The 41,640-nt window shown below is 68.8% G+C and carries 44 protein-coding genes and 2 pseudogenes; 17 read left to right on the top strand and 29 right to left on the bottom strand.

Annotated elements, in window-relative coordinates:
- Together A5698_RS23565 and A5698_RS23560 are read left to right on the top strand one after the other, a co-directional pair.
- The coding region (locus A5698_RS23565; RefSeq protein ID WP_068301812.1) for an FAD-dependent oxidoreductase at nucleotides 1-1,122 on the top strand (1,122 nt) is incomplete at its 5' end.
- A gap of 58 nt (nucleotides 1,123-1,180) precedes the next feature.
- Nucleotides 1,181-3,217 (top strand): glycoside hydrolase family 15 protein, encoded by a 2,037-nt coding sequence (locus A5698_RS23560; protein ID WP_067085679.1) that lies wholly within the window; start codon nucleotides 1,181-1,183, stop codon nucleotides 3,215-3,217.
- A gap of 82 nt (nucleotides 3,218-3,299) precedes the next feature.
- Here A5698_RS23560 and A5698_RS23555 read toward each other — a convergent pair whose 3' ends face one another.
- The 6 genes and pseudogenes from A5698_RS23555 to A5698_RS23530 form a co-directional block, all read right to left on the bottom strand.
- Entirely contained in the window at nucleotides 3,300-4,346 is a 1,047-nt protein-coding gene (locus A5698_RS23555) for a hypothetical protein (RefSeq protein ID WP_068301809.1), read from the bottom strand.
- Between the two features lie 15 nt (nucleotides 4,347-4,361).
- On the bottom strand, nucleotides 4,362-5,594 hold the full coding sequence (locus A5698_RS23550; protein WP_068301807.1) for an acyl-CoA dehydrogenase family protein: 1,233 nt from the start codon (nucleotides 5,592-5,594) through the stop codon (nucleotides 4,362-4,364).
- Nucleotides 5,548-6,594 (bottom strand): LysR family transcriptional regulator, encoded by a 1,047-nt coding sequence (locus A5698_RS23545; protein ID WP_084792589.1) that lies wholly within the window; start codon nucleotides 6,592-6,594, stop codon nucleotides 5,548-5,550. The genes A5698_RS23550 and A5698_RS23545 overlap by 47 nt, the downstream gene beginning before the upstream one ends.
- A gap of 63 nt (nucleotides 6,595-6,657) precedes the next feature.
- Nucleotides 6,658-7,650 carry an isopenicillin N synthase family dioxygenase gene (locus tag A5698_RS23540; RefSeq protein WP_068301847.1) on the bottom strand — a complete coding sequence of 331 codons (993 nt, stop codon included), beginning with the start codon at nucleotides 7,648-7,650 and terminating at the stop codon, nucleotides 6,658-6,660.
- Between the two features lie 92 nt (nucleotides 7,651-7,742).
- Nucleotides 7,743-9,097, bottom strand: a pseudogene (locus A5698_RS23535) (MBL fold metallo-hydrolase).
- A 6-nt stretch (nucleotides 9,098-9,103) separates the two neighbouring features.
- A complete protein-coding gene (locus A5698_RS23530; protein WP_197506874.1) occupies nucleotides 9,104-10,168 on the bottom strand; it encodes a sulfite oxidase in 1,065 nt (354 codons plus the stop codon).
- Between the two features lie 194 nt (nucleotides 10,169-10,362).
- Between A5698_RS23530 and A5698_RS23525 the strand changes: the two genes are divergently transcribed.
- A complete protein-coding gene (locus tag A5698_RS23525; protein ID WP_068301845.1) occupies nucleotides 10,363-10,620 on the top strand; it encodes an ANTAR domain-containing protein in 258 nt (85 codons plus the stop codon).
- An 89-nt stretch (nucleotides 10,621-10,709) separates the two neighbouring features.
- On the opposite strand, the gene A5698_RS23520 is transcribed toward A5698_RS23525, so the two are convergent.
- Both A5698_RS23520 and lepA read right to left on the bottom strand, forming a co-directional pair.
- Nucleotides 10,710-11,429 (bottom strand): sensor domain-containing protein, encoded by a 720-nt coding sequence (locus tag A5698_RS23520; RefSeq protein ID WP_068301802.1) that lies wholly within the window; start codon nucleotides 11,427-11,429, stop codon nucleotides 10,710-10,712.
- 6 nt (nucleotides 11,430-11,435) lie between these two features.
- Complete coding sequence (gene lepA / locus A5698_RS23515; RefSeq protein ID WP_502688983.1) at nucleotides 11,436-13,313, bottom strand: translation elongation factor 4; 1,878 nt, start codon at nucleotides 13,311-13,313, stop codon at nucleotides 11,436-11,438.
- A 54-nt stretch (nucleotides 13,314-13,367) separates the two neighbouring features.
- Here lepA and A5698_RS23510 point away from each other — a divergent pair, with 54 nt between their 5' ends.
- Entirely contained in the window at nucleotides 13,368-13,979 is a 612-nt protein-coding gene (locus A5698_RS23510; protein WP_068301801.1) for a type II toxin-antitoxin system PemK/MazF family toxin, read from the top strand.
- A gap of 16 nt (nucleotides 13,980-13,995) precedes the next feature.
- Here A5698_RS23510 and A5698_RS23505 read toward each other — a convergent pair whose 3' ends face one another.
- Together A5698_RS23505 and A5698_RS23500 are read right to left on the bottom strand one after the other, a co-directional pair.
- Nucleotides 13,996-14,553 carry a GNAT family N-acetyltransferase gene (locus A5698_RS23505; protein WP_084792591.1) on the bottom strand — a complete coding sequence of 186 codons (558 nt, stop codon included), beginning with the start codon at nucleotides 14,551-14,553 and terminating at the stop codon, nucleotides 13,996-13,998.
- A 40-nt stretch (nucleotides 14,554-14,593) separates the two neighbouring features.
- Nucleotides 14,594-15,022, bottom strand: coding sequence for a CBS domain-containing protein (locus A5698_RS23500; RefSeq protein ID WP_067085673.1), 429 nt, complete (start codon nucleotides 15,020-15,022; stop codon nucleotides 14,594-14,596).
- Between the two features lie 150 nt (nucleotides 15,023-15,172).
- On the opposite strand from A5698_RS23500, the gene A5698_RS23495 reads away from it, so the two are divergent.
- Nucleotides 15,173-16,195, top strand: coding sequence for an aldo/keto reductase (locus A5698_RS23495; RefSeq protein WP_068301799.1), 1,023 nt, complete (start codon nucleotides 15,173-15,175; stop codon nucleotides 16,193-16,195).
- Nucleotides 16,196-16,231: 36 nt separating this feature from the next.
- Nucleotides 16,232-17,089 carry a ribonuclease Z gene (locus A5698_RS23490; RefSeq protein ID WP_068301796.1) on the top strand — a complete coding sequence of 286 codons (858 nt, stop codon included), beginning with the start codon at nucleotides 16,232-16,234 and terminating at the stop codon, nucleotides 17,087-17,089.
- 6 nt (nucleotides 17,090-17,095) lie between these two features.
- Here A5698_RS23490 and A5698_RS23485 read toward each other — a convergent pair whose 3' ends face one another.
- Entirely contained in the window at nucleotides 17,096-17,962 is an 867-nt protein-coding gene (locus A5698_RS23485) for a TIGR03560 family F420-dependent LLM class oxidoreductase (protein ID WP_068301791.1), read from the bottom strand.
- Nucleotides 17,959-18,666, bottom strand: coding sequence for a hypothetical protein (locus A5698_RS23480; protein ID WP_197506871.1), 708 nt, complete (start codon nucleotides 18,664-18,666; stop codon nucleotides 17,959-17,961). Before A5698_RS23480 ends, A5698_RS23485 begins: the two co-directional genes overlap by 4 nt.
- An 87-nt stretch (nucleotides 18,667-18,753) precedes the next feature.
- Between A5698_RS23480 and A5698_RS23475 the strand changes: the two genes are divergently transcribed.
- Entirely contained in the window at nucleotides 18,754-19,233 is a 480-nt protein-coding gene (locus tag A5698_RS23475) for a MarR family winged helix-turn-helix transcriptional regulator (RefSeq protein WP_231967504.1), read from the top strand.
- Here A5698_RS23475 and A5698_RS23470 read toward each other — a convergent pair.
- Genes A5698_RS23470 through A5698_RS23460 form a run of 3 tightly spaced genes read right to left on the bottom strand, consistent with a single transcriptional unit; the run spans nucleotide 19,230 to nucleotide 22,701 of the window.
- Nucleotides 19,230-20,069 carry a transglutaminase family protein gene (locus tag A5698_RS23470; protein WP_068301785.1) on the bottom strand — a complete coding sequence of 280 codons (840 nt, stop codon included), beginning with the start codon at nucleotides 20,067-20,069 and terminating at the stop codon, nucleotides 19,230-19,232. The two genes, A5698_RS23475 and A5698_RS23470, sit on opposite strands and share 4 nt — an antisense overlap.
- A complete protein-coding gene (locus A5698_RS23465; RefSeq protein ID WP_068301782.1) occupies nucleotides 20,069-21,040 on the bottom strand; it encodes an alpha-E domain-containing protein in 972 nt (323 codons plus the stop codon). Before A5698_RS23465 ends, A5698_RS23470 begins: the two co-directional genes overlap by 1 nt.
- A 14-nt stretch (nucleotides 21,041-21,054) precedes the next feature.
- Entirely contained in the window at nucleotides 21,055-22,701 is a 1,647-nt protein-coding gene (locus A5698_RS23460) for a circularly permuted type 2 ATP-grasp protein (RefSeq protein ID WP_197506870.1), read from the bottom strand.
- 147 nt (nucleotides 22,702-22,848) lie between these two features.
- Here A5698_RS23460 and rpsT point away from each other — a divergent pair, with 147 nt between their 5' ends.
- On the top strand, nucleotides 22,849-23,109 hold the full coding sequence (rpsT, locus tag A5698_RS23455) for a 30S ribosomal protein S20 (protein WP_067085653.1): 261 nt from the start codon (nucleotides 22,849-22,851) through the stop codon (nucleotides 23,107-23,109).
- A 60-nt stretch (nucleotides 23,110-23,169) separates the two neighbouring features.
- On the opposite strand, the gene holA is transcribed toward rpsT, so the two are convergent.
- Genes holA through A5698_RS23440 form a run of 3 tightly spaced genes read right to left on the bottom strand, consistent with a single transcriptional unit; the run spans nucleotide 23,170 to nucleotide 26,500 of the window.
- Nucleotides 23,170-24,111 carry a DNA polymerase III subunit delta gene (gene holA / locus A5698_RS23450; protein ID WP_197506873.1) on the bottom strand — a complete coding sequence of 314 codons (942 nt, stop codon included), beginning with the start codon at nucleotides 24,109-24,111 and terminating at the stop codon, nucleotides 23,170-23,172.
- A 14-nt stretch (nucleotides 24,112-24,125) separates the two neighbouring features.
- Nucleotides 24,126-25,670, bottom strand: a complete 1,545-nt coding sequence (locus A5698_RS23445) for a ComEC/Rec2 family competence protein (protein ID WP_068301831.1) — start codon at nucleotides 25,668-25,670, stop codon at nucleotides 24,126-24,128.
- Nucleotides 25,671-25,675: 5 nt separating this feature from the next.
- A complete protein-coding gene (locus A5698_RS23440) occupies nucleotides 25,676-26,500 on the bottom strand; it encodes a ComEA family DNA-binding protein (protein ID WP_068301771.1) in 825 nt (274 codons plus the stop codon).
- Nucleotides 26,501-26,613: 113 nt separating this feature from the next.
- On the opposite strand from A5698_RS23440, the gene A5698_RS23435 reads away from it, so the two are divergent.
- The 3 genes from A5698_RS23435 to A5698_RS23425 are packed head-to-tail and all read left to right on the top strand — an operon-like array spanning nucleotide 26,614 to nucleotide 29,259.
- Complete coding sequence (locus tag A5698_RS23435) at nucleotides 26,614-27,339, top strand: hypothetical protein (RefSeq protein ID WP_084792588.1); 726 nt, start codon at nucleotides 26,614-26,616, stop codon at nucleotides 27,337-27,339.
- A gap of 37 nt (nucleotides 27,340-27,376) precedes the next feature.
- Nucleotides 27,377-28,183, top strand: a complete 807-nt coding sequence (locus A5698_RS23430) for an SDR family NAD(P)-dependent oxidoreductase (protein ID WP_197506869.1) — start codon at nucleotides 27,377-27,379, stop codon at nucleotides 28,181-28,183.
- Between the two features lie 23 nt (nucleotides 28,184-28,206).
- Complete coding sequence (locus A5698_RS23425) at nucleotides 28,207-29,259, top strand: NAD(P)H-dependent amine dehydrogenase family protein (protein WP_067085643.1); 1,053 nt, start codon at nucleotides 28,207-28,209, stop codon at nucleotides 29,257-29,259.
- Nucleotides 29,260-29,262: 3 nt separating this feature from the next.
- On the opposite strand, the gene A5698_RS23420 is transcribed toward A5698_RS23425, so the two are convergent.
- The 11 genes from A5698_RS23420 to A5698_RS23370 all read right to left on the bottom strand — a co-directional run bounded on the left by A5698_RS23420 (nucleotide 29,263) and on the right by A5698_RS23370 (nucleotide 37,672).
- Nucleotides 29,263-29,886 carry a maleylpyruvate isomerase family mycothiol-dependent enzyme gene (locus A5698_RS23420; RefSeq protein ID WP_068301768.1) on the bottom strand — a complete coding sequence of 208 codons (624 nt, stop codon included), beginning with the start codon at nucleotides 29,884-29,886 and terminating at the stop codon, nucleotides 29,263-29,265.
- Nucleotides 29,883-30,368, bottom strand: a complete 486-nt coding sequence (locus A5698_RS23415; protein WP_068301766.1) for an SRPBCC family protein — start codon at nucleotides 30,366-30,368, stop codon at nucleotides 29,883-29,885. The genes A5698_RS23420 and A5698_RS23415 overlap by 4 nt, the downstream gene beginning before the upstream one ends.
- A complete protein-coding gene (locus A5698_RS23410; RefSeq protein WP_502686723.1) occupies nucleotides 30,365-30,685 on the bottom strand; it encodes an ArsR/SmtB family transcription factor in 321 nt (106 codons plus the stop codon). Before A5698_RS23410 ends, A5698_RS23415 begins: the two co-directional genes overlap by 4 nt.
- A 74-nt stretch (nucleotides 30,686-30,759) precedes the next feature.
- Nucleotides 30,760-31,596, bottom strand: a complete 837-nt coding sequence (locus tag A5698_RS23405; protein ID WP_068301764.1) for a DegV family protein — start codon at nucleotides 31,594-31,596, stop codon at nucleotides 30,760-30,762.
- A complete protein-coding gene (gene octT, locus A5698_RS23400) occupies nucleotides 31,587-32,309 on the bottom strand; it encodes a diglucosylglycerate octanoyltransferase (protein ID WP_068301762.1) in 723 nt (240 codons plus the stop codon). The genes A5698_RS23405 and octT overlap by 10 nt, the downstream gene beginning before the upstream one ends.
- On the bottom strand, nucleotides 32,299-32,958 hold the full coding sequence (gene gpgP, locus A5698_RS23395) for a glucosyl-3-phosphoglycerate phosphatase (protein WP_068301820.1): 660 nt from the start codon (nucleotides 32,956-32,958) through the stop codon (nucleotides 32,299-32,301). The genes octT and gpgP overlap by 11 nt, the downstream gene beginning before the upstream one ends.
- Nucleotides 32,959-32,978: 20 nt before the next feature.
- The gene (gene rsfS / locus A5698_RS23390) at nucleotides 32,979-33,380 is read right to left on the bottom strand and encodes a ribosome silencing factor (RefSeq protein WP_067085634.1); all 402 of its coding nucleotides are present in this window, start codon (nucleotides 33,378-33,380) and stop codon (nucleotides 32,979-32,981) included.
- Nucleotides 33,377-34,015, bottom strand: coding sequence for a nicotinate-nucleotide adenylyltransferase (nadD, locus tag A5698_RS23385; RefSeq protein ID WP_084792587.1), 639 nt, complete (start codon nucleotides 34,013-34,015; stop codon nucleotides 33,377-33,379). Before nadD ends, rsfS begins: the two co-directional genes overlap by 4 nt.
- 32 nt (nucleotides 34,016-34,047) lie before the next feature.
- Nucleotides 34,048-35,496 carry a vWA domain-containing protein gene (locus A5698_RS23380; RefSeq protein ID WP_068301757.1) on the bottom strand — a complete coding sequence of 483 codons (1,449 nt, stop codon included), beginning with the start codon at nucleotides 35,494-35,496 and terminating at the stop codon, nucleotides 34,048-34,050.
- Nucleotide 35,497: 1 nt separating this feature from the next.
- Nucleotides 35,498-36,400, bottom strand: a complete 903-nt coding sequence (locus A5698_RS23375; protein WP_067085629.1) for an AAA family ATPase — start codon at nucleotides 36,398-36,400, stop codon at nucleotides 35,498-35,500.
- Nucleotides 36,401-36,415: 15 nt separating this feature from the next.
- Entirely contained in the window at nucleotides 36,416-37,672 is a 1,257-nt protein-coding gene (locus A5698_RS23370; RefSeq protein ID WP_068301754.1) for a glutamate-5-semialdehyde dehydrogenase, read from the bottom strand.
- Nucleotides 37,673-37,746: 74 nt separating this feature from the next.
- Here A5698_RS23370 and A5698_RS23365 point away from each other — a divergent pair.
- The 6 genes and pseudogenes from A5698_RS23365 to A5698_RS23340 form a co-directional block, all read left to right on the top strand.
- Nucleotides 37,747-38,636: pseudogene (locus A5698_RS23365) on the top strand (PfkB family carbohydrate kinase).
- Entirely contained in the window at nucleotides 38,633-39,469 is an 837-nt protein-coding gene (locus tag A5698_RS23360; RefSeq protein ID WP_068301751.1) for an enoyl-CoA hydratase/isomerase family protein, read from the top strand. Before A5698_RS23365 ends, A5698_RS23360 begins: the two are co-directional and overlap by 4 nt.
- Before the next feature lie 105 nt (nucleotides 39,470-39,574).
- Nucleotides 39,575-39,904, top strand: a complete 330-nt coding sequence (locus A5698_RS23355; protein WP_067291878.1) for an ArsR/SmtB family transcription factor — start codon at nucleotides 39,575-39,577, stop codon at nucleotides 39,902-39,904.
- Nucleotides 39,905-39,909: 5 nt separating this feature from the next.
- A complete protein-coding gene (locus tag A5698_RS23350; RefSeq protein WP_068301815.1) occupies nucleotides 39,910-40,512 on the top strand; it encodes a methyltransferase family protein in 603 nt (200 codons plus the stop codon).
- A gap of 44 nt (nucleotides 40,513-40,556) precedes the next feature.
- On the top strand, nucleotides 40,557-40,739 hold the full coding sequence (locus A5698_RS23345; protein WP_068301748.1) for a hypothetical protein: 183 nt from the start codon (nucleotides 40,557-40,559) through the stop codon (nucleotides 40,737-40,739).
- 48 nt (nucleotides 40,740-40,787) lie between these two features.
- A partial coding sequence (locus A5698_RS23340; protein WP_156670865.1) for a DUF222 domain-containing protein occupies nucleotides 40,788-41,640 on the top strand: 853 nt, incomplete at its 3' end.

Genomic DNA, 41,640 nt, shown 5'->3' with positions numbered 1-41,640 from the left:
GTGTCACCGCGGAAATCGCGGAGGAAGTCGGCGTGTTTCTCCATCACCGTGCACGCGAGCACACTGCGGTTGCTCGACGAGTTGGGACTCTCCGACGAGTTCGCCGCCATCCCGCACCGCGAGATCGACATGCTGGCCATGACGGTGCAGGGCACGCGGGTCGCGATGGACCTGCGACGAATTCCCGGTCCGCACAGGCACATTGCGCTGGTGCCGCAGTGGGATTTCCTCGAACTGCTGGCCACCGCCGCGGAACGCGAACCGTCGTTCACGCTGATGCGCAGCACCGAGGTGCTCGGGCCGATCCGCGAGGGCGGCAAGGTGGTCGGCGTGCGCTACCGCGGCACCGACGGTGAGGTGCGCGAGATGCGCGCGACGCTGACAGTCGCCTGCGACGGCCGGTCGTCGACGCTGCGCACCGAGATGGGGCTCGAACCGAAGAATTTCGGCGTGCCGATGGACGTCTGGTGGTTCCGGGTGCCACGCGAGCCCGACGACCCGCACGGGCTCGGCGGGGTCCTCGGCGCCGGACACGCGCAGATCGTCATCGACCGCGGCGATTACTACCAGTGCGCGTACGTCATTCCCAAGGGCCGCGATGCGCAGTTGCGCGCGCAGGGCATCGAGTCGCTGCACCGCGGTGTGGTGGCGCTGGTGCCGTGGCTGGCCGACCGCATCGGCGCGGTGACGTCGTTCGACGAGGTGAAGCTGCTCGACGTGCAGCTGAACCGGCTGCGGCGCTGGTACAGCGACGGCCTGCTGCTGATCGGCGACGCCGCCCACGCGATGTCGCCGGTCGGCGGGGTCGGGATCAACCTCGCCGTGGCCGACGCCGTCGCCGCGGGACGCATCCTGGCGGGCCCCTTGCGGTCGGGCACGCTGTCGAGTCGGCATTTGGCCCGCGTGCAGGCGCGCCGCTGGCTGCCCGCGGCGCTGATCCAATCGGTGCAGAAGCTGATCCACCGCCGCGTCATCGCGGTCGCGGTCGCCTCGACCGGGCAGGCCGAGGCGCCGCGGTTCGTGCGCCTCGCGGCCGGGCTGCCGGTGCTGCGCCGACTGGCCGCCTACGGCGTCGCGATCGGTCCCCTACCGGAACACATTCCGGCCTTCGCGCGCCGCTGACGGCGCGTCGAGGGGCAACGAGTAGACGCAAAGCACGTCGGCAGTCGATGATGACGGCATGGTTCTGCAACAAACCGGGCCGTCGGACGGGTCAGCGGAGACGGAGAACGGGGCGAAGCCCGCCCAGGCCGTCCTGTCGAACACCCCGTTGACCGTGACGGCGCCGACGCCGTACGCGCCCACCGGTGCATTGCGGAACCCGTTTCCGCCGATCGCCGACTACGGGTTTCTGTCCGACTGCGAGAACACGTGCCTGATCTCCTCGGCGGGGTCGGTCGAGTGGTTGTGCGTGCCGCGCCCGGACTCGCCGAGCGTGTTCGGCGCCATCCTGGATCGCGGCGCCGGCCATTTCCGGTTGGGTCCGTACGGGGTGACGGTCCCCTCGGCCCGGCGCTACCTGCCCGGCAGCCTGATCCTGGAGACGACCTGGCAGACCCACACCGGCTGGCTGATCGTGCGCGAGGCGTTGGTGATGGGCCCCTGGCACGACCTGGAGACCCGGTCGCGCACCCACCGCCGTACGCCGATGGACTGGGACGCCGAGCACATCCTGCTGCGCACGGTGCGATGTGTGAGCGGCACCGTCGAGCTGGTGATGAACTGCGAGCCGGCGTTCGACTACCACCGCATCCCGGCGACGTGGGAGTACTCGGCGCAGGCTTACGGCGAGGCGATCGCGCGGGCCAGCCGCGACGCCGACGCGCATCCCACGCTGCGGCTCACCACCAACCTGCGGCTCGGCCTGGAGGGCCACGAGGCGCGGGCGCGCACCCGGATGAAGGAGGGCGACAACGCATTCGTCGCGCTGTCCTGGTCGAAGCATCCGGCGCCGCAGACCTACGACGAGGCCGCCGACAAGATGTGGCAGACCAGCGAGGCCTGGCGCCAGTGGATCAACGTCGGCGACTTCCCGGACCACCCCTGGCGGGCCTACCTGCAGCGCAGCGCGCTGACGCTGAAGGGGCTGACGTACTCCCCGACCGGCGCGCTGCTGGCCGCACCCACCACGTCGCTGCCGGAAACGCCTCAGGGCGAACGTAACTGGGACTACCGCTATGCGTGGGTGCGCGACTCGACGTTCGCGTTGTGGGGCCTCTATACGCTCGGGTTGGACCGCGAGGCCGACGACTTCTTCGCGTTCATCGCCGACGTGTCGGGCGCGAACAACGGTGAGCGACACCCACTTCAGGTGATGTACGCCGTCGGCGGCGAGCGCACTCTGGTCGAGGAGGAGCTGCGCCACCTGTCCGGTTACGACGGTGCGCGACCGGTGCGCATCGGCAACGGCGCGTACAACCAGATGCAGCACGACATCTGGGGCACCATGCTGGATTCGGTGTACCTGCACGCCAAGTCGCGCGAGCAGATCTCCGACACGCTGTGGCCGGTGTGCAAGCAGCAGGTCGAAGAGGCGATCAAGCACTGGAAGGAACCCGACCGCGGCATCTGGGAGGTGCGCGGCGAGCCGCAGCACTTCACGAGCAGCAAGATCATGTGCTGGGTGGCGCTGGACCGCGGCTCGAAACTCGCTGAGCTGCAGGGCGAGAAGTCCTACGCGCAGCAGTGGCGCGCGATCGCCGAGGAGATCAAGGCCGACGTGCTCAAGCACGGCGTCGACTCCCGCGGGGTGCTGACGCAGCGTTACGGCGACGACGCGCTCGACGCCTCGCTGCTGCTGGCCGTGCTGACCCGGTTCCTGCCGCCCGACGATCCGCGGGTACGCGCGACGGTGCTGGCGATCGCCGACGAGCTCACCGAGGAAGGCCTCGTGCTGCGCTACCGCGTCGAGGAGACCGACGACGGGTTGGCCGGCGAGGAGGGCACCTTCACGATCTGCTCGTTCTGGCTGGTGTCCGCGCTGGTCGAGATCGGCGAGATCAGCCGCGCCAAGCACCTGTGCGAACGGCTGCTGTCGTTCGCCAGCCCGCTGCACCTCTACGCCGAGGAGATCGAGCCGCGCACGGGCCGCCACCTCGGTAACTTCCCGCAGGCGTTCACCCACCTGGCGTTGATCAACGCGGTCGTACACGTGATCCGGGCCGAGGAGGAGGCCGACAGCTCCGGGGTGTTCGTACCCGCCAACGCCCCGATGTAGTCACCTCTTCCCGCGAGCAGACGCGAAGCTGCCTCTTTTGCGCGAATTTTGGGCAGGTTAGCGTCTGCTCACCGGAGAAGGGTCAGCCGGCCAGGGCGGGTTCGCGTTTGGCGGCGTAGTGGTTCCACGCGACGAGCACCGCCTCGAGCTGTTCGGTCGAATGCCGGCCCAGCCCGCACTCGGTCGAGATCCCGAACTCGGGCACGAACTCGGCGGCCAGCGCCGCCCTGGCCCGAGCGCCGTCGGCGCCGTCCTCGGCGTGCAGCAGGCCGAGATAGATCTCGGTGTCGGTCTCCAGCGCGAGCCCGCTCAGCGGCTGCCAGTGCGCCCGCTTGTTCCATGCCGCGACCGTTGCGGCCTGGATGGCGTCGATACGTCGCGTCACGTGACGCGACAACCCGTTGGCCAGCGTGACGATCGCGGTCGCATCCCGTGGCAGGATGTGCCTGCCGCCGCGCGCCGCCGCCTCCTCGTCGGGCGGATCACCCATGAACGGCGACGCGCCGAACTTCGAATCGCCGTAGCACAGATGGAAAGTCAGCTCGGCGTCGTCGTGCACCCAGGACGCCAACCGGGCCGTGGCCGCGAAGATCGGCTCGAAACCGCCGTAGGGGTTGCGGAACCAGCCCTCGACGGTGGCCAGCTCGGTCGGCAGATCCCACTGAATCGACAGGTCGCCCGGCGGGATCGCCTCCTGCAGCGCCTCGACGCTTCGCCGCAGCGCCTGCTCGTAGGCGAAGGCCACCTCGACCTGAGAGTCGAACTGCGCGAACGAGTTCACCGCGTTGAATGGTGTCGGAATCGAAACCAGGAAGCGGGAGTCCTCGGCGAGCACGCCGTCGCGGCGGGCGGCGATGAACCGGACGTAGGACTCGGCGGCGACGCTGTGGTAGTCGAGCGCACCGAATGACACCGGGGTGCCGGTGCGCACGCGGGCCTTGTTGTCGACCACGTCCAGCGTCGGGTTGTTCAGGAAGTGATCGGCCTGCGTGAGAACCCAGTTCGCGCGATCACCGGGTTCGCCGTCCGGCACCCGGCTGACGCCCGGTTGGATCCTGCTGCCGACGAGCCGGAAGGCGTCGTCGACGGTGGCAACGTTGATGCTTCCGGTGAGATAGAAACCTGCCATGGCGGATCCTTCGCTTCAGAGGAGGACACCGAGCCGCGGCGGTTTGGTGCCGCGAAGGGTGTGGTTACCGATGTGGACGTATTTCCAGCGGGCGGGATCGTGCAGCGAGTGCACGCGCACGTTGCGCCAGTGCCGGTCCAGCGCGTGCCCGCGGTCGGTCGCCGATGCGCCGGCCAATTCGAAGATGCCGCTGGCGATCTCGACGGCGAACTCCTGTGCCAGGGCCTTCGCCGCGGCTACCCGCAACGACGCCGCGGCCGCGGCGTCACGGGTCACCTCCGGTGTGCACAACGCGTCGTCGACCAGATCCGCGGCTTGGGCCAGCAGCGCCTCGAGTGCGTACAACCGGGCGGTGAGCTCGCCGAACCGGCGCACGACGTGTGGTTCGTCAGCGGCGTTGTTGACCCCCGCCTCGAACCAAGGCCGCGACTTCGTGGTGACGAACCGTGCGCCGTCCTCCAGTGCGGCGCGGGCGATCCCGATATCCACCGCGGCGTGCAGGGCCTGATCGAACGCGCCGAGCACCGAAGGCGGAGCGGTGACCGGATCCGGGTCGGGTCCCTCGTCGATGACGAACTCGTTCTCGACGCCGACGTTGTCGAAGACGACTTCACCGCTGGCGGTGCCCCGCTGCCCGAACGAGGACCACCGGTCGAGATTAAGCGTCACACCGGGATCGGTGGGGCGGACGAACACCGTTGCGCCGTGGGACGGTTCGGTGTCGGGGATGCGGGCCGCGACGGCGATCCAGGTCGCGCCGAGTGTCCCCGTCGCATAGTACTTGGTGCCGTTGAGTCGCCATGTTCCGTCCCCCTGCGGCGTCACCGTGGTGAGCCGGTCGGCGCTGGTCCGGGTGCCGCGTTCGACGGTCGCGTTGCCGAGCTGGGCACCGGCGAGCACGTCGCGGTAGATGCGGGGTGCGGGGTCCTTGTGCTCGAGGCCGCTGATCGCCTGGCTCAACACGAAGTGTGACAGCAGCAGCTGGCCGACGGCCGAATCCGCCTGGGACAGAATGCGTAACACCTCGACGGCGATGGCGCGCGGCAGATCGGGACCGCCGTGCGCCGCGGGGACGATCATGCCCAGCAGCCCCGACTCACCGATCCGCCGGAGTTCGGATTCGGGCCAGGCGCTGCTGAGTTCCCGTTCGACCGCGCCGACAGCGATCTCCGCCGCGATCGAATGGGCGATGCGCAGCGCCTTATCGGCCGATGTGAGGACGGGCGTGGTGCTTTCGGTTGTTGTCATGGTCCGCCAATCTAGGGTTAGGGATTCTGCGATGGAATCGGAGCCAAGCGACGCTGAAGTGACGGTTAGCAACGCTATAAACGGCTTCGGTGCGCAGCTGTGTGCCGGCCGTGCGGACGAGGGACACGAACGTCGCCAGCGGCGTGCTCCCCCCGGGCGCCTGGGTGGTCGCGATCGAGATGCGCCGCACCGCAGCGCTTCCCGACACCCGCCGGATGGCGACGTCCGGATGGACGCCGCCGTATGCGGCCAGCGACGGCACCAGCGACACGCCGAGGTCGGCGGCCACCAGCTCTTGCACCGTGGAGTAGTCTCCGGCGCGATATGTCACCGATGGAACGAATCCGGCCTGCCGACACGCCCTTTCGAATACACGGACGTCGGGGCACACCCCCGTCCCGGTGCTGACGATCCACCGCTCGTCGGCCAGCGCCGCGAACGGTACCGCCGACGCGGCCGCCAGCCGATGGGTCGCCGGCAGCACGACGTGGAACTCATCGTCGTACACCGCGTCGGTGTGCACGCGCGGAAATTCCGGGTCGTCGCCGGGGACTTCGGTCATCACCACCGCGTCGACGTCACCCGTCACCAGCATCGCGACGCCCTTCGCCCGGTCCGCCGGCACCAACTCGATCTCGATGTCGGGGCACAGAGTCCGGAATCGCGCGATGGCCCTCGGCAGGATGGTCGCGGCGGCGGTGGCGAAGGACGCGACGCGCACCACGCCAGGACGTGCGCTGATCATGCGCGCCAGATCCCGTTCGGCGGCGGTGACCGCGCCGAGGACGGTATCCGCGTGTTCGAGCAGTCGCGTGCCCGCGGCTGTCGGCCGGACGCCGCTCGGGCTGCGCATGAGAAGTATGGTCCCGATGTCGCGCTCGAGTGCGGTGATCTGTTGCAACACTGCCGATGTCGTGTAGTTCAGCGCCGTCGCAGCGGCCGACAGCGAACCGCAGCGCGCGGCCTCGCGCAACACCACCAACCGCCGCACATCGAACACGCCCGAAACGTAACGACATGCGGGTGAGTTTTCGACGGTTACGATCAGCCCGATGTAATCGCCTCAGTGCGCGCTGGCGACGCCCTTCGGCACGATCCCGTGGTGAAGTTCAGCGACGTCGGGATGCGCCCTGGTGCGTGACTTCCACGCGTTCTCGCCATAGGTGTTGAAGATCGGGTTGTCAGGGTCGGCCTCCACACCGCGGGATAGCGCCGCTAACTCTGGCGGCAACTCGATGATCGGGATCAACGCGTCGAGCGCCGGGTTGAGGAAGAACGGAATCGACACGCGGTCGGTGCCCGGCGGCGGCGCGAGCACACGGTGACGGGTCGCGCGCAGATAGCCACCGGTCGCGACCTCGAGTAATTCGCCGATGTTGACGACCAACGCACCCGGCAACGGAGGCACGTCGATCCACTCCCCTTTGACACCCTCGACCTGCAGACCCTCCGAACCAGGCTCCACCAGAAGCAACGTCAGCACCCCCGAATCCTTGTGCGCGCCGACGCCTTGCGAGGTGTCGGCGGTGCCCGGATAGCGAACGACCTTGAGCAGGGTGGCGGGACGGTCGGCGAATGCCGCGTCGAAGGTGTCCTCGGCCGCGCCCAGCGACACTGCCCAGTGCCGCAGCAGTCGGAGCCCGACGACCGACAGTGCGGCGGTCCAGCTTTCGAAGGCGGCTCGGAATCCCGCGGGCGCGACAGGCCACAGGTTGGGGCCCTGCAGCCGCCAGTATCCCTCGGCACCGCCGATGATTGGGCGCTCCGGTCCGATGTCGATCTGTTCGCGCCAGTCGACACGGCCGTTGGTGAACTCGCCCCCGATGCGCGAATAGCCCCGGAACTGGGGGCTTTTCAGTTGGCTGATCTGGTTCTTGGTGTCGGTGGGCAGCGCGAAGAACTCGCGCGCGAGTCCCAGCACCTGCTCCATCTGCGCCCGCGGCACACCGTGACCCACCAGGTAGAAGAATCCGGCGTCGTGTGCGGCCTCGCGGAGGGTGTGCCGGAATTTGTCGGGTTCGGTATCCGCCCGGGCGAGATCGAGAACCGGAAGCATACGGTCATTGTGGGCTGCCTCCAGCGCATCGGCCATCGGGCTCAACCGCGCCTGCAGGGGCGTGAAGAGGCCGTGAAAACGGCGCGTGCTCGTCACGGTCCCGCGCTCGTGGTGAGACCCAGCTGCTGCGCTGCCGGAAAATCGTCGTCGACGAGGACGACCTCGCGGCCATGACGGTCGAGCAATGAGGCGGCTATGGACGCCCGGTATCCGCTCGCGCAATGCACCCACACTGGCGCACCGGGCAACTCGCTGATCCGGTCGGCGAGGTGGTGCAGTGGCACGTTGATCCACCGGCGACGTGGCTTTCGGCGAACTCGTCGGTCCGGCGGACGTCGAGCACCGTCACCCGCGCGTCGCCGACCGCCTCAGCGAGCGCGGCGAAGTCGGCGACCCGGTAACTGCGGACTTCGTCACCGGCAAACGTCGTGACGTCACCTACTGAGGCCCCGGCGATCTCGTCCACGCCGATCCGAACCAGTTCGCGACGCGCTTCTGCGATCTGCCCCTCGTCCTTACCGAGCAGCGTCAACGGCGCCGCCCGATCGTACAGCCACCCCAGGTAGGTCACGAAGGAGCCCGACAGCTCGAACCCCAGTGTTCCCGCGAGGTGTCCGGCGGCGAATGCGAGCCGGTGGCGCAGGTCGACCAGCCACTCGCCGGCCTCGATCCGGCGTCGCAGCTCGACGCCGTCCACCGGCCTCGGCATTGAGAGATCTACCGGCGCAGGGCCGTTGGCGTTGATGACGCCCATGTGCGCGTAGTAGACGGGATACTCGTTCAAGCCAGCGAGCAACTCGTCGACGAACGCCCGCTCACTCTTGGTCAATGCGGGATTGCTGTCGCGTTGCTCTCCTATCGTCGACGCATCGTCGGTGACCGGGGTGGCCGAGCAGAAGCTGCCGAACCCGTGTGTGGGATACACCGGGGTGTCGGCGGGAATCTCGTCGGCGAGCCTGCGGACGGACCGGTACTGCGCCCTTGCCAACGCCGTGGTCCGGTCGGCGCCCAGCAGGTCCGTTCGGCCGGTGGCGCCAAACAGCATGGAGCCTCCGGTGAAGACTCCGGCGGTGCGACCCGACGAGTCATACAGCTCATAGCTCACATGGTGTTGTGTGTGCCCAGGGGTGTGAATAGTGCGCAGCGAGAACGTATTCGCTTCGACCAGGTCACCGTCGCCCACCCGACACGCCCGGTACCCGAGGTCATCGCCCGCGGGGACCACGTACTCGGCACCGACCGCTCGAGCCAGTTCCAGGCCGCCGGTGACGTAATCGTTGTGGATGTGCGTCTCCAGGACATGGCTGATGCCGGCGCGGCGTTCATCGACGACGGCGAGCACCCGGTCGATGTCGCGCTGCGGGTCGATGACGACAGCGGCGCCGCCGTGGATGACGACGTAGCTGCGGTCGCCAAGACCGGACGTCTCGATCACCGTCACCTGCATTGCAGTTCAGCCCTCGACCGTCGCCAGGACCGTCGGCCACGAGTTGTTGGCGTATCCCTTCGGATTCCAGAGCACTGCCGCGGATTCGGGTTGCAGCGCGCCGGTGCTGTCCCAAGCGCGCGCAGTGATGTGCAGCGGTCCCGGTGACACGTCGACCGTGAGCGACCACAACCGCCATGCCCACGGGCTCAGCTGCTTGGACAGGTCGGCCTGGCGCCATGTGGCGCCGTGATCGAGCGATACGTCGACCCTGGCGATGGCGCGGTCGTCGCCCGCGTAGGCGTATCCGCGGATGGTGACCGGTCCGGTCGAGACGATCTGACCGTCGACAGGAGTCAGGATCTCGCTGTTCAACGCCACGGACGACAGCGGGATGCCAGTACCGGGGTCGGTGGTGTCGGGATCGGCATCGGCAGGCAGGAGGTGGTAGACGCTCGCCTGAAAGTAGTTGTCGGACGGCGTTTTCCGGACGTTGATCGTGTCCACCCATTTGACGCTGCGCGCCCCGATGTAGCCCGGTACGACGGCCCGCACCGGAGCCCCGTGCAACGACGTGAGCGGCTGGCCGTTCATCCGCCACGCGAGGATGACCTCCGGCGACAACGCCTTCGCCAACGGGATCGAGCTGCCGTAGCGCTTGGGCGGCGACAACTCGACGGCGAGGTCGGGAGCCAGGAATTCCACGTGTCCTTCGTCAGTGGCGACACCGGCCGCCTCGAGCACGTCGGCCAGCCGTGCCCCCTGCCATTCGGCGGTCGACGTGGCGCACCCGTCCCACGGGTCTTCGCCGGGTATCTCACGGATTTCGGTGAAGCCGATGCGGCGATTGCCGGCACACTGCAGCGTCGCCACCACAGTGTGGACGCCGAACCGGTGGGTGAGCTCGTCGAAGGTCATCGACAGGTCTCGACCCACCAGTCCGCCGACGCTCAGGATCCAGTCATCGGGAGCGATCGTCGGTACCTCGCCGTGGTTGCGCGTGTAGAAGGTGTCGAGCGGGGTGATGTCGCCGACGGCCAGCGCCGATCGGGTCGGTTCGGCGTTGAAGGGCGACGCAGTATGCACCACCATGTCGTCGCGCTTGCCCCACACGCGCTCAATGTATCCGGGTTGGGGGCAAACCGACGGGTTCCGTTCGTCCTGATCCAAACCCGTGCTCGCCGCGGCATGACGACGTCGCACTCGCGCGTCACAACAATTACGACTTTGTGTCTGCCCGAGTGGAATCCTTCACGCCCGCGTGGTCGGCGCGCACCATGGCCGGTATGACCTATCGCCTCGAAGCGGACACCTCACGACGGGTGATCGACGTGGCCACCGGCATTCTCGTCGGACTGCGCGGCTACACCCAGCGCGAGGCGTTCGACGAGCTCGTCCGCGTGGTGAACGAGACGGGGGTCGGCATCGGCAGCATCGCCACCGGCCTCGTCGCAGTGGCCACCGGTCAGTCCTCGGCCGCCCATGCCGAGGCGTTCACCGCGTGGGGCACGCTGTTCGGACGCCGCGAGTTCACCCGCGCCTGAACCGGCTACTCAACAGCGTGGAGTCACCGCGTTATTGTGACCGGCTTCTGGCAAATTCGCGGCGTGGGCGAAAATCTCGTCCGCGCAGTTCAGGACTCGCCGATCTTCTCCAGCATCAGGTCCGCGACGGCGGCGGCATCCCGCGCTCCGGTTGCCTTGGGCCCGGCGACGTCGGCGATCTCGACGTCGACGACGGAGTCCCCGGCCACACCGAGCGCCCGCTGGACCGTCGATCCGGCGTCCTGCATCACCACCGCCGAGACGATCTCGTCGCCGACGTCGACCTCGGTGATCCGGCTGGACCCCTGCCCGCCCCGGTCGGATCGGTTCAACACCAGCGTCTGGCCGTTGCACCGGTGCCATTTGTCGGCAGAGGCGGCGAAGAACTCCCGCGCGGCGTCGGCGTCGACGAACTCGACCACGCCGAAGAACCCGGTGGCGGTGGGACCGTTGGCGTCACCGCCGGCCCACGACTGGCTGGCCACCGACCGCACGGGGCTGGCCTGGTACACCACCTTCTCCAGCCGGTATCCGGTGCTCACACAGTCCAGCGGCGTGGCCTCGGCCTCGCCGACACCCTGCAGCAGCATCTCGGCGCCGCCCTGGACGACCTGGCCCATGAAGCCGTCGCCGCCGAGCATGATGCTCAGCTCCTCGGCGGTCGGAAGCGCCCGGTCCAACGCCGGGTCCGGCGAGAGCTTCACGGCCGGCGCCACCTGCGGGGACGGCGCCTCGCCGGCGGGCGCCGAACAGCCGGCGACGATCGCACACGCGCCCAACGCCGCCGCCGTCATCGCCGCCGTGCGCACGGCGACCTACTTCTTGGCCTTGTCGGCGGACGAGTCGGTGGACAGGGCGGCGACGAACGCCTCCTGCGGCACCTCGACCCGACCGATGGTCTTCATCCGCTTCTTGCCTTCCTTCTGCTTCTCGAGCAGCTTGCGTTTGCGGGTGATGTCCCCGCCATAGCACTTCGATAGCACGTCTTTGCGGATCGCGCGGATGTTTTCGCGAGCGATGATCTTCGAACCGATGGCCGCCTGCACGGGAACCTCGAACTGCTGACGCGGAATCAGCTCCTTGAGCTTGGTGGTCATCTTGTTGCCGTAGGCGTACGCCGACTCCTTGTGCACGATCGCGCTGAACGCGTCGACCGGCTCGCCCTGCAACAGGATGTCGACCTTGACCAGGTCGGCCTCCTGCTCGCCGGCCTCCTCGTAGTCCAGGCTGGCGTATCCGCGGGTGCGCGACTTCAGCGCGTCGAAGAAGTCGAAGATGATCTCGCCCAGCGGCATCGTGTAGCGCAGTTCCACCCGCTCCGGTGAGAGGTAGTCCATGCCGCCGAGTTCGCCGCGCCGCGACTGGCACAGCTCCATGATGGTGCCGATGAACTCGCTGGGCGCGATGATCGTCGTCTTCACCACCGGCTCGTAGACCGTGCGGATCTTGCCGTCCGGCCAGTCCGACGGGTTGGTCACCGTGATCTCCGAGCCATCTTCCTGCACAACGCGATAGACGACGTTGGGCGAGGTGGAGATCAGGTCGAGATTGAACTCGCGCTCGAGACGCTCGCGGGTGATCTCCATGTGCAGCAGGCCCAGAAAGCCGCTGCGGAAACCGAATCCGAGCGCCACTGAGGTCTCCGGCTCGTACGCCAGCGCCGCATCGTTGAGTTGCAGTTTGTCGAGCGCGTCGCGCAGGTCCGGATAGTCCGATCCATCAACGGGATACAGCCCTGAGTAGACCATCGGTCGCGGTTCGCGGTATCCGGTGAGCGGTTCGGTCGCGCCGTTGCGCGCCGTCGTCACGGTGTCACCGACCTTGGACTGGCGCACGTCCTTCACGCCGGTGATGAGGTAGCCCACCTCGCCCACCCCGAGACCGGCGGACGCCTTGGGTTCGGGCGAGACGATGCCGACCTCGAGCAGTTCGTGGGTGGCGCCGGTGGACATCATCTTGATGCGCTCGCGCGGGATGATCTTGCCGTCGACGACGCGGACATAGGTGACCACGCCGCGGTAGGTGTCGTAGACGGAGTCGAAGATCATCGCCCGTGCCGGCGCGTCGGCGTCGCCGACGGGTGGCGGCACCTCGCGCACGACGTGGTCGAGCAGGTCGGCCACGCCCGCACCGGTCTTCCCGGACACCCGCAGCACGTCTTCGGGTTCACAGCCGATGATGTGGGCGAGTTCGGCGGCGTAACGGTCCGGGTCGGCCGCGGGCAGGTCGATCTTGTTGAGCACCGGGATGATGTGCAGGTCGCGATCGAGCGCCAGATACAGGTTCGCCAGCGTTTGCGCCTCGATCCCCTGGGCGGCGTCGACGAGCAGCACCGCGCCTTCGCACGCCTCCAGCGCGCGCGACACCTCGTAGGTGAAGTCGACGTGGCCGGGGGTGTCGATCAGGTGCAGCACGTATTGCTGGTCGTGCAATTTCCATGGCAGGCGCACGTTCTGCGCCTTGATCGTGATGCCACGCTCGCGCTCGATGTCCATGCGGTCGAGGTACTGCGCGCGCATGTCGCGGTCGGCGACGACGCCGGTGAGTTGCAGCATCCGGTCGGCCAACGTCGACTTGCCGTGATCGATATGGGCGATGATGCAGAAGTTCCGGATCTGCGCCGGCGCCGTGAAGGTCTGATCGGCGAAACTGCTGATGGGAATCTCCTGGTGAACGCGGACTTCGGGTGCCACCAGCGTATCCAGGCCATGGCCTGAGCACACAATCGCGCGGTGCGGGCCTCGCTTATGCTCGGAAATATGCCTGCGCCCTGGAGACCGCTGCAGACCTTCCAGAGGTTCGCGGAGAACTTGGTGTTCAACGAGGCGCCGAAGCTCATCCGCCAGATCGGTCAGTCCGAGACCGTGCAGCGCGGTATCCAGCAGGGCATCCGGATCGGCCTGGACACGATCGCCGGCACCCCGAAGGAGGCACCGGCGGCGATCACCGCGGGCAGGCCGGTGAGCCGTCACTTCGTGCCGACCGCCCATCGGGCCCGCAAGATCGTCTACGCCCCCGACCTCGACGGCCGCGCCGACCCGGGCGAGATCGTGTGGACGTGGGTGGTCTACGAGGACGACCCGACGCAGGGTAAGGACCGGCCGGTCCTGGTGGTCGGCCGCGACCGCTCGACGCTGCTCGGGCTGATGCTCTCGAGTCAGGACCATCACCGCGACGATCCGAACTGGGTGTCGATCGGCAGCGGCACGTGGGACTACGAGGGCCGCGCCAGTTGGGTGCGGTTGGACCGGGTGCTCGACGTCCCCGAAGACGGGATCCGTCGCGAGGGCGCGATCCTCGCCCGCGAGAAGTTCGAGGCCGTGGCCACGCGCCTGCGCGCCGAGTACTCCTGGAGCTGACGCCGCGCGACGCCCGTCAGCGCGGTTCGCGCCACATCGGCCACATGCGCGGACCGCCGTCGGGCAGCGTGATCTCGCCGGTGACGTCGAACCCGAAGCGCTGGTAGTAGCCGATGTTGTCCGGGTTGCTGGATTCGAGGTACGCGGGTGCGCGCTCGGCGTCGCAGCGGTCCAGCCGCGAGCTCATCAGCGCCTGCCCGTATCCAGTGCCGCGCACGGTCGGGTCGCTGCCGATGACCCCCAGATACCAGTGCGGCTCCTCGGGGTGGTGCTCCTTCATCAGGTCCGCGACCTGCCGGCCGCGGCGCACGTTCGACCCCAGCGCCAGCATGAACGCCGGCATCATCCGCAGTTCCTGCAGACCGGTCTGCCGCCACTCGCCCGGCGGATCCCACAGCGCGGCCGCGCCGATCGGCCCGCTGCCGGCCACCTCGACGCCCTCGGTGCGCAGGAAGTGGTGGCGGATCATGGTCGCGAACATCCTCCCGAGACCCCGCTCCCGCGCGGAGTCGTCGGGCAGCATCCACGTCATCACCGGGTCGTCGTAGAACGCGCGCGCCAGCACCCGGGACATCTCGCGCACCCGCCGCCGCGACGCCGGCGCAACCTCGACGTCAGCCACGGGTGATGTATGCCTGCAGCTGCTCCTGCTGTGCCTCGAGCTCTTCCATCCGCGTCTTGACGACGTCGCCGATGCTCACGATGCCCACGAGCCTGCCGTTGTCCATCACCGGGACGTGCCGGACCCGGTTCGTCGTCATGAGCGCGCTCAGGCTGTCCACGGAGTCGTCGGGCGCACACGTCGCCACCAGCGTGGTCATGATCTCCGAGACAGGCTGGGTGAGCAGCTCCGCGCCTCGGCGGTGCATCGCCCGTACGACGTCGCGCTCGGAGACGATCCCCATCAGACCGTCCGGCGACACCACGACCATGGCGCCGATGTTGTGCACAGCCAGCTCGGTGAGTAGTCCCGACACCGAGGTCTCGGGGGTAATCGTGGCCACCGCGGCGCCTTTGTTCCGCAACACGTCCGCGATCCGCATCTTCGCCTCCGCTCGTGATGTTCCTCACAGGCTAGGTCGGACGGAGGCGGCGCGGAAGGGTTTGCGAGGTTGCAACCGGGTCACACTCCGCGAGGCCACCGGTGACCCGGAAGCGGAATACCGCCGGTGTGCGACGGGTTGGGAGAAGCCATGGACAACGCGCACTCAGTGCCCACCGTCGAGCTGGGCGACAAGTTAACTGCCAGCGCCATCGGATTCGGGGCCATGGCCCTGACCCCGGTATACGGCGACGTCGACGACGACGAGTCGCTTGCCACGCTGCACCGCTGCCTCGACCTCGGGGTGACGTTCATCGACACCGCCAACATCTACGGCAACGGCAACAACGAGCGGCTCATCGCGCGCTTGCTGGCCGACCGGCGCGACGAGGTCACGCTCGCGACGAAGTTCGGCATCACCGGCAACCCGGCCGACCGCGCCGCGGGCCGCCCGAACATGCGTGGCGACGCCGCCTACGTCCGGCAGTGCATCGACGAGAGCCTGCAACGCCTGCAGACCGACGTGGTCGACCTGTACTACATGCACCGCCGCGACACCTCCGTGCCCATCGAGGAGACCGTCGGCGCGATGGCCGAACTCGTCACCGCGGGCAAGGTTCGTCACCTCGGGCTCTCCGAGGTCACCGCCGACGAGCTGCGCGCCGCGGTCGCCGTGCACCCGATCGCCGCCGTGCAGAGCGAGTGGTCGATCTGGAGCCGCGACGTCGAGCGCAACGTCGTGCCCGCGGCCGCCGCACTCGGCGTCGGATTCGTGCCGTACTCGCCGCTGGGCCGCGGCTTCCTCGCCGGCGCGGTCCGGTCGCCGGCGGATCTGTCGACGTCCAACGACTTCCGGCGCAACATGCCACGCTTCCGCGACGACGCGCTCGACGCCAACCTCGCGGTCGTCGACGTCGTCGCCGCGATCGCCGAGCAGCAGCGGGCGACGCCCGCCCAGGTGGCGCTGGCGTGGCTGCGTCACCGTGCCGACGAACTCGGTGTGGCGTCCGTGCCGATTCCCGGCACCCGGCGGGCGTCGCGGGTCGAGGAGAACCTCGGGTCACTGGCGGTGGAGTTGACCCCCGAGCAGCGCGAAGCCCTCGCCACCGCCGGAGCGGCCGTCAGCGGCGACCGGTTCGAGTACATGAGCTGGGTGTCGGCGGGGCGCGAATAGCACCCTTCTCGCGTGGCCCTCAGGTATACGTGGGCCATGATCGAAGTCACGCTGCTTGGCACCGGAAGTCCCATCCCCGACGCCCGCCGGGCGGGGCCGTCGACGCTCGTTCGCGCGGGCGGTCAGACGTTCCTGATCGACTGCGGCCGCGGGGTCCAGCAACGCCTGACGGCCGCGGGCGCCGCCGCGAACGGGCTGTCGGCGCTGCTGTTGACGCACCTGCACAGCGACCACATCGCCGATCTCGGCGACGTCATCATCACCCGCTGGGTTTCGACGTTCACCGAGCAGACCCCGCTGCAGATCATCGGCCCCCCGGGCACCGCCGAGGTGGTCGAGCACACCCTCAAGGCGTTCGGCTTCGACATCGGATACCGCATCGCGCACCACGCCGACCTGACGGCGCCGCCTCCGGTCGAGGTGCACGAGTACACCGAGGGCGAGGTGTGGAACCGCGATGGCGTGACGATCCGGGTCGCGCCGACCGATCACCGGCCCGTCGAACCGACGATCGGTTTCCGTGTCGAGCACGCCGACGCGTCGGTGGTGCTCGCCGGTGACACCGTTCCCTGCGACAGCCTCGATGCGCTGTCGGCGGGTGCGGGAGCGTTGGTGCACACCGTGATTCGCAAGGACCTGGTGGACAAGATGCCGATGCAGCGCATCCGCGACATCTGCGACTACCACTCCTCGGTCGAGCAGGCGGCGGCCACCGCGGCCCGCGCCGGCGTGGGAATCCTGATCCTCACCCACTATGTGCCGGCGATCGAACCGGGGCAGGAGGACGACTGGCGCGCCCTGGCCGCAACGGTCTTCGACCGGCAGATCGAACTCGGCGACGATCTGCTGCGCGTCGAGGTGCATCCCGGCGTGTGCGCCAAACCGGCGGGCTGATCGCTCTCAGGCGGTGACGCCGCACAGTCGGTCGGCGGCGTCGGCGAGCGTCTCCAGATCGCCGTCGCCGAACGGTCGGCCCCGCGTGATGACGACGATGTGCTCGACACCCAACTGCCCCAGTGCCCAACACCTTTCGGCGAGGTGTTCGGCGGACTCACCCGCATCGAGTCCCGTGGTCACGGTGCGCTCGATCTGTTCGGGGGGACGGCCGACGTCGGCGCAGTGTCGGTTCAGCACGTCGAGCTGGTGGGAGATCGCGGTCCCACCGTCGGGGATGTCGAACAGGTTGCAGGCGTCGGCGTACTCGGCCACCAGGCGCAACGTTCTGCGTTCCCCCGTCCCGCCGACGAGCACCCGCGGCGGTGTGGTCGGCAGCGGGCTCGCGACGGGCCGCTCCACGCGCACATACCTACCGACGAAGGGTGTTTCGTCGCCGCGCCACATCTGGCGCGCCAGTTGCAGCAGGTCGGTCATGCGGTCGAAACGTTCGGCCGTGTCGGGCAGGAACAGCCCCAACGCCCGCGCCTCGTCGGCGTTGTAGCCGGCGCCGAGGCCGAGCCAGGCGCGCCCGCCCGAGAGGGCGTCGACGGTCGTGACGGCTTTGACCAGCAGCGCCGGCGCGCGAAACGTCGCCGCACTCACCATGGTGCCCAACCGGATTCGCGATGTCACCGCCGCCAGGTAACCGAGCGTCGTGTACGCCTCGAGCATCGGTTCCTCGATGCTGCTGAAGGGGTCGGCCTGCAGCAGGTGGTCGGCCACCCACAGGGTGTCGACGGCGGTGTCGTCGAGGAAGCGCGCGAGCCGGTCGAGCCGCGCCCCGTGCGGTTCGTCCCACGAGTAATTCGTCACGCTGACACTGATTTTCATCGCGCAGACTCCTTTCGGGGTCGTCGCAGCGGCAGCATCGCGCCCGCCGCGATCAGCCAGATCAGCCCACTGATCCGCGCGATGGGCAGCAGCGGGGACAGGGCCGGCCAGATCAACACCAGCGTGGTGATCTCCGCTATGGCCGCCAGCACCAGACCCGCCCATGCGAGCGGGCGCGGCAGCAGGCCGATGATGAGGCTGGGCACCGCGATGCCGGCGATCAGCAGTCCGAGCGCCACGATGTGCGCGGGCCCACCCGTGAGGAACGTCAGGTAGTACAGCGCTCGGACCAGCGTCGCGTCGGAGGTCACCTCCGGCTGCGACAGCGTCCACGCCAGCAGACCGGACAACCCCAATGCCCCGGAGGCGAGAACACCGCCCGCCAGGGCGATCGTCGCGCCGGGCGCCGTCACACCGAGTTGGCGAAGGCGGGCGCTGGCGGTGGCCGCGTAGATGCCCAGCGGCACCGCGGACGCGAACACACCGATGGCGCAGGCCCGCACCGCCGCGTGGTGGTCGACGACGTAGTCCTGAATGGCCGCCCCGGCGCCGTAGGGCAGTGGCATCACACCGCCGAGTGCGACACCGACCGCGAGACCTGCGACGAGGAGCACCAGCGAAACGCCCGCCACCACCGCGAGCGGCGGACCGCCCTGGCGCGGACGCACCGGCCGGATAACTCGATCGGTCAATGAATCGTTCATAGCTTGAACGATATGACCGCTGGAGCATCGATGCAAGGCTCGAACGGTTTTAATTCACAACCGTTCACAACTGATATGATTTTCCGCGTGCCACGCGAACACGAGGGTGACGGTGCCGCATTCCTGCTGGCCCAGATCGGCCACCACGCCGCGACCCTGTTCGCCGAGAAGATGCGCGCGCTCGACCTGACGCCCCCACATGCGGGGATTCTTCGCGCGATTGCCGCCACCCCGGGGCAGAGCCAGCAGGCGCTCAGTGCGCAGCTCGGACTGCTACCGAGCCGAGTCGTAGCGTTCATCGACGACCTGGAAGGCCGCGGCTACGTCGAACGCCGGCGGAACCCCGACGACCGGCGCCTGTACTCGCTGTATCTGACCTCGGCCGGCACGAAGCTGATGGGCAGGATCGGCGAGCTGGCCCGCGACCACGAACGTCAGCTCACCGCGGGACTGACCGTCCGGCAGCGAGACACCCTGCGCCGCTTGCTGAGCATCGTCGCCGACGAGCAGAAGCTGACACCGCACGTGCATCCGGGCTTCCGCACCATCGGTCGCGCCCGGAGTTAAGCCAAGCGGGTGATCTCGACAACGACGTCCAGGTCCGTCGACCCCTCACCGGAGTAGATCCCTTTCAGCGGGCTGACGTCGGAGTAGTCCCGGCCGACGCCCACGCTGATGTACTGCTCGTTGATCGGGGTGTCGTTGGTGGGGTCGTAGTTCCACCAGCCGCCGGTCCACGCCTGCACCCACGCGTGGCTCTGCCCGTCGATGGTGTCGCCGATGGCGGCCTTGCGCTTGGGGTGCAGGTAACCCGACACGTAGCGGGCGGGAATGCCCATGGAGCGCAACAGGATCAGCGTCAGGTGGGCGAAGTCCTGGCAGACGCCCTTACCCTCGCGCAGAGCGTCGACCCCCGACGAGTGCACCCCGGTGGTACCGGAGACGTACTTCAACTCGCTGCGCACCCAGTGCGCGGCGGCGGTGACGGCGTCGCACGGCGCGTGATTCTTGGTGATGCGCTGGCCGACGCGGGCGATGCGCTTGCTCGCCGGGGTGTAGTGGGTGGGCGCGAGGACCTCGTCGAAGCGGTCGACGACGGCCTCGGACTGCAGATCCTCCCACGTCACATCGTCATCGGGCATCTGGTCGAGGTCGGTCTCCACCACCGACGACGACGTCACCTCGAGCTCCGTGTGTGGTGCGTGCAGATCGAAGGCCGTCACCGCGGTGCCCCAGTAGTCGACGTACCGGTAGTTGCGCGTAGCGGGCACGGTCTCCACGCGGTTGAGGATGACGTTCTGGCGCGAGTCCGAGCGCGGCGTCAAGCGCGCCTCGTTGAACGACGCCGTCACCGGCGACTTGTACGCGTAGCCGGTCGAATGCACCACCCGCATCCGCCACATCAGAGTTCCCCCTCTTCGATGACCAGCGCGCCGTTCTGGCCGGCGTCATGCCACGCCACCCAGGGCGCGGAGTGAAAGTACTGCAGCGCCAACGCTTCCCCGACGTCGAAGCAGGTCTTCTGCAGGTGGGCGAGCCGTTGCTCCAACGATTCGAGCAGCACACCGGGACGCAGGAACTCCAGCTCGCTGCGCGCCCTGCCGAGAAGGCGCTGGGCCTCGGCGGTGGCGCCGAGTCGGCTGTGCGGCCGGTTCATCAGCTCGTCGAGGCTGTGTTCGGCCAGCCGCAGCGAGTAGAAGATCGAGCGCGGGAAAAGCCGGTCCAGCATCATGAATTCGACGACCCGCCCGGCGTCGAGCACGCCGCGGTAGGTCCGTAGATAGGTGTCGTGCGCACCGGCCGACCGCAGCAGCGTCACCCATGCCGGGGACGACGCGCTGTCGCCCACCCGCGACAGCAGAAGCCGCACTGTCATATCCACGCGTTCGATCGCCCGACCCAGCACCATGAAGCGGTAGCCGTCGTCGCGGGACAGCGTCGAATCGGCCAGACCGGCGAACATCGCCGCGCGGCCCTCCACGAACGACAGGAACTCGTGCGGCCCAAGCCGTTTGGCGGCGCGTTCCCGCTCGGCTAGCGCGTTGTAGGTAGTGTTGAGGCACTCCCAGATCTCGGTGGAGGTGACTTCGCGTGCGCCGCGGGCATTTTCGCGGGCCGCCGAAATGGCGTCGACGATCGAGCCCTGGGTGCCCCGGCTGAACGCGACGATGTCGGTCAGCGACCACACGTCCAGCGGCGCGTCTGGCGCCTCCATGCCCAGCACCCGCAGCAGTGTCCGCGACGCCTGGTCAGGGTCGACGCTGGAGTCCTCGAGCAGTTGGTGCACGGTGACGTCGAGGATGCGCGCGGTGTCGTCGGCGCGTTCGACGTAGCGTCCGATCCAGTACAAGGATTCGGCGTTGCGGGCCAACATCAGCGCACCACCCCTTACTGCTGCTGTTGCTGCTGGTCTTGGGTCTGGCCGTCGCCGCTCTCGGCCTTCGGGCCCCGCGCCGCCTTGGGCAGCTTGCGCACGATCTCGGCGGCCCCGAGCTCGCGGTCGGCGACCGAGGTGCGCGACGCGAGCACCCAGGTGTCCTTCGACCCACCGCCCTGGCTGGAGTTGACCACCAGCGAGCCCTCGGGCAGGGCGACGCGGGTCAGCCCGCCGGGAAGTACCCACACGTCGTCGCCGTCGTTGACGGCGAACGGGCGGAGGTCGACGTGCCGCGGGACCAGCTGGTCCCCGATCTGGGTGGGCACCGTCGACAGCTGCATGACGGGCTGGGCGATCCAGCCCCGCGGGTCGTTGCGGATCTTCTTGGTGATGGCGGCGAGCTCTTTCTCCGACGCGTCCGGTCCGAACACGATGCCGTATCCGCCCGACCCCTCGACCGGTTTGATGACGAGCTCGTCGATGCGGTCGAGCACCTCCTCGCGTTCCTCGTCGAGCCAGCAGCGGAAGGTGTCGACGTTGGCCAGCAGCGGTTTCTCGCCGAGGTAGTACTCGATGATCGTGGGCACGTAGGTGTAGACGAGTTTGTCGTCGCCGACGCCGTTGCCCACCGCGCTGGAGATGACGACGTTGCCCGCCCGCGCGGCGTTGAGCAGGCCCGCGACTCCGAGCACGGAGTCCGGCCGGAACTGCATCGGATCGAGGAACGCGTCGTCGATGCGGCGGTAGATGACGTCGACCTGCCGCTCCCCCTCGGTGGTGCGCATGTAGACGGCGTTGTCGCGGCAGAACAGGTCGCGACCCTCCACCAGCTCGACGCCCATCTGGCGGGCCAGCAGCGAGTGCTCGAAGTACGCCGAGTTGTAGACGCCGGGTGTGAGGACGACGACCGTCGGGTCGGCGACGTTGTTGGCGGCCGCGTTGCGCAGCGCCCGCAGCAGGTGCGAGGAGTAGTCGCCGACCGCGCGCACCCGGTGGGTGGCGAACAGGTTCGGGAACACCCGCGCCATCGTGCGGCGGTTCTCCATGACGTAGGAGACGCCCGAGGGCGAGCGCAGGTTGTCCTCGAGCACGCGGAAGTCGCCCTTGGCGTCGCGGATCAGGTCGATGCCAGCGACGTGGATGCGCACCCCGTTGGGCGGGACGATGCCCGCGGCCTCGCGGTGGAAGTGTTCGCAGGAGGTGATCAGCCGGCGCGGAATGACGCCGTCGCGCAGGATCTCCTGCTCGCCGTAGATGTCGTCGAGGTACAGCTCGAGCGCCTTGACCCGCTGGATGATGCCGCGTTCCAGGCGCGTCCACTCCGCGGCGGAGATGACGCGCGGCACCAGGTCGAGCGGAAAGGGCCGCTCCTGGCCGGACAGCGAGAACGTGATGCCCTGATCGATGAAGGCGCGGCCGAGAGCCTCGGCACGGGCCTCGAGTTCGGAGGCGTCCGACGGGGCGAGTTCGGTGTAGATGCCCTTGTAGGGTCCGCGCACATTGCCTTGAGCGTCGAACATCTCGTCGAAGGCTTTGGCGTAGCTGCCGAGGTCGCTGTAGCCGGAGAAGACGCCGTCGTAGCGCTTGGCCTGCTTACGGGGGCTTCGCGGCGGTCGCGCGGTTTCGGTCGGCAGGGTTCGCAGGCTCACAGCTGCCATGCTGCAACACTTCGGATGTTTCGGCAGGCCAGAGGACTCACTTTGGGCATTTACCCACTCCGCTGGTAACCTGAACCCTCGCTGCCCGGGTGCCGGGCGCCTACAAACTTTGCGAAACCCCTACAGGATTTACGAAGGACTACACGCGTGGCCAACATCAAGTCGCAGGAGAAGCGCATCCGGACCAACGAGCGCCGCAGGTTGCGCAACAAGTCGGTCAAGTCGTCGCTTCACACGGCGGTGCGCGGTTTCCGCGCGGCCGTCGAGGCCGGTGACAAGGACAAGGCCCAGGAGCTCCTTGCCTCGACCAGCCGTCAGCTGGACAAGGCCGCCAGCAAGGGCGTGATCCACAAGAACCAGGCCGCCAACCGCAAGTCGGCGCTGGCTTCCGCGTTCAACAAGCTCTGAGCTCCTGAGGGCCGGGCTCTGAGCTTCTGAGGGCTCTGATCCTTCAAGGGCTAAGTCTGCTCAATCCTCGATGAGTTCGGCGACGCGCCGCACCGTCGCCTCCAGCGCATAGTCCGCATCCGCCGCTGCACCCTTGACGTCCGCGTTGAGCGCGGCCACCAACCGCATGGCCTCCGCGACCGAGGTGTTCGACCACCGCCGCGCCTGCTTCTGCGCCTTCTGCACCCGCCAAGGCGGCATGCCCAGCTCTGACGCGAGCCGGTAAGGGTCGCCCGACAACGGCCGCACCCGCGCGATGGTGTGCACGGCCTCGGCCAACGCGTCGGCCAGCACGACGTGTGGTTCGCCGCGCATCATCGCCCAGCGCAGCGCCTCGGCCGCTCCGGCCACATCGCCGACCACCGCCTTGTCGGCGACGTCGAACCCCTTCACCTCGGCCTTGCCCGAGTGGTAGCGGCGCACCGCGGCGGCGTCGACGGCCCCGCCGGTGTCGGTGACCAGTTGCGAACACGCCGCCGCCAGCTCCCGGATGTCGGAGCCGATCGCGTCGAGCACCGCGGTGACCGTGTCCTCGCCGACCTTCACCTTCAGGGTCCGGAATTCGCGGCGGACGAAGTCTGCACGCTCGGCGGCCTTGGTGATGCGCGCGCAGGGATGCACCTGCGCGCCGAGCTTCTTGAGCTGATCCGCCAGCGCCTTGGCGCGTCCGCCGCCGGAGTGCACGACGACGAGCATGGTGCCCGGCGGCAGGTCCGCCGCGGCCTCGGCGATGAGCGAGACCGCGTCCTTGCCCGCCTCGGCCGCCGACTCCAGGACCACAACGCGTTCCTCGGCGAACAGCGACGGGCTCAGCAGTTCGGCCAGTTCACTGGTGCTGACCTCGCCGGCGCGCAGCCGATCGACCGGGATGTCATGGGTGCCGGCCTGTTTGCGGACCTCCCGCAGTACGTCCGCGACCGCGCGTTCGACCAGCAACTCCTCGTCCCCGAGGACCAGATGCAACTGCGACGCTTCGCTCACCCCACGATCGTGTCACGGCCAACCGACAGGCCCGACACCGTCCACGCCAGCACGCACACCACGGCGGCGCCCGCCGCGAGCCGCACCCACCGGAAGCGCCACATGAGCACGGCGGTCGTGCCCACCGCCGCGGTCAGCATCACCCCCGGCAGACCGGACGGAACCGACACCGCCGAACCCGGGACGTCGGCGGCCCAGCGCGCCACATGCAGCAGCCACCACAGTTCCGGTCCGGTGAACCGGATCAGCAGGTCGGCACCGGCGGGCCACACCCGGCCGAGGGCGGCCGCGGCCGTGCCGATCACGGTGATCGGCGGGATCACCGGGGCCGCCGCGACATTGGCCGCGACCGATACGACGCTGAACGTGCCCGCCATCCCGGCGACGAGCGGTGCGGTGACCAATTGCGCGGCGGTGGCCACGCTGATCGCGTCGGCGGCCGGCTTGGGCCAGCCCCGTGCGACGAGTCGCTGCGACCACACCGGCGCGACCACGACGAGCGCCGCGGTCGCCGACACCGACAGCGCGAATCCGACGTCGACGGCCAACTCCGGTGATCCGATCATCAACATCAGCACGCTGGCCGACAGGGCGGGGATCGCCTGCCTGCGCCGGTGCGACAACACCGCCAGCAACGTGATCGCGCCCATCACCGCCGCGCGCAGCACGCTCGCCGACGGCTGCACGACCACCACGAACGCGAGCAGTGCGACGGCCGCCAGGCCGACCGCCGCCCGCGGCCCAATCAGGCTCGCCGTCAGCAAGACTGCGCCGCAGACGATCGTCACGTTGGCGCCGGAGACCGCCGTCAAATGCGTCAGGCCCGCCGCGCGGAAGTCGGCTGCCGTCTCACGCGGCACGCCCGAGGTGTCGCCGAGCACGAGCGCGGGCAGCATCGCGGCCTGATCGGCGGGCAGCGACCGTCGCGCTGCCTCGGCGAAGCCGACGCGGACACCGTGCGCGACGCGCTGGACGGCGGAGGCCTCGCCGTAGGTGGGGTCGCCGACGGCCGACAGCACCGCCACGCTGAGGTCGCGTCGCGTGGGTCGCCCGACCCGCGCCCGGAACGCCACCGGGGTGCCTGCCGTGAGATCTGCCATGCGGGTGGTCGACGCGAACACCACGACCCGGCCGGACATTTCGCGTCCGTCGAAGGCCACGAGGGAACCGCGGAACATCGTCCGGTTACCGCCGAGCGCGCGTGGGCTCTCCGTCGGCGTGACCACGACAGCGGCGATCGTGCCGTAACGCTCGGTGACCGCATGGTGGCCGACCTCATCGACCCGCAGACCGATCGCGATACCGAACGCCGCGGCCACCAGCCCCACCGCCAGCACGCTCGCGCCGAGGCCCTTCCTGTCGCTCGCCGACCCGCGCGCACTACCCCACCACCCCACCGCGGCGGTGGCGGCCACCGACCCAACCGCAGCGGCCGCCGCCCCACCGGCGGGCCAGAGGATCCCCGCGGCGGTGACCGCCCAGCAGGTCAGCGCCGCGGGCACCAGCCGCAGATCGAGCGGGGCCGCGTCGGCGTCCGCCACCGCGCTCACACATGCACGAGGTTGCGCAGCTTCTCCAGCCGCGCAGGTCCGATGCCGTCCACGTCGCCGAGCTGGTCAACGCTGGTGAACCGGCCGTTCGCGTCGCGCCAGGCCACGATCGCGGCGGCGGTCACCGGGCCGATCCCGGGCAGGGTGTCGAGTTGTTCGACGGTCGCGGTGTTCAGGTCCACCGTGCCGCCCGCCGGTGCGCCGCCGCCGTCCCCGGATGCGGGAGCGTTCGCCGGAGCGGGCGCCGCGACGCCCGTACTGACGGAGCTGCCCATCGCCGGCGGTTCCCCCGGCGACGGCGCGATACCCACCACGATCTGCTCACCGTCGGTGATGCGTCTCGCCATGTTGAGCCCCACCAGGTCAGCGCCGTCCAGCGGCCCGCCCGCAGCGGTGAGTGCGTCGGCGATCCGCGCACCCGTGGCCAAGGTGACCAGACCCGGCTTGTGCACCAGGCCCACGACGCTGACGACGACTGGCCCGTCCGGTGCGGGCGACGCCGCATCCGGTGTCGGGCTCGCCGACGAAACCATCTGCACCGGCGGCAGTTTGGCCGCAGCCACGGCCGGACTGTCGTCACGCAGCAGCACGAACACGGTGACCAGCACAGCGAGAAGCCCGACACCGCCGAGCGCGATGACACCGGCGCGACCCGGATCCGCGCGCACCGCCGCGATCCAACCGGCCGCGCCGCCGCCCGTGGATTCGGGCAGCCAGCGGGTCAGCGCCGTGTCCGGCCGGCGATCCTCATCGTCCGGTTCGGGCTCCACTTCGGCTCCCAGCCTGCGCTGCAGGCGTTCGGCGGGCAGTTCGGTTCGCATGGATGTGAAGTTAGGCGCGGACGCCGACCGCGCGGCCCGCCATCCGCCGTGTACGACGCGCCCTGTGGATGAAATGAGCGTTGGGGATAAGAGGGCTGTCTACAGTGTTGGCTGTGGATCGTCGAGTGCCGATGGTCGCCGCCATCGCGTTCGCGGTGCTCTACGCCGTTGCGCTGCTGATCGTTCCGGCCCTGCCCGGGATCGACCGCCCGGGCCTCGACATCGTCACCCACCTCAACGAACACTCCGGCGCGATGCGGACCCAGGCGCTGCTGTTGGCGTTCGGTTCGCTGGCCTTGGTGGTGGTGCTCGGCCATGCCCGCGACCGGCTCGCCGGACCGTACGCGTTCGTGTTCACCATCGGATCGGCCGTCGTCCTCGTCCAGATCAGCATCGCGACCTGGTTCACCGCAGGACTGTCCCTACATCCGGGTGATCTCGGCTCGGGGACCGCGCGGGCGATCACCGACGTCGTCACGATGTGGGGACCGATCCTGACCGTCGCCGACATCATGGTCGCTGCTCCGATCCTGTTGGCCGCCAACGAAGGACGCTTCCCCCGCTGGGTCGGCATCGTCGCGGCGGTGTTCGCCGTCGAGCAGCTCATCGAGACCATCACGATCATCGGACCGCCGGGAAGCTTCATCTCCCCGGGCGGGCCGATGAACCTGTACCTCGGCGGGCCGCTGTTCATCCTGTTCTTCTTGGCGCTCGGGGTGGCGCTGTCCCTGCCCGAAACAACGCCACTGCCCGCCGGCGGCGAGCCCGCGTCAGCGGCCGCCGAGCGTGTCACCGAGGACGCCGACACGACCGACGGGGCCGAGCCCAAACCCGAATAACGCAGCAGAAGCGCACCGACGCACTAGCATTCCCCCGGTGGCGACGTTGCAGCGGTTCATCGACCGTAGGGTTTTGATCACCGGAGCAGGATCGGGCATCGGACAGGCGACGGCCCTGCGCATCCTCGAGGAAGGCGGCACCGTCGTCGCCGCCGACGTCAGCGAGACCGGACTGGCCGACACCGAGTCCAAGGCCCACGGGATCAAGGGTCGGCTCACCACCATCGTGATGGACGTCGGCAGCGAGGAATCGGTGATCACCGGGGTCTCACTCGCCGTTGGCGCGCTCGATGGCCTCGACGCGCTCGTCAACGCCGCGGGAATCCTTCGGTCCTGCCACTTCACCGACACCACACTCGCCGACTTCGAGCAGGTCCTGCGCATCAACCTCATCGGGACGTTCCTGGTCACCCGCGAGGCCCTGCCCGCGCTGCGCAATGGCACGGCGCCGGCGGTCGTCAACTTCAGCTCGACATCGGCCAATTTCGCCCACCCCTACATGTCGGCGTACGCCGCGTCCAAGGGCGGCATCCAGGCCATGACGCACACGCTGGCCCTGGAGTTCAGTAAGGAAGGCATCCGGTTCAACTGCGTGCAACCGGGATCGATCTCGTCTGGAATGACCGACGGCACAGGGCAATCCGGGCAGAGCGTCGGACCGGGCCTACCGGACGACGCCGACTACACGCTGTTCGGCAAGATCACGCCGCTCCTGGCGGTCGACGGGGGCGGAATGTTCGCCAGACCCGATGCCGTGGCGGCGGTGGTCGCCATGCTCGCAGCGCCGGAAGCCTATTTCGTCACCGGCACCGAGGTCCGCGTCGACGGCGGAACTCATATGTAATCAGCTGACATCGAGGAGTTTTCGTGACGACACCTGATCGGCCGCTTCGCGTCATCCAGTGGACCACCGGCAACATCGGCCGCCGTTCGCTGCACGCGATCATCGGCCGCGAGGACATGGAACTCGTCGGCGTCTACGCCCACGGTGCGGACAAGGTCGGCGTCGACGCGGCAGAGCTGGCCGGCTGGCCGCAGCCGACCGGGGTGATGGCCACCAACGACATCGATGCGCTGCTGGCGCAGCGGCCCGACGCCTGCTGCTACAACCCGCTGTGGCCCGACATCGACGAGCTGGCAAAGCTTCTCGAGGCAGGCGTCAACGTCTGCTCGAGCGCGGCGTGGATCACCGGCGGCAAGCAGTCGCCCGAGGACCTCGACCGCATCAGGAAGGCCTGCGAGAAGGGCAATTCGACGATCTTCGGCAGCGGCGCGCACCCCGGCATGAGCAACATGGTGGGCATGGTGCTGTCGGGAGCGTGCGAGCGCGTCGACGAGATCCGTATCACCGAGTCGGTGGACTGTTCGACGTACGAATCCGCGGGCACCCAGACCGCGATGGGCTTCTCGCAGGACCCGAACACCCCCGGACTGGCCGAAAGTGTCCGACGCGAAAGCGAGGTGTTCGCCGAGTCGGCGGCGATGATGGCCGACGCGATCGGCGCCAAGCTCGACCGGATCACCTTCGACGTGGAATTCACCGCGGCCACCGGCGATTCCGACCTCGGGTTCATGCAGATCCCCGCGGGCACCGTTGCCGGCGTCTACGGATACCACCGCGGCTGGGTGGGCGAGAAGAACGTCGTCAGCGTCGGATTCAACTGGATCATGGGCGAACACGTCACTCCGCCCAAGCCGCTCGAACACGGCCACGTCATCCAGGTGTTCGGACTTCCCAACATGCGCACAGTGCTGCACTGCCTGCCGCCAAGGGACTGGACCGAACCCGGCTTCATGGGCCTGGGCATGATCTACACCGCGCTGCCGGTGACCAACGCGGTGCCGGCGGTGGTCGCCGCGCCGCCGGGCATCGTCACGCTGAAGGATCTGCCGCCGGTCACCGGACGCGCCGCGACCTGATCTTCAGCTGAGCCGTTGCGCGAGGGCGTCTTTCCCGGGTCCGTCGAGATCGCCGAGCGCGGCGGGCCGGCCCGTCATCGCCATCATCAGCGCCTCCCCCGGCCCGGTCACCTCCGGACCCTGCCCGTGGCTCCAGTCGACGTCGGTCGCGCGCAGACGTAATCCGCGGATGCGACGGCCCGCGCCCAGCCGCGGATTGCCGGGGATCAGCGGCAGGATGCGCGCCAGGCGATCGGCGGGGATGGTGCGGGGACGGCCGAGCGCGCGGCGGATGTCCTGGTGATGGACTGTGCCGTCGACGAATCCGATCGTGCCGCCGAGTCGAGCCGTCAGGCCGCTCGGATACAGGTGGCGGTTCAGATAGGCCAGCAGTTCGTCAGGTGTCAGGCTCGCGAATTCGTCGACACCGACCTGATTGGCGTTCACCACCATGCCCTTGGCGAACCGCTTGAGCAGGCCGGCGGTGCCGAGCTCCTCATAGCTGACCACGTGTGCCACAACATCTTTGACCGTCCACCTGGTGCACAGGCTGGGGTGGTGCCACTCGTCGGGAGTCAGCTCGGCCAGAAGAGAGGCCAGGTCGGCGCGTTCGTCGCGGGTCAGGTCCTTGAGGTCGGCGTCCGTCACTGCGGTTCCCGTTCCAGCAGCTCACCGTACCGGCGCAGGTACAGCGGCCAGCCCGCGTCGCCGCCGACGCCCGAAGCGACCGAATCCCAACCGTCGCCGTGCCGTTCGATGTGGCGATGCTCGATGCTGACGCGCGTGCGATCGTCCGACTCGGCGGTGAACGCCACCTCCACCTCGCTGCACCGCGCGGGATCGGATTCCAGCTGCCACGTCGTGCCGATGTTCCACGAGAACACCAGGCGATGCGGAGGGTCGACGACCAACACCCGTGCCCATTCGCACACGCTGCCGTCGACACCGCGGTCGTAGATGCGGCCACCCACGTGAGGCTCCAGCACCGTCTCCTCGATCGGCACGCTGAGCAGGTTGTGTTCGCGGGGTTTGAAGTCGCCGAATCTCTCGGTGAACACCCGAAATGCTCTCTCGAGCGGCGCGTTCACCGTGATGTCGTGACGGACGACCGCGGACTGGGCAGAGGTCATCGGGGTTCTCCTTCGCTCTCTACTATCTCTTTGAATCCGGCCAGCGCCTGCATCCAAAAGCGGTCGAGTTCGGACCGCATGGCAGCCAAGCCCGCCGGGTCCAGCTGATAGACGCGGCGGGTTCCGTCGGCGCGGTCGCACACCAACCCGGCGAGCTTGAGCACCTTCAGATGTTGAGAAACCGCCGGCCTGCTGACCGGAAGATCGCGAGCCAGCTCCCCCACCGCCATCGGCCGGTGCGCGAGCCGTTCCACGATCGACCGCCGGGTGCGGTCGGCCATGGCCACCCACGCATCGCCCTCTTGGTAAGCCAGCACGAACGGTAAGTTACCACTTACCAATATTCGCGACAAGACCCGCGAAGGAAGCGTGCGCTCGCCGAACTACCCGGCTACGAAGCAAGCTGGACGACGACGCCGATCGCTCCGGCACCGACATGGATCGACAGCACCGGCCCCATGTCGGTGACGGTGAGCGCCTCGAGCTGAGGCAGGCGGTCGGTCAACGCGGCGCCCACCTCGTCGGCGCCGTCGTGGTTGTCGACATGATGCACCGCGATCGACGCCTGACGTTCGCCGACGAGATCGGCGATGCGGTCGACCATCGCCGCGTGCGCCTTGGTGATCGTCCGGATCCGCTGGTCGAGTACGAGGCGACCGTCGACGTCGAGGCGCAGCAGCGGTTTGAGCGAGAGGGCGGTACCCAGCCAGGACGCCGCGGTGCCGATGCGCCCGCTGCGGCGCAGGTTGTCGAGCCGGTGCACGACGATGAACGCGTGGGTGCGCTGCGCGGCCGAACGCGCAACGGCCTCAACCGAATCCAGGTCGGAACCGGACGCCGCGGCCCTGGCCGCCGCCACCGCGGTGAACCCCACCCCCATCGCCGCCGACCGCGAATTGACCACGCGCACCGAGGGTCCGAACTCGCGCGCGGCCTGAACCGCCGAACTGTAACTGCTCGACAACCCCGACGAGAGATGCACCGCGACCACGCCGTCGCCGCCGCTGTCGCGCAGCGCCTGCCGGTACGTCTCGGCGAGGTCGGCGGGCGCGGCTCCCGCGGTGCTCGCGCGTGGCACCTCGTGGATGTCGTAGGGCACGTCGTCGATACCGTCGCGCAGATCGATGACGTCGACCAGCACGTGCAACGGCACCTGCCGGATGTTCCACTGCTTCAACTCGTCCGGCGCCAACCGCGACGACGAGTCCGTGACCACCACTACCGACATGGCACGCCGGCTTCGGCGAGCGCCTTGAGCATCGAGTCCGCGACCGCCTGGTGGGCCTCGAAGTTCCAGTGGATTCCGTCAGGGTTGCCCTGACCGCTCATGATGTACTCGCCGACCGCGGCCTTGAGGTCGACCAGCGGAACGTCGTGCTGCTCGGCCCATTTCGTGATCGCCTTGACCGTGCCGTCGCGGCCGTGGTGCGCCTTGCCGTAGGTGTCGGCGATGTGCACCGAGGGCAGGCATGCCACGACGGGGATTCCCGGACGGTTGAAATCGATCGCGCCGCGGGTCATCTCGAGGTACTCCGCCGACAGGTGCGGCGGCAACGCCGCCCGCGCGACCGGCGACAACCGCGGCTGTATCCAGCCGTACCCGTCGCGCACCCAGCGCCGCAGCAACGGCGGGCGCACGTAGCGGATCAGCTCGCGCAATGCGGTCGGCAGCGGCGAGGGCAGCGAATCCATTCCGCCCGTGGCAAAGACGACCGCGCCGGCGCGCGGCAAGGCCGCCCACGCCCGCGGATCCTGGATGGCCGCCCACCAGACGTCGCGACACGTCCAGCCGATCCGGCCGATCAGCTCGACATCCCAACCCAGTTGTGCGGCAACGATGTTCGGCCAGATGCGCGGGTCATCGGACGGCAGGCCGCCGGTCGGCCCGTAGTAGGACAGCGAGTCGCAGAAGACCAGCAGGGTCTGACGGTCAGAGGACATCGTTGGCAACCTGTGCCGCGGCGTTCCACACGTCGAGCCGCCACCGGATATCGGCGGGCGCGGCGTCGACGGCGCTGTGGCCGGACAGCTGGACCCAGCTGGCGTTGCCCATCCCGCCGAGGATCGGCCAGTTGTCCACGGGTAGGTCGAGCAGCGAGGCGGTCAACGCCGCGATCAGACCGCCGTGGGCGACGAGAACGACGGGCCGGTCCGGTCCGTCGCCGGCCTGATCCACACCCCACTCGGCGTGTGCGCCGATGAGCTCGTCGACCAGCGGCCTGCTGCGGGCGGCGACGTCGACGCGGCTCTCGCCGCCCGGCGGTGCCCACCGGGAATCGTCGCGCCACGCCAGTCGGGCCCCGGGCGCTGCCGCGTCGACCTCGATGTGCGTCATTCCCTGCCACTGGCCGAGGTGGGTCTCGCGCAGGCGGACGTCGGCGATCACCGGCATGCCGGCGCGTTCGCCCAGCGTGACGGCGGTGTCGAGGGCGCGACGCAGATCCGACGAAACGATCACCAGGGGTTGACGCTTGGCCAGCACCTCCGCGGCGGCGACGGCCTGATGGCGGCCCAGGTCGGTCAGGTCGGTGTCCAGCTGTCCCTGCATCCGGCTGCCGGCGTTGTACTCGGTCTGGCCGTGCCGCAGCATGACCAGGCGCCGGACCCGTCTCACGGCGCGCCGTCCTCGTCTGCCGCCGGTTGCGCGGCCGGCTGGTCGAGGTCGACCGGAATGGTCGGGCAGTCCTTCCACAACCGGTCCAGCGCATAGAAGTTGCGCTCGTCCTGATGCTGGATGTGCACCACGATGTCGACGAAGTCGAGCAGCGTCCAGCGGCCCTCACGGGCGCCCTCGCGGCGGGCGGGCTTGTAGCCGGCCAGGCGCATCTTCTCCTCGACCTCGTCGACGATCGCGTTGACCTGACGTTCGTTGGAGGCCGAGGCGATCACGAAGCAGTCGGTGATGACGAGTTGGCTCGACACGTCGATCACGACGACGTCGTCGGCCACTTTCGACGCGGCCGCCTGCGCGGCCACGGTCGCCATGCGAACGGCTTCGTCGGAGGCGCTCATTGATGCTTCCCTTGGGTTGTTATCGGTTGTCTCGCATAGAGTTTGCGCTTGGCCACGTACTGCACGACGCCGTCGGGGACCAGGTACCAGATCGGTCGGCCCTGTTCGGCGCGCTTGCGGCAGTCGGTCGACGAGATCGCGAGCGCGGGCACCTCGACCAGCTTGAGGGCATCGTCGGGCAGCTCTTTGATCGCCGCCGCGATGTGCTTGCCGTCCAACTCGTACCCCGGCCTGCTCACCCCGACGAAGTTGGCGATCGCGAACATGTCCTCCCAGTTCTGCCACGTCAGGATCGACGCCAGCGCGTCGGCCCCGGTGATGAAGAACAGGTCGGCGTCGGGGTTGAGCGCGTGCAGATCGCGCAGCGTGTCCTTGGTGTAGGTCGGCCCGCCCCGGTCGATGTCGACCCGGCTGACGCTGAACCGCGGGTTGGAGGCGGTCGCGATCACCGTCATCAGGTACCTGTCCTCGGCGGCGGTGACGTCGCGATCCTTCTGCCACGGCTGTCCGGTCGGGACGAACACGACCTCGTCGAGCCCGAACCGGTCGGCCACCTCGCTGGCGGCCACCAGGTGGCCGTTGTGGATGGGATCGAACGTCCCACCCATCACGCCGAGCCTGCGTCGCGGAGCCACGAATAGCCAGCTTACGGGAGCGCTCGCCCCGGTTAGACCGGGAGCAACTGGTCGATCACCGACGCCAGCTGCTTGGCCGACCGGCATTCGTGCATGGTGATGACGTCTTGATAGCGCGGCACCGCCGAGTCGCCGCTGCCCCACAGGTGGCGCGGTTCGGGATTGAGCCAGTGTGCGTGCCTGCTCGAGTTCACCATGTGCGCGAGCAGCTCGATCTCCGGATTGCGGTAGTTGTTGCGGCCGTCGCCCAAAATCAGCAGCGCACTGCGCGGTGAGAGCGCGTTGGGCCAGCGGTCCATGAACGACACGAACGCGTGGCCGTAGTCGGAGTGCCCGTCGCGCGTGTACACCCCGGCCTCGCGCGTGATGCGCTGCACCGCGACCGCCAGATCGGCATCGGGGCCGAACAGCTCGGTCACCTCGTCGGTGGTGTCGATGAAGGCGAACACCCGTACCCGCGAGAACTGCTGGCGCAACGCGTGCACGAGCAGCAACGTGAAGTGGCTGAAGCCCGCGACCGACCCTGACACGTCGCACAGCACCACCAACTCGGGCCGCGCGGGATGCGGTTTCTTGAGCACCACGTCGATCGGCACGCCGCCGGTCGACATGGACTTGCGCAGCGTCTTGCGCAGGTCGATCTCGCCGGCCCGCGATCGCCGTCGCCGTGCGGCCAGCCGGGTCGCCAGCGTGCGGGCCAGCGGCGCCACCACCCGTCGCATCTGGCGCAGCTGCTCACCCGACGCGCGCAGGAACTCGACGTTCTCGGCGAGCTGCGGCACGCCGTACATCTGCACGTGGTCGCGACCGAGCTGCTCGGCGGTGCGGCGCTTGGTCTCGGACTCGACCATCTTGCGCAGCTGGTTGATACGTTGTGCGGCAAGCGCTTTGGCGATCTGCTCCTGGGTCGGCGACGGCTCGTCACCGTAGGGCGCCAGCAGACCGGCCAGCAGGCGGCCCTCGAGGTCGTCGAGGTTCATCGCCTTGAGCGCCTGATACGACGAATACGACGGCCCGCGACTGGAGTTGTAGCGGCCGTACGCCTCGACGATCTGGGCGATCATCGTCGCCATCCGCTCGTCGAGGTTGGCCAGATCCTCGTTCTGGGCCAGCATATCCAGCAGCGCCGCGCGCATCGCCTCGACGTCCTCGGGAGGCAGACCGAGCTCGTCGGCGTCGCTGTCATCGTCGTCCTCGACCAGAACCGTCCTAGCACCCAGCGCGGCCGGGAACCACAGGTCGAACATCGCGTCATAGGTGTCGCGGTGGTCGGGGCGGCGCAGCACCGCACACGCGATGCCCTCGCGCAGCGCGTCGCGGTCGGCCAACCCCAGCACCGACAGCACCCGTCCGGCGTCGACGGTCTCCGACGGACCTACCGAAATGCCCTGCGCCCGCAGCGCTTCGACGAACCCGACCAGGTGGCCGGGCAGGCCGTGCGGCGCCAGCGGCTGCGGCGGTCGGGTCCGGCGGACGGCCATGTCAGTTGAGCCTCAGCTCGCCGGACGCCTTGATCTGGTCCGACTGGTGTTTGAGCACCACACCGAGCGTGGCCGCGATGGTCGCGTCGTCGATGGTGTCGAGCCCCAGGGCCAGGATCGTGCGGCCCCAGTCGATGGTCTCGGCGACCGACGGCAGCTTCTTGAGCTGCATCCCGCGCAGCACGCCGATGATCTTGACCAACTCGTCGGCGACCCGCTCGGGCAGCTCGGGAACCCGCGACAGCAGGATGCGGCGCTCCAGATCGGGGTCGGGAAAATCGATGTGCAGGAACAGACACCGGCGCTTGAGCGCCTCGGACAGCTCACGGGTGGCGTTGGAGGTGAGGACGACGAACGGCGGCCGCTCGGCGACGATGGTGCCGAGCTCCGGCACCGTCACCGCGAAGTCGGAGAGCACCTCGAGCAGCAGGCCTTCGATCTCGATGTCGGCCTTGTCGGTCTCGTCGATCAGCAGCACGGTCGGTTCGGTGCGCCGGATCGCGGTCAGCAGCGGCCGCGAGAGCAGGAACTCCTCGGAGAAGACGTCGTCGCGGGTGCTGTCCCAATCGCCGCCGGCAGAGCCGGCAATCGAGCCTGCGTGCCCGGCCTGGATGCGCAGGATCTGCTTGGCGTGGTTCCACTCGTAGAGGGCGCGGGCCTCGTCGACGCCCTCGTAGCACTGCAACCGCACCAGACCCGAGCCCGTCGACTGCGCGACGGCGCGGGCCAGTTCGGTCTTGCCGACCCCGGCGGGGCCCTCCACCAGCAGCGGCTTGCCCAGCCTGTCGGCGAGGAAAACCGCTGTGGCGGTTGCGGTGTCGGGCAGGTAGCCGGTTTCAGCGAGCCGCCTGCCGACATCCTCGATGTCGGCGAACAGCGGCGCTGGGCGCGCGGGGACACTCACGGAATAGCTCCTATTTCAGGCCGGGCGGGTGTGGCCGTCTCCCCACACAATCCACTTGGTTGACGTCAGTTCGGGCAGACCCATGGGTCCGCGGGCGTGCAGCTTCTGGGTGGAGATGCCGATCTCGGCGCCGAACCCGAACTGCTCGCCATCGGTGAAGGCCGTCGACGCATTCACCATCACCGCGGCGGCATCGACCCGTTCGGTGAACCGTTGCGCGGCAGCCAGATCGGTGGTGACGATGGCCTCGGTGTGTCCGGTGCCGTACTCGTTGACGTGGGCAATCGCCGCGTCGACGCCGTCGACCACCGCCAACGCGATGTCGAGCGACAGGAATTCGGCGCGCAGCTCGTCGTCGGACGGGTTGTCGTGCACCGTCACGCCGGCATCCTTGAGCGCCTGGGTCAACCGCGGCACCGCACGGTCGGCGATGGCCGCGTCGATCAACACCGATTCGGCGGCATTGCAGACGCTGGGACGGCGCGTCTTCGCGTTGAGCAGGATCTGTTCGGCGACGTCGAGGTCCGCCGACTCGTGAACGTAGACATGGCAATTCCCGACGCCCGTCTCGATCGTCGGCACCGTCGCATCACGGACGACGGCGTCGATCAGCCCCGCTCCACCGCGAGGGATCACGACGTCCACCAGCCCGCGGGCCTGGATCAGGTGGGTGACGCTGGCGCGGTCGGCGCTGGGCAGCAGCTGGACAACGTCCACCTCGAGCAACTCGGTGGCCAGCGCCGCACGTAGCGCGTTCACCAGCGCGGCGTTGGAGTTGGCCGCCGATGAGCTGCCACGCAGCAGCACGGCGTTTCCGGATTTCAGCGTCAATCCGAACGCGTCGACCGTCACGTTCGGCCGGCCCTCGTAGACGATCCCGACCACACCGAGCGGCACCCGCTGCTGGCGCAGCTGCAGACCGTTCGGCAACGTCCGGCCCTGCAACACCTCGCCGAGTGGATCGGGCAGCCGCGACACCTGTCGCAACCCGTCGGCGATGCCGTCGATCCGCTTCGGGTTCAACGCCAGCCGGTCGAGCATGGCCTCGGGCGTGCCCGCGGCGCGGGCGGCGGCGAGATCCTGCTCATTGGCCTCGAGGATCTGGCTCGTCGACATCAGCACGTGATCGGCGGCGGTGTTCAGCGCGCGGTTCTTGGTTTCCGAGCTCAGGACGGCCAGCGCGCGGGCCGCCGTGCGGGCGCGGCGGGCAGCATCGTGCACCTGCTGACGCAGGTCGGCGGCGACAGCGCCGACGGGAGCCTCGACACTCATTTACCCAGGGTATCGAACGAGGTTCCGGCGTTCGACACGTGTCAGGTAGGGGCCCTGCATTAGCGTTGGGATCCATGGCGCCGCGGGACTGCAGCCGGGTATGTGTGGTCGGCAGTGTCAATGCCGATCTGACCTTCACCGTGCGTGCGCTGCCCCGGCCGGGCCAGACCGTGCTGGCGTCCGACCTGTCGGCATCGCCGGGCGGCAAGGGCGGCAACCAGGCGGTCGCAGCGGCCAGGGCGGGCGCACGCGTGCAACTGGTCGCCGCGCTGGGAACCGACGGGTCGGCCGACATGCTGCGGAACCACCTCAGCGCCAACGGAGTCGGCCTCGACGGTGTCGTGACCGTTCCCGGCCCGAGCGGGTCGGCCGTCATCACCGTCGACGCGTCGGCCGAGAACACGATCGTGGTGGCGCCCGGCGCGAACGGCGTGTTGACCGTCGACTCCGCCGACGTCCGTGCCGTCATCGCCGAAAGCGACGTGGTGTTGCTGCAGCTGGAGATCCCGATCGCGACCGCCATCGCCGCCGCGCAGGTGGCCCGTGCCGCCGACGCCGTCGTCATCGTCAACGCCTCGCCGACCGGGGCGCCGCCGCACGACCTGCTGGCCCTGTCGCAGTCGGCCGACGTCGTCGTGGTCAACGAGACCGAGGCCGGCGAGTGGCACTGGCCCGTTCCGCACCTGGTGATCACGCGCGGCGCGCGCGGGGCGAGCTATCTGGGCGACGGCGAACGGTTCAGCGTCCCCGCCCCCGCGGTGCGGGCGGTCGACACCACCGGCGCGGGCGACGTGTTCGCCGGCGTGCTCGCCACGCACTGGCTCGACGGTCACGAACTAGCGCTGCGACGCGCCTGCGCCGCGGCGGCCCTGTCGACGCTCGTGCCCGGGGCCGGTGACTGGCGCCGTACGCCGAGGCCATCGACGATGCTGTGTCCAAAAGAGTGACAGAAAGGCAGTTATGACGAGCACCCAGCCGAGCACCACCGACACCCCGCGGCCGCCCGACGGCGACTGGCTCGGCACTCCGTTCCTGAAGTTCACCCGCGAGGGGGCCTTCGGCGTGTGCCGGCTCGACCGGCCGGAGGCGCGCAACGCGATGACGCCCGCGATGTACTTCGGCATCAAGTACGCGGTCAAGCACGTCGAGAGCGATCCGGATCTCGCGGGCCTGTTGATCACCGGCACCGGCGACGTCTTCGCGCCGGGTGGCGACATGGGTGGCGGCGGCGCCGACAACTGGATGACGTTCGGGCCCGCGCTGGGTATGGACGCGTTGCCGTTCGACACGCTGCGCCAGTCAGCGAAGCCGGTGGTGGCCGCGGTGAACGGGCTGTGTCAGGGCGGCGGGCTGCAGATCGCGCTGTGCGCCGACATCGCCGTGGTCAGCGACCGGGCCACGTTCCGGGTGCCCGAGCTGTACCGCGGGATCGCCGACACCTATTACAGCCACATGCTGGCCAGGCTGATCGGGCCGGTCCGCACCCGCGACCTGATGTTCACCGGGCGGACGCTGACCGCCGCCGAGGCGCACGACTGGGGCATGGTCGCGCGGGTCGTGCCGCACGACGAGCTGGCCGACGCGGCTCGCGAGGTGCTGGCGCAGTGCTGCCGGACCGCGCCGGCGGCGCGGACGGTCGTCAAGTCCAGCATCGACAACTACATCGGCCTCTACGACCGGATCGGCATGCAGGCCAGCCTGGGGGCGCCCGAGTCGATCGAGGGCTTCATGGCGTTCAAGGAGCGCCGCTCGCCGAACTGGGTGCACCCGGATCTGCGCATCGACGGCCGCCTCTAAGGCGATTTCGGTGCACTACCGGCCGCTCAGCGATCGGAAGTGCACCGAACCACGATGAATAGTTCAGGATTTGCTGAATACAGAATTTGATGTATTGTCTGCGCCATGCAGACGGTCACTCACAGCGATGCGCTGGCACGGTTCGGTTGCGCCCTGTCGGACCCGACCCGCGCCGAGATCCTGCTGATCCTGCGCGACGGTCCCGGCTATCCCTCGGAGCTGGCCGACAAGATCGGCGTCTCGCGCCAGATCCTGTCCAACCACCTGGCGTGTCTGCGGGGCTGCGGCCTGGTGACCGCACAACCGGAGGGTCGCCGCAGCCGGTATGAACTAGCCGATGAGCGGATCGCGCACGCGCTCGACGACCTGGTCGGTCTGGTGCTCGAGGTCGACCCGGCCTGCTGCCCCGCCGCCGCCGACGAGGCCTGCTGCTGATGACGATGCCGATCGTCGCCATCGTCCTGTTCGTCGTGTTCGCCGCGCTCGGATTCGGTTGGCGCAGTTGGCAACAGAAGCGCCGCACCGGATCGACGGGTTTCCGCGGGATCAGCGGCCGACCGCTGTCGCTCGAATGGTTCGCGGGTGTGGGTTTCGTCGTGTCGATGGGTGCGGCGGTGTTCGCGCCGATCCTGCAACTGGCGGGCGTCGTTGCGCCGCTGGCGCCGCTCGATCGCCCGTGGGTGAACGTCGCAGGCGTCGCGATCGCCGTGATCGGTATCGCCGCAACGCTGTACGCGCAGGTCGACATGGGCGAGTCCTGGCGGATCGGCGTCGACGCCAACGAGACAACCACGCTGGTGCGCCGCGGCGTGTTCGGCTGGGTACGTAATCCGATCTTCACCGCGATGATGGTCTTCGGCCTCGGAATCGCCTTGATCACACCGAATCTCGTCGCGGTGATCGGCTTCGTGCTGCTGGTGTCGACCATCGAGGCACAGGTCCGCGTCGTCGAGGAACCGTATCTGCTCATCGTGCACGGCGACGCCTACCGCGACTACCTCGCGACTGTCGGGCGGTTCGTTCCCGGCGTGGGCCGGCGCTGACGGGGGCGCACGATCGACGGCCCTCCCGCCGTTACCGTGGGGCCATGGCACGCAATCAGACGAACAGCAAGCAGGAAGCGGGCTGGCGCTGGATGCCGCTCATCATCGGCCTGATCGTCGGGTCCGCGGTGGCGGGGGTGACGAGCCAATGGTGGTGGGCGACCATCGGGGCGCTGGCCGGCGCGGCCGCCGGCGCACTGTCCGAGCGGTTGCGCAACAAACCCTGACCGGCGCAGGCCACCAAACGTTGGGGACCTCGACTTGTCAGACCTCGAATGTATGTTCGATATATGTCGGGGAGTCGGTTGCAGGAGGCGTTAGCCGGGCTGCGCGCCGCTTATGAGGAGGTGGCGGCCTGCGGCTTGGATCTGTTGACCCGACATGATCTCCTCGGCGCTCTAGACGATGTGGAAACCCTGTCGTGTCAGCTGCCGTCGGTGCGTCAACGGATGCTGGCGCGCGTGCTGACCGAGACGACGCCCAATGAGTTGGGTGCCCACACCTGGAAAGAAGTTCTGCGGGTGCGCTACCGGATCTCGACGAGCGAGGCCAACCGGCGGTTGACCGAGGCCGAGGTGCTGGCCCCGCGCCAGGCGGTGACCGGGCCGTCGCTGCCACCGGCCCTGCCCGCCACCGCAGCTGCCCAATCTCAGGGTTTGATCAACGCCGAACATGTCGAGGTCATCCGCAAATCGATCACCAAACTGCCCAGCTGGGTGGACGCGCCCACCCGCGAGCAGTTCGAACTCGACCTGGTGCGCACCGCGGTGAAAGTCGGGCCCAAAGAACTCACCGACACCGCCGACCTCACACTGTTTCTGCTCGACCAAGACGGCCCCGAGCCCACCGACATCGACCGCGCCCGCAAACGCGGCCTCAGGAAGTCCAAACAAGGCCCCGACGGGATGGTGCAACTGCGCGCCACGCTGACCCCCGAAGCGTGGGCGGTGTGGGAAGCGATCTTGGCCAAATACGCCGCCCCGGGCATGTGCAACCCCGACGACCCCCAACCGTGCACCTCGGGCACCCCGACCCAAGCCCAAATCGACAACGACCACCGCACCCTGGCCCAGCGCCAACACGACGCACTGCTCGCCGTCGGGCGCATCGCATTGATGAGCGGACAAC

It is taken from the genome of Mycobacterium sp. E136 (assembly GCF_001666865.1).
Taxonomy (GTDB): Bacteria; Actinomycetota; Actinomycetes; order Mycobacteriales; family Mycobacteriaceae; genus Mycobacterium.
Note: the sequence above shows the minus strand (reverse complement) of the source record. Positions and strands in the feature narration are given on the sequence as shown.

What these genes read in the sequence shown, in the direction of transcription:
- A5698_RS23560 (WP_067085679.1), top strand. Translation starts at nt 1,181, where the DNA reads ATGGTTCTGCAACAAACCGGGCCGTCGGACGGGTCAGCGGAGACGGAG.
- A5698_RS23555 (WP_068301809.1), bottom strand. Translation starts at nt 4,346, where the DNA reads ATGGCAGGTTTCTATCTCACCGGAAGCATCAACGTTGCCACCGTCGAC.
- A5698_RS23550 (WP_068301807.1), bottom strand. Translation starts at nt 5,594, where the DNA reads ATGACAACAACCGAAAGCACCACGCCCGTCCTCACATCGGCCGATAAG.
- A5698_RS23540 (WP_068301847.1), bottom strand. Translation starts at nt 7,650, where the DNA reads ATGCTTCCGGTTCTCGATCTCGCCCGGGCGGATACCGAACCCGACAAA.
- A5698_RS23530 (WP_197506874.1), bottom strand. Translation starts at nt 10,168, where the DNA reads ATGGTGGTGCATACTGCGTCGCCCTTCAACGCCGAACCGACCCGATCG.
- A5698_RS23525 (WP_068301845.1), top strand. Translation starts at nt 10,363, where the DNA reads ATGACCTATCGCCTCGAAGCGGACACCTCACGACGGGTGATCGACGTG.
- A5698_RS23510 (WP_068301801.1), top strand. Translation starts at nt 13,368, where the DNA reads ATGCTCGGAAATATGCCTGCGCCCTGGAGACCGCTGCAGACCTTCCAG.
- A5698_RS23505 (WP_084792591.1), bottom strand. Translation starts at nt 14,553, where the DNA reads ATGTCCCGGGTGCTGGCGCGCGCGTTCTACGACGACCCGGTGATGACG.
- A5698_RS23500 (WP_067085673.1), bottom strand. Translation starts at nt 15,022, where the DNA reads ATGCGGATCGCGGACGTGTTGCGGAACAAAGGCGCCGCGGTGGCCACG.
- A5698_RS23495 (WP_068301799.1), top strand. Translation starts at nt 15,173, where the DNA reads ATGGACAACGCGCACTCAGTGCCCACCGTCGAGCTGGGCGACAAGTTA.
- A5698_RS23490 (WP_068301796.1), top strand. Translation starts at nt 16,232, where the DNA reads ATGATCGAAGTCACGCTGCTTGGCACCGGAAGTCCCATCCCCGACGCC.
- A5698_RS23485 (WP_068301791.1), bottom strand. Translation starts at nt 17,962, where the DNA reads ATGAAAATCAGTGTCAGCGTGACGAATTACTCGTGGGACGAACCGCAC.
- A5698_RS23480 (WP_197506871.1), bottom strand. Translation starts at nt 18,666, where the DNA reads ATGAACGATTCATTGACCGATCGAGTTATCCGGCCGGTGCGTCCGCGC.
- A5698_RS23470 (WP_068301785.1), bottom strand. Translation starts at nt 20,069, where the DNA reads ATGTGGCGGATGCGGGTGGTGCATTCGACCGGCTACGCGTACAAGTCG.
- A5698_RS23465 (WP_068301782.1), bottom strand. Translation starts at nt 21,040, where the DNA reads ATGTTGGCCCGCAACGCCGAATCCTTGTACTGGATCGGACGCTACGTC.
- A5698_RS23460 (WP_197506870.1), bottom strand. Translation starts at nt 22,701, where the DNA reads ATGGCAGCTGTGAGCCTGCGAACCCTGCCGACCGAAACCGCGCGACCG.
- A5698_RS23440 (WP_068301771.1), bottom strand. Translation starts at nt 26,500, where the DNA reads ATGCGAACCGAACTGCCCGCCGAACGCCTGCAGCGCAGGCTGGGAGCC.
- A5698_RS23415 (WP_068301766.1), bottom strand. Translation starts at nt 30,368, where the DNA reads ATGACCTCTGCCCAGTCCGCGGTCGTCCGTCACGACATCACGGTGAAC.
- A5698_RS23405 (WP_068301764.1), bottom strand. Translation starts at nt 31,596, where the DNA reads ATGTCGGTAGTGGTGGTCACGGACTCGTCGTCGCGGTTGGCGCCGGAC.
- octT (WP_068301762.1), bottom strand. Translation starts at nt 32,309, where the DNA reads ATGTCCTCTGACCGTCAGACCCTGCTGGTCTTCTGCGACTCGCTGTCC.
- gpgP (WP_068301820.1), bottom strand. Translation starts at nt 32,958, where the DNA reads ATGCTGCGGCACGGCCAGACCGAGTACAACGCCGGCAGCCGGATGCAG.
- rsfS (WP_067085634.1), bottom strand. Translation starts at nt 33,380, where the DNA reads ATGAGCGCCTCCGACGAAGCCGTTCGCATGGCGACCGTGGCCGCGCAG.
- A5698_RS23380 (WP_068301757.1), bottom strand. Translation starts at nt 35,496, where the DNA reads ATGGCCGTCCGCCGGACCCGACCGCCGCAGCCGCTGGCGCCGCACGGC.
- A5698_RS23370 (WP_068301754.1), bottom strand. Translation starts at nt 37,672, where the DNA reads ATGAGTGTCGAGGCTCCCGTCGGCGCTGTCGCCGCCGACCTGCGTCAG.
- A5698_RS23360 (WP_068301751.1), top strand. Translation starts at nt 38,633, where the DNA reads ATGACGAGCACCCAGCCGAGCACCACCGACACCCCGCGGCCGCCCGAC.
- A5698_RS23355 (WP_067291878.1), top strand. Translation starts at nt 39,575, where the DNA reads ATGCAGACGGTCACTCACAGCGATGCGCTGGCACGGTTCGGTTGCGCC.
- A5698_RS23350 (WP_068301815.1), top strand. Translation starts at nt 39,910, where the DNA reads ATGCCGATCGTCGCCATCGTCCTGTTCGTCGTGTTCGCCGCGCTCGGA.
- A5698_RS23345 (WP_068301748.1), top strand. Translation starts at nt 40,557, where the DNA reads ATGGCACGCAATCAGACGAACAGCAAGCAGGAAGCGGGCTGGCGCTGG.